General features: G+C 40.8%; 43 protein-coding genes and 1 pseudogene (2 of these 44 only partly in view). 20 read left to right on the top strand and 24 right to left on the bottom strand.

All coding sequences use genetic code 11. The annotated features are described in order from the left end of the window. From QMA12_RS02610 to ttcA, 3 genes are all read left to right on the top strand, one after another. Positions 1-391: the 3' portion of an FNR family transcription factor gene (locus QMA12_RS02610; RefSeq protein WP_087534517.1), read on the top strand. The gene continues 344 nt to the left of window position 1, outside the view; only the last 391 of its 735 coding nucleotides appear in the window; its start codon lies off the left edge, out of view; its stop codon occupies positions 389-391. Between the two features lie 91 nt (positions 392-482). Next, on the top strand, positions 483-1,406 hold the full coding sequence (gene uspE, locus QMA12_RS02605; RefSeq protein ID WP_290208598.1) for a universal stress protein UspE: 924 nt from the start codon (positions 483-485) through the stop codon (positions 1,404-1,406). Between the two features lie 87 nt (positions 1,407-1,493). After that, positions 1,494-2,402: a tRNA 2-thiocytidine(32) synthetase TtcA gene (gene ttcA / locus QMA12_RS02600; protein ID WP_290208599.1), complete on the top strand. Its 909-nt coding sequence runs from the start codon at positions 1,494-1,496 to the stop codon at positions 2,400-2,402. A gap of 70 nt (positions 2,403-2,472) precedes the next feature. Here the strand turns inward: ttcA and secF are convergent, their stop codons facing one another. The 3 genes from secF to QMA12_RS02585 all read right to left on the bottom strand — a co-directional run bounded on the left by secF (position 2,473) and on the right by QMA12_RS02585 (position 5,764). Beyond that, positions 2,473-3,390 (bottom strand): protein translocase subunit SecF, encoded by a 918-nt coding sequence (secF, locus tag QMA12_RS02595; RefSeq protein WP_290208600.1) that lies wholly within the window; start codon positions 3,388-3,390, stop codon positions 2,473-2,475. Continuing rightward, entirely contained in the window at positions 3,387-5,228 is a 1,842-nt protein-coding gene (gene secD, locus QMA12_RS02590; RefSeq protein WP_290208601.1) for a protein translocase subunit SecD, read from the bottom strand. The genes secF and secD overlap by 4 nt, the downstream gene beginning before the upstream one ends. 92 nt (positions 5,229-5,320) lie before the next feature. Next, positions 5,321-5,764: a hypothetical protein gene (locus QMA12_RS02585; protein ID WP_290208602.1), complete on the bottom strand. Its 444-nt coding sequence runs from the start codon at positions 5,762-5,764 to the stop codon at positions 5,321-5,323. Positions 5,765-6,071: 307 nt separating this feature from the next. On the opposite strand from QMA12_RS02585, the gene QMA12_RS02580 reads away from it, so the two are divergent. From QMA12_RS02580 to QMA12_RS02565, 4 genes are all read left to right on the top strand, one after another. Further along, positions 6,072-7,820: an ABC transporter ATP-binding protein/permease gene (locus QMA12_RS02580; RefSeq protein WP_290208834.1), complete on the top strand. Its 1,749-nt coding sequence runs from the start codon at positions 6,072-6,074 to the stop codon at positions 7,818-7,820. A 109-nt stretch (positions 7,821-7,929) separates the two neighbouring features. After that, complete coding sequence (locus QMA12_RS02575; protein ID WP_290208603.1) at positions 7,930-10,005, top strand: M13 family metallopeptidase; 2,076 nt, start codon at positions 7,930-7,932, stop codon at positions 10,003-10,005. A 201-nt stretch (positions 10,006-10,206) separates the two neighbouring features. After that, positions 10,207-10,920 carry a YebC/PmpR family DNA-binding transcriptional regulator gene (locus tag QMA12_RS02570; protein WP_087534503.1) on the top strand — a complete coding sequence of 238 codons (714 nt, stop codon included), beginning with the start codon at positions 10,207-10,209 and terminating at the stop codon, positions 10,918-10,920. Between the two features lie 80 nt (positions 10,921-11,000). Further along, positions 11,001-12,275, top strand: a complete 1,275-nt coding sequence (locus QMA12_RS02565; protein ID WP_087534502.1) for a leucine-rich repeat-containing protein kinase family protein — start codon at positions 11,001-11,003, stop codon at positions 12,273-12,275. A gap of 83 nt (positions 12,276-12,358) precedes the next feature. Here QMA12_RS02565 and gap read toward each other — a convergent pair whose 3' ends face one another. The 5 genes from gap to glk form a co-directional block, all read right to left on the bottom strand. Beyond that, positions 12,359-13,363 carry a type I glyceraldehyde-3-phosphate dehydrogenase gene (gap, locus tag QMA12_RS02560; protein ID WP_087534501.1) on the bottom strand — a complete coding sequence of 335 codons (1,005 nt, stop codon included), beginning with the start codon at positions 13,361-13,363 and terminating at the stop codon, positions 12,359-12,361. An 18-nt stretch (positions 13,364-13,381) separates the two neighbouring features. Beyond that, complete coding sequence (gene eda / locus QMA12_RS02555; protein ID WP_087534500.1) at positions 13,382-14,002, bottom strand: bifunctional 4-hydroxy-2-oxoglutarate aldolase/2-dehydro-3-deoxy-phosphogluconate aldolase; 621 nt, start codon at positions 14,000-14,002, stop codon at positions 13,382-13,384. A gap of 34 nt (positions 14,003-14,036) precedes the next feature. After that, the gene (edd, locus tag QMA12_RS02550) at positions 14,037-15,887 is read right to left on the bottom strand and encodes a phosphogluconate dehydratase (RefSeq protein WP_087534506.1); all 1,851 of its coding nucleotides are present in this window, start codon (positions 15,885-15,887) and stop codon (positions 14,037-14,039) included. 430 nt (positions 15,888-16,317) lie between these two features. After that, positions 16,318-17,331: a LacI family DNA-binding transcriptional regulator gene (locus tag QMA12_RS02545; RefSeq protein ID WP_290208604.1), complete on the bottom strand. Its 1,014-nt coding sequence runs from the start codon at positions 17,329-17,331 to the stop codon at positions 16,318-16,320. Between the two features lie 36 nt (positions 17,332-17,367). Next, entirely contained in the window at positions 17,368-18,369 is a 1,002-nt protein-coding gene (gene glk, locus QMA12_RS02540) for a glucokinase (protein WP_087534498.1), read from the bottom strand. Between the two features lie 324 nt (positions 18,370-18,693). Here glk and QMA12_RS02535 point away from each other — a divergent pair, with 324 nt between their 5' ends. Next, on the top strand, positions 18,694-19,713 hold the full coding sequence (locus tag QMA12_RS02535; RefSeq protein ID WP_087534497.1) for a LacI family DNA-binding transcriptional regulator: 1,020 nt from the start codon (positions 18,694-18,696) through the stop codon (positions 19,711-19,713). Here QMA12_RS02535 and QMA12_RS02530 read toward each other — a convergent pair. Next, positions 19,710-20,474, bottom strand: a complete 765-nt coding sequence (locus QMA12_RS02530) for a hypothetical protein (protein ID WP_290208605.1) — start codon at positions 20,472-20,474, stop codon at positions 19,710-19,712. The genes QMA12_RS02535 and QMA12_RS02530 overlap by 4 nt on opposite strands. Positions 20,475-20,729: 255 nt before the next feature. On the opposite strand from QMA12_RS02530, the gene QMA12_RS02525 reads away from it, so the two are divergent. The 4 genes from QMA12_RS02525 (at position 20,730) to QMA12_RS02510 (ending at position 28,320) form a co-directional block, all read left to right on the top strand. Then, entirely contained in the window at positions 20,730-21,911 is a 1,182-nt protein-coding gene (locus QMA12_RS02525; protein ID WP_290208606.1) for a GGDEF domain-containing protein, read from the top strand. Positions 21,912-22,225: 314 nt separating this feature from the next. Further along, positions 22,226-25,198, top strand: a complete 2,973-nt coding sequence (locus tag QMA12_RS02520; protein WP_290208607.1) for a TonB-dependent receptor — start codon at positions 22,226-22,228, stop codon at positions 25,196-25,198. A gap of 93 nt (positions 25,199-25,291) precedes the next feature. Continuing rightward, positions 25,292-26,833, top strand: a complete 1,542-nt coding sequence (locus QMA12_RS02515) for a tryptophan halogenase family protein (RefSeq protein WP_290208608.1) — start codon at positions 25,292-25,294, stop codon at positions 26,831-26,833. Continuing rightward, positions 26,830-28,320, top strand: coding sequence for a tryptophan halogenase family protein (locus tag QMA12_RS02510; RefSeq protein WP_290208609.1), 1,491 nt, complete (start codon positions 26,830-26,832; stop codon positions 28,318-28,320). The genes QMA12_RS02515 and QMA12_RS02510 overlap by 4 nt, the downstream gene beginning before the upstream one ends. Before the next feature lie 95 nt (positions 28,321-28,415). On the opposite strand, the gene QMA12_RS02505 is transcribed toward QMA12_RS02510, so the two are convergent. Next, a complete protein-coding gene (locus tag QMA12_RS02505; RefSeq protein WP_290208610.1) occupies positions 28,416-30,995 on the bottom strand; it encodes an exo 1,3/1,4-beta-D-glucan glucohydrolase in 2,580 nt (859 codons plus the stop codon). A 295-nt stretch (positions 30,996-31,290) separates the two neighbouring features. Between QMA12_RS02505 and QMA12_RS02500 the strand changes: the two genes are divergently transcribed. The 3 genes from QMA12_RS02500 to QMA12_RS02490 all read left to right on the top strand — a co-directional run bounded on the left by QMA12_RS02500 (position 31,291) and on the right by QMA12_RS02490 (position 35,290). Further along, positions 31,291-32,619 carry a GH1 family beta-glucosidase gene (locus QMA12_RS02500; RefSeq protein ID WP_290208611.1) on the top strand — a complete coding sequence of 443 codons (1,329 nt, stop codon included), beginning with the start codon at positions 31,291-31,293 and terminating at the stop codon, positions 32,617-32,619. Between the two features lie 73 nt (positions 32,620-32,692). Further along, a complete protein-coding gene (locus tag QMA12_RS02495) occupies positions 32,693-34,219 on the top strand; it encodes an MFS transporter (protein WP_290208612.1) in 1,527 nt (508 codons plus the stop codon). Between the two features lie 69 nt (positions 34,220-34,288). Further along, the gene (locus QMA12_RS02490; RefSeq protein ID WP_087534652.1) at positions 34,289-35,290 is read left to right on the top strand and encodes a LacI family DNA-binding transcriptional regulator; all 1,002 of its coding nucleotides are present in this window, start codon (positions 34,289-34,291) and stop codon (positions 35,288-35,290) included. A gap of 7 nt (positions 35,291-35,297) precedes the next feature. Here the strand turns inward: QMA12_RS02490 and QMA12_RS02485 are convergent, their stop codons facing one another. Beyond that, positions 35,298-36,242 carry a LysR family transcriptional regulator gene (locus tag QMA12_RS02485; RefSeq protein ID WP_087534653.1) on the bottom strand — a complete coding sequence of 315 codons (945 nt, stop codon included), beginning with the start codon at positions 36,240-36,242 and terminating at the stop codon, positions 35,298-35,300. 130 nt (positions 36,243-36,372) lie between these two features. Here QMA12_RS02485 and QMA12_RS02480 point away from each other — a divergent pair, with 130 nt between their 5' ends. Continuing rightward, complete coding sequence (locus tag QMA12_RS02480) at positions 36,373-37,320, top strand: sodium-dependent bicarbonate transport family permease (protein ID WP_290208614.1); 948 nt, start codon at positions 36,373-36,375, stop codon at positions 37,318-37,320. 84 nt (positions 37,321-37,404) lie between these two features. Here QMA12_RS02480 and QMA12_RS02475 read toward each other — a convergent pair whose 3' ends face one another. The 7 genes and pseudogenes from QMA12_RS02475 to QMA12_RS02445 all read right to left on the bottom strand — a co-directional run bounded on the left by QMA12_RS02475 (position 37,405) and on the right by QMA12_RS02445 (position 43,834). After that, on the bottom strand, positions 37,405-37,812 hold the full coding sequence (locus QMA12_RS02475; protein WP_290208615.1) for a hypothetical protein: 408 nt from the start codon (positions 37,810-37,812) through the stop codon (positions 37,405-37,407). A 259-nt stretch (positions 37,813-38,071) separates the two neighbouring features. Next, positions 38,072-38,422: a cupin domain-containing protein gene (locus tag QMA12_RS02470; protein ID WP_169021592.1), complete on the bottom strand. Its 351-nt coding sequence runs from the start codon at positions 38,420-38,422 to the stop codon at positions 38,072-38,074. Then, positions 38,419-39,735, bottom strand: coding sequence for an FAD-binding oxidoreductase (locus tag QMA12_RS02465; protein WP_290208616.1), 1,317 nt, complete (start codon positions 39,733-39,735; stop codon positions 38,419-38,421). Before QMA12_RS02465 ends, QMA12_RS02470 begins: the two co-directional genes overlap by 4 nt. A 3-nt stretch (positions 39,736-39,738) precedes the next feature. Continuing rightward, positions 39,739-40,977, bottom strand: coding sequence for an FAD-dependent oxidoreductase (locus QMA12_RS02460; RefSeq protein WP_290208835.1), 1,239 nt, complete (start codon positions 40,975-40,977; stop codon positions 39,739-39,741). Beyond that, positions 40,966-41,130: pseudogene (locus QMA12_RS02455) on the bottom strand (rubredoxin); the annotation flags it as partial. The pseudogene QMA12_RS02455 and the gene QMA12_RS02460, both read right to left, overlap by 12 nt. Before the next feature lie 97 nt (positions 41,131-41,227). Continuing rightward, the gene (locus QMA12_RS02450; protein ID WP_290208617.1) at positions 41,228-42,646 is read right to left on the bottom strand and encodes an aldehyde dehydrogenase family protein; all 1,419 of its coding nucleotides are present in this window, start codon (positions 42,644-42,646) and stop codon (positions 41,228-41,230) included. Next, on the bottom strand, positions 42,647-43,834 hold the full coding sequence (locus QMA12_RS02445; protein WP_290208618.1) for an aromatic ring-hydroxylating dioxygenase subunit alpha: 1,188 nt from the start codon (positions 43,832-43,834) through the stop codon (positions 42,647-42,649). A 359-nt stretch (positions 43,835-44,193) separates the two neighbouring features. Between QMA12_RS02445 and QMA12_RS02440 the strand changes: the two genes are divergently transcribed. Further along, a complete protein-coding gene (locus QMA12_RS02440) occupies positions 44,194-45,879 on the top strand; it encodes a BCCT family transporter (RefSeq protein ID WP_290208619.1) in 1,686 nt (561 codons plus the stop codon). Positions 45,880-45,943: 64 nt separating this feature from the next. Here QMA12_RS02440 and QMA12_RS02435 read toward each other — a convergent pair whose 3' ends face one another. The 4 genes from QMA12_RS02435 to QMA12_RS02420 form a co-directional block, all read right to left on the bottom strand. Further along, positions 45,944-46,870, bottom strand: coding sequence for a LysR substrate-binding domain-containing protein (locus QMA12_RS02435; RefSeq protein ID WP_290208620.1), 927 nt, complete (start codon positions 46,868-46,870; stop codon positions 45,944-45,946). A gap of 196 nt (positions 46,871-47,066) precedes the next feature. Then, complete coding sequence (locus QMA12_RS02430) at positions 47,067-48,338, bottom strand: porin (RefSeq protein WP_290208621.1); 1,272 nt, start codon at positions 48,336-48,338, stop codon at positions 47,067-47,069. 315 nt (positions 48,339-48,653) lie between these two features. Further along, complete coding sequence (locus QMA12_RS02425) at positions 48,654-49,061, bottom strand: hypothetical protein (protein ID WP_087534527.1); 408 nt, start codon at positions 49,059-49,061, stop codon at positions 48,654-48,656. A gap of 252 nt (positions 49,062-49,313) precedes the next feature. After that, positions 49,314-50,774 (bottom strand): PLP-dependent aminotransferase family protein, encoded by a 1,461-nt coding sequence (locus QMA12_RS02420; RefSeq protein WP_290208623.1) that lies wholly within the window; start codon positions 50,772-50,774, stop codon positions 49,314-49,316. 107 nt (positions 50,775-50,881) lie between these two features. Here QMA12_RS02420 and QMA12_RS02415 point away from each other — a divergent pair, with 107 nt between their 5' ends. Both QMA12_RS02415 and QMA12_RS02410 read left to right on the top strand, forming a co-directional pair. Further along, a complete protein-coding gene (locus QMA12_RS02415) occupies positions 50,882-51,658 on the top strand; it encodes an aldolase (RefSeq protein WP_290208624.1) in 777 nt (258 codons plus the stop codon). A 10-nt stretch (positions 51,659-51,668) separates the two neighbouring features. After that, positions 51,669-52,553, top strand: a complete 885-nt coding sequence (locus QMA12_RS02410) for a dihydrodipicolinate synthase family protein (RefSeq protein WP_290208625.1) — start codon at positions 51,669-51,671, stop codon at positions 52,551-52,553. Positions 52,554-52,645: 92 nt separating this feature from the next. Here QMA12_RS02410 and QMA12_RS02405 read toward each other — a convergent pair whose 3' ends face one another. Continuing rightward, positions 52,646-55,144 carry a collagenase gene (locus QMA12_RS02405; protein ID WP_290208626.1) on the bottom strand — a complete coding sequence of 833 codons (2,499 nt, stop codon included), beginning with the start codon at positions 55,142-55,144 and terminating at the stop codon, positions 52,646-52,648. 553 nt (positions 55,145-55,697) lie between these two features. After that, entirely contained in the window at positions 55,698-56,105 is a 408-nt protein-coding gene (locus tag QMA12_RS02400; protein ID WP_290208627.1) for a hypothetical protein, read from the bottom strand. Positions 56,106-56,542: 437 nt separating this feature from the next. Between QMA12_RS02400 and sbcB the strand changes: the two genes are divergently transcribed. Next, positions 56,543-57,671, top strand: the 5' portion of a protein-coding gene (gene sbcB, locus QMA12_RS02395) for an exodeoxyribonuclease I (RefSeq protein WP_290208628.1). The gene runs 317 nt beyond the window's last position; 1,129 of the gene's 1,446 nt are visible here — the first part of the coding sequence; the start codon lies at positions 56,543-56,545; its stop codon lies off the right edge, out of view.

Genomic DNA, 57,671 nt, shown 5'->3' with positions numbered 1-57,671 from the left:
AATGGTCTGTGAGATTCCGTTTGATACGCTCGATGAGCTCTCTGGTAAATTACCTAAGCTGCGCCAACAAATAATGCGTTTAATGAGCAACGAAATAAATTACGATCAAGAAATGCTACTACTGCTCAATAAAAAATCAGCAGAAGAGCGCCTTGCTAGCTTTATACATAATTTATCCAACCGGTTTGGTGAACGGGGATTTTCTCGTAAAGAATTCAGATTTACTATGACCCGGGGTGAGATCGGTAATTACTTAGGCCTTACCGTTGAAACAATCAGCCGTTTACTTAGCCGTTTTCAAAAAGCTGGCTTAATAAAAGTTGAAGGTAAATTCATTACTATTTTGAATAGCGACGGTTTACGCGAAGCTGCTGCAATACATACAAAATAAACTTTGATCTAAAACAACTCTTCTTTAGCTACACCTTTAACTACGCAAATAATACGTTACACTGTATGTAAAGTAGTTAAAGGAGCAGCTCATGAATACCATTAAACAAATTCTTGCCGTAATTGACCCCACAGCTGATTCACAGCATGGTCTATCTCGCTCAATTGATTTAGCTAAAAAATCAGGCGGTAGTATCACTGCCTTTATGAGTATTTACGATTTCTCATATGAAATGACCACGATGCTTTCAAGTGACGAACGCGAAGCTATGCGAAACGCTGTCGTAAAAGATCGCCAAGCCTGGCTTGATGAAATACTCGCGCAATACTCTGATTTAGAAATTAACAGCCAGGTGGTGTGGCACAATCGCACTTACGAAGCCATAATCGATACCGTCATTAATCAAGGTTTTGATTTAGTTGTCAAAGGTACCCACCAACACGACACTCTTAAATCAGTCATTTTTACACCAACAGATTGGCACTTAATTCGTAAATGCCCTGCCCCAGTATTATTAGTCAAAGAACATGCATGGCCAGCGCAGGGAAATATTTTAGCTGCTGTGAACGCAGTCAGCGAAAACGAGCAACATCTAGCATTAAATAATCGTATTATAAAAGACGCACAATTTTTATGTGAGCTTGCCAATGCTAAATTAAACCTTGTAAATGCCTACCCAGCAACACCAGTTAATATTGCTATAGAAATTCCTGAGTTTAATCCAAGTGTTTATAACGAGTCAGTGAAAAAACATCACCTAGAATCCACCTATGAATTAGCCGATAAACACCAAATCGCTCATCAGAATTGTGCGATTGAAGAAGGTTTACCTGAAGATGTCATCCCTGATGTAGCTGCACGTTTAAATAGTGAGCTAGTGGTTATTGGTACTGTTGGCCGTACCGGCTTAAGTGCTGCATTAGTTGGTAATACCGCAGAACATGTGATCGATAGTTTAGACTGCGATGTTTTGGCATTAAAGCCTGATGGTTATGTTTCTCCATTGGCAAAATAAATTAGCCAATAAATAAGTTTTGAGCATTGCCATTTTCAGCATATAATACGCCCCTTATTTTTACGTATAGTATCTCAAGGGGCCGTAATGTCGCATTCTGTTCAAGCCAAAGCTCAATTTAACTTCAATAAGTTACAAAAGCGCTTACGCCGCCAAACTGGTCAAGCAGTAATGGACTTCAATATGATTGAAGAAGGCGACCGCATCATGGTGTGTTTATCAGGAGGAAAAGACAGCTATACCCTTTTAGAGATGCTGAAGCACTTGCAGCGTGTTGCACCGATTAAGTTTGATCTTTTTGTTGTCAACCTTGATCAAAAACAGCCCGGATTCCCAGAGCATGTGTTGCCTGAGTATTTAGACACTCAAAACGTAGAATATAAAATTGTCGAAGAAGATACCTACAGTATTGTTACCGATATAATCCCTGAAGGTAAAACAACCTGTTCATTATGCTCTCGCCTGCGCCGCGGCATTTTATACCGCACCGCAAAAGAGCTAGGCGCCACTAAAATAGCACTTGGTCATCACCGTGACGACATGATAGAAACCTTATTCTTAAATATGTTTTACGGCGGTAAGTTAAAAAGCATGCCAGCAAAATTAATGAGTGATAACGGCGAACACATGGTTATTCGTCCTCTTGCCTACTGCAAAGAAGCTGATATTGAACAGTATGCTATACACCAAGCATACCCGATCATTCCGTGCAATTTATGTGGCTCACAAGAAAACCTACAACGTAAGCACACAAAAGCCATGCTTGCTAAGTGGAATACCGAGCACCCAGGGCGCATTGAAAGCATATTTACTGCAATGCAAAACGTGGTGCCATCTCACCTAGCGGACAATGAATTGTTTGATTTTGCCCACTTGCAAACCGGTGATGTAATAGATGGTGGTGATATTGCCTTAGACAAGCCTGATATTCCTAAACAGCCTAGCGCAGAGCATGAGCAAGAAACTGCTGATGTGGTCACTATCAACTTAAGTTAATTACCCCCGTTTTATTTTAAATAATGGTATTAAAAATGCCGCGTTATTCGCGGCATTTGTTGTACTTTATTTAAGGCATATCCATTAGTGCTTGGCTTTTCTCATCTAGCTTTACTTTATAATTTTCAGCACTTAAGCCTAAAAATTGAGGTAGCGTCGCAGCGATACAAATTGATGATAGCGTGCCTACAACTATCCCCGTAAATAATGCAATTGAGAACCCTTGAAGTGGTGCCCCAGCTAATAACCAAACGCTGGCGACAGTAGCAAGTGTCGTCCCTGAGGTAATTAACGTTCGCGTTAATGTGCTGCTAATTGCATTATTGATTACTTTATCTACCGCAAGGTTCTGCGCAGTATCAATGCGTAATAGCTCCCTAACCCTATCTCCTACAATAATAGAATCATTAAGGGAATAACCGATTATGGCGAGTAAGCTTGCAAGCACGGTTAAATTAAATTCAAGCTGTAACCAAGCAAATAGCCCAACCACAATAATAATATCGTGTAACAATGCAACCACAGCCCCCAGTGCTAAACGCCACTCAAACCGCATAGCTAAATACAACATCACCGCAACCATGGCCGCAAACAAAGCTAAGCAACCTTGCTCAAACAATTCATCGCCTACTTGCGAGCCTAAATAAGAAGAGGACAAAACATTCACTGAAAAATCCTCGTTCTGCTCAAGTGTATCTAACCAAGGGTTATGCTGCTCACTTTCTCTTAGTTGAAAATGCTGAGCCGACTGCGCAGTTACAGTGTAATTCTCTAACCCTGAGGCATCAATTTTACTGCTCAACTGACTTAGTGTCAGTGGCGTACTTGTCGTAAATTCAGTTAAATAACCCCCAGTAAAATCGAGGCCAAAATTAAGCCCTTTACTGGCAATACCAAATGTTGAAATAAATATTAACACGAGTGAGATTACCAAGCCTGCAAAACGCATTTTCGAGCCACTTTTTAACCAATTATAATTGATTTTCATGCGCTTGCTCCTTGTTTATCAGCCAGTTTTAAGTACAATGATTGACTTAATGCTTTTGAAACATAGACGCCTGTAAACACACTAGTAATAAGCCCTAGCGCTAACGTAATAGCGAACCCTTTAATAGGTCCATACCCTATGCTGTATAAAATAATCGCAGTGATCATGGTAGTTATGTTGGCATCGAAAATCGTGCTAAATGCTTGGTTATACCCTTGTTCGATAGCTTGATAAGGCGCTCGCCCTTTACGACGCTCCTCCTTAATACGCTCAAAAATAATCACATTAGTATCGACCGCCATACCAATTGTAAGCACTAAGCCTGCGATTCCTGGCAGTGTTAATACAACACCTGGTAGCAACGACATTAAACCGACAAGTGCGGTTAAGTTTAGCAATAACGCTATATTTGCAATCAAGCCTAAACGGCGATACCACAGCGCCATAAAAACGAGTGTAATTCCCATTCCAAGCATTAAGGCTGCTAAGCCGTTGGTTATGTTATCAGCCCCTAAGCTTGGCCCAATGGTTTGTTCTTGAACTATGGTAACTGGCGCGGTTAATGACCCTGCACGTAACAAAAGAGCTAAGTCTTGTGCTGCTTGTGCACTTTGCATATTGGTAATACTAAACCGACTACTCAAGTGCTGAATAATATTGGCTACATTGATGACTTCGCTATTTTTTACAATCTCACCCTGCTCATTTTGGTAATACTCAGAGTAGACTGTAGCCATAGGTTTGCCGATATTGCGTTTTGAGAACGCAGACATAGCCTCACCACCTTGGCTATCTAAACTTAATTGAACTAATGGCTTTCCCCACTCATCTCGTCCGGATTGAGCATTATTAATATGCTGCCCTGAAAAAATAGCCACCGGATCTAAGTTAATTGTTCCGCCGTCTTTATGCTTAAATGATTTACCACCCACTTCTTTTAATTGATAAAAATCTAAAGAAGCTGTTGCACCAATTATACGCTTTGCTTCTGCTGGGTCTTGCACTCCTGGTAATTCAATACGAATACGTTGCTTGCCTTGACGCTGAGTGACCGCTTCTGTAATGCCTAGCTCTTCAATACGGCCTCTGAGCGTTGTGAGTGTTTGGCTCATCACTTCTTTTGTAAATGAGCTGACCCCGCTCTCACTAAAGCTAAATGCCATTGATGTCATATTCCCTTGATTATGACTCGTTGCTTGCAAACGCTCGAAACGTGCTAAAACTTCATCCTTAACGCTTTCTAAGTCAGTGAGGGATTTATCTAAAGCATGAAGTTCAAACCCAGCGTCATTTTTTTGCACTCTGACTCCTCGAGCTTTTTGTTCCCGAATAATGGTTTTGGTTTGCTCAAATGCACTATCAAGCTGCTCTTGCTGTGCTTTATCTAGATCAACGTCTAAAACAAAGAGCACACCGCCATTTAAATCTAACCCTAGTTTGATAGGCGCAAGTCCAAGTCCTTGTAGCCACTCCGGGCTCGTTTGATGAGTCACAATTTTGGTTTCAAGTGAAGTAAATTCGGCTTTTAATGCCTGTTGTGCTGCCGCACTTTTACTAGGCGTGTTAAGTAATATATTTAACGAGCCGCCATTCAATTGTGGCTCATCAATAGATTGCGCAACTAGAAAACCATGCTGATTAAGAAACGCGATAACATCTTTTTGGGTGTCGACTTGCACCGCTGTTTGACTCTCCTGCATTTGGATATGCAGCCAAGATTTAGCGGGGTATAAATTAGGTAACGCACTGATAGCTAATAGCATCAGTGCCATAAACATTGCCACATAGCTAATTTTAAACCGTTGCCACAACGGTTTTTTCGAACTTTTTTTAAACATAACTTTCCTTTAAACCAACGCATAGCATTGGTTCATGCCTATTAGGCACATTAATTTTTTAATTGGTTTAGGTTTATAAATTAATGTAGAAATTAACTATGGTAAGTGTTTCTTGCTCGATAAATCAGATTAGCGTCTTTCCAACCACTTAAACGTGATTTTCTCCCCTCATAAGCCGTATACCATGGTTGTCTAATTGGCGGCTCTAAAGGTTGTAAAAACAGTTCTTTAGCAAGAGTTGGAGTAAAAAACTCAAAGATAGGGGCATATTTGGGTTCAACTTGAACCTGATGTAAAAATAAAGATGAATTACTAACAACTAAACGAAAGTAAGTTGGCTCAAAACCAGAGGAATTTTGCTCATGAGAAACATGTTTAACTGATTCAGCCTTATCAAATAATTGTATTTTTATGCTGTGCTCACTATTCAAATCTATAAGGAACTCATGAGCAGTAATAGATTGAACCCAATTTGCTTTATCTGCTCCCGCAGCATTGCTTTGCGCACTAAAAAATGCAACAACAAATAACAACACAGAAAAAATTAGCCGAAAGCGAATCATTTTATAATCTATTAATATCAGTAAACAGCTATATGGGGGCAATTTGAAATAATTCAATGATTAATTAAACCGCAATATAAAATTTCAATGGCAACATCTTCATCCTGTATTTAACTCATGTTTAGAATTTATTATACCCAAGGCTATGGCTGAAATATTTGAGTATAGCTGTCATTAAAGTTTATACTCGACTTTACTATCAGACTTAATAACGTATTAATTCATCAGGAAAAATATGCGCGGTGCCGGCGAACAAGAAGTAACAAAACATCAAGACGCGATGCATCTCAGCCAAAGTATTAAAACACTTTGGCCCTATTTAATGGCATTTAAAGGTCGTGTCGTTTTAGCTTTACTGGCACTTGTAGGCGCAAAAGGCGCTACACTTTTAATGCCTTGGGCGTTAAAAGAAATCATTGATGCAGTAGACGGTAACTTACATGCCGTATTGTTAGTGCCTATAGCCTTATTAGTGCTGTATGGTGGGCTTCGCTTTGCTGGCGTGTTTTTAGGTGAAGTACGGGATGCCCTATTCGGACGAGTCACTGAACATGCCATGCGTCACATTGGTTTAAAAGTGTTTAAGCACCTACATGCTCTTGAACTGGGTTTTCATTTAAATAGACAAACCGGTGGCATTAGCCGTGATATTGAGCGTGGTACTAAAGGCCTCAGTTTTTTAATGCGTTTCTTAATGTTTAACATCGTGCCTACATTACTGGAAATTGTCATTGTTGCAGTGATATTTGCGACTTTATTTTCGCCTTGGTTTGCACTGGTGACTTTGCTCGCAGTAATTGTTTATATTGCCTTTACTGTTAATGTCACTCAATGGCGCAATCGTTTCATTCGCGAAGCCAACCAAGCCGATAACAACAGTAATAGCCGCGCAGTAGATAGCCTACTTAATTATGAAACCGTGAAATACTTTAACAATGAACAATTTGAAGCAAGTAATTACGACTCTTTTTTAGCTACCTGGGAGCATGCCAGGCTTAAAAACAGACTGTCTCTATTAGCCCTCAATTCAGGCCAAGCACTCATCATAGCTGGGGCCATTACCGCATTGATGTGGCTTGGCGCAGCAGATGTTGTATCTGGGCAACTGACTATTGGTGAACTTGTGATGATTAACGCCTACATGATTCAGTTATTTTTACCGCTTAACTTTTTAGGCTTTGTGTATAGGGAAATTCGCCGCGCTCTTACCGACTTAGAGAACATGCTCGGACTTCTTACTCGAAAACCAACCATAATAGATAAAGTAGGTGCTAAACCGCTATTGCTAGCTAAAGGAGAAATAAGCTTAAACGCTGTAAAATTCTACTATCATAATAATCGCCCTATCATTAATGATTTAAGTTTTAAAATAGCTGCTAACAGTAAAGTTGCTATTGTTGGCGCAAGTGGGGCAGGTAAAAGTACATTAGCACGCTTATTTTATCGTTTTTACGATACAATCGCAGGCACTATAACCATTGACGGACAGGCAATTAACGAAGTAACACTGCATAGTTTACGCCAAGCTATCGCCATCGTCCCGCAAGACACCGTCTTGTTTAATACTACCATACGCGAAAACATTGCCTACGGGCGACCTGCGGCCACTGATGAAGAGATCGATACAGCCATTACCATGGCACATTTAACTGATTTTATTAACAGCTTAGAAAAAGGCGATCAAACCTTAGTCGGTGAGCGCGGATTAAAAGTGTCTGGCGGCGAAAAACAGCGCATAGCGATTGCCCGAGCTATCTTAAAAAAATCCCCTATTTTAATTTTTGACGAAGCAACTTCAGCACTTGACTCTCATTCTGAACAAGCTATTTTGAGCGCTATGCGTGAAGTTGCTAGCAATCATACAAGTATTGTCATTGCCCACAGATTATCAACCATTACTGATGCTGATAATATAATTGTGCTTAAACACGGTCGATTAGTTGAGCAGGGTACTCATCAAGTATTGCTTGAAAAACAAGGAGAGTATGCACATATGTGGCAGTTACAACAAACCAAACTCACAAACTAGCTCAACTTATCGAGCTGTTAAGGGATTCAACTCAAATAATTTGTTTTGTACACCATTCTCAATAACAATTGATCATTAAAACTAAATAAAAAATAATAAAGGCAATTTAATGAAAAAAACACTTGTTGCAGCAGCAATCGCTGCCCTATTCTTAGCAGGTTGCTCAAAGCCTGAAACAACCGAAGTTGAAACACAACCAGCCGAAGCAACGACCACAACCGAACAAAAAGCAGAGCTTGGTAGCTTTGGTGTTGATCTTTCAGCGCGGAATGAAGCGGTGAAGCCTGGCGACGACTTTTTTATGTACGCCAGCGGCACATGGTATGACAACTACGAAATGCCAGCAGATAAAACTCGCTATGGCGCGTTTTCAGGATTAGCAGAGCGTAGTGAAGAGCGTGTTAAAGCCATTATTGAAGAAATTGCCGCGCGTGATGATTTAAATCCAGAAGAGCAATTAATTGCTGATTTTTACAATGCCTATATGGATACACAAACGCTTAACAAATTAGGCTTAGCCCCTATTAAACCGCTGCTTGATAACATTAATGCCGTTTCATCGATTGATGATTTAACTACGTTATTTGGCCAAGCCTGGTTATCTGGTGTAAATTCGCCGATTGGCGGTGGCATGTGGTTTAACCGTCTAGACCCTAATAAGTATGAAATGTCATTAGGCGCCGGTGGCTTAGGTTTACCAGATCGTTCTTATTACCTTGAAGATTCTGAGCGTTTTGTAAAAACACGCGCAGCCTATGTTGCACATATCAGTGAAATGCTAACATTGGCAGGCGTTGATAACAGTGAAGAACGTGCAAAATCAGTCTTAGCGCTTGAGACAAAAATTGCACAAGGTCATTGGCCGCGTGAAAAACGCCGTAATCGCGATCTTACATTAAATCAAATAAAACGTGACGAACTCAGCACAACCTACCCCGATTTTAATTGGGATCTTTATTTTGCGCAAACGGGCTATAAAGTACCGCAGCTTAATGTTTCTCAACCAGAACCTGTTAAAGCCATGATTGAGCTAATCAATCAAGAAGATTTAGCTGTATGGAAAGACTACTTAACGTATCACGCACTGAGCGGTAACGCGTCACTATTATCAGAAGAAGTCTTTAATACCAACTTTGATTTTTATGGTAAAGAGTTAAACGGTCAACAGCAGCCTCGTCCTCGCTGGAAACGTGCTATTAACCAAATGTCAGGAACCACATCGTTAGGTTTTGCGATTGGTAAAGTGTATGTTGACCGATACTTCCCTGAATCTTCAAAACAACAAATGTCTGAACTGGTAGAGAACTTACGTACAGCTCTTGGCGAGCGTATTGATAATCTCGATTGGATGGGTGAAGAAACCAAAGTAAATGCGCACGCTAAACTTGCCGCATTTGTACCAAAAATTGGCTACCCAGACGTATGGCAATCATTTGATGGTTTGACTATCAGCAAAGATGATTTAATGGCTAATATTAAAAATACTCGTGAATTTTTTAGAGCTGACAGTGTTGCCAAAGAGCTGGAAAAAACAGATCGTAACCGCTGGGGTATGACGCCACAACGTGTGAACGCTTATTACAACAGCTCATTTAACGAAATTGTATTTCCTGCTGCTATTTTACAACCCCCATTTTTCGATCCAAACGCTGATCCTGCGGTTAACTACGGCGGCATTGGTGCTGTAATTGGTCATGAAATGGGCCATGGCTTTGATGATCAAGGCTCGAAATCAGATGCCAATGGTGTTCAACGTAACTGGTGGACTGACGCCGACCGTGCAGCATTTGATGCTAAAGCCGATCAGCTTGCAGACCAGTACAGCCAGTACGAGCCAATCCCTGGTAATTTCGTAAATGGTCGTAACAGTTTAGGTGAAAACATTGGTGACGTTGGCGGCTTAGCAATGGCTTACCATGCATATAAATTAAGCTTAAATGGTAAGGAAGCCCCTGTGATCGATGGCTTAACGGGCGATCAACGTTTCTTTCTAGCTTGGGCGCAAGTATGGAAAGAAAAACGCACAGAGCAAAGTATGCTAAATCAACTGCGTGGTGGCACGCACGCACCAGGTCGCTTCAGAGCACAAGCCCCGCGTAACCATGACGCTTGGTACAAAGCATTTGATGTAAAACCTGGTGATGCACTTTACTTACCTGAGGAAGAGCGTGTACGTATTTGGTAACTTGTACCCGTGAATAAAAAATCATAAACCGTAAAATAACCCGCATTCGCGGGTTATTTTATTCTTACAGCCCTAAAGCGAGCTCATTATCACTGCTCGCACTTTAATCTTCGAATACTTACTAGCCCTACCCGAAATTTACCTTTAGAATACGGCATTACAAAATTTATACTTTTAAAAATCATTTAAGGCGAAACGCAGATGGGAAGAGCTTACCAAAACAAAAAAGATTCAATGGCTAAAACTGCGGGTGCTAAAACAAAAGTTTACTCAAAGTACGGAAAAGAAATTTATATTTGCGCTAAAAATGGTGGCGTTGATCCAGATGGCAACTTAGCACTTCGTCGTTTAATAGAACGCGCAAAGAAAGACCAAGTGCCTGCACATGTTATTGAGCGAGCTATCGACAAAGCCAAGGGTGGCGGCGGTGAAGATTACGCTGCAACCCGCTATGAAGGTTATGGCCCAGGCAACTGTATGATCATTGTTGATTGTTTAACTGACAACAACAAGCGTACTTTTGCCGATGTACGTGTATGCTTCACTAAAGCCAACGCTAAAATTGGCGCACAAAATTCGGTATCTCACTTATTTGATCACTTAGCAATTTTTGTGTTTGATGGCGATGATGACGAAACAGTACTTGAAGCACTAATGATGGCAGATGTTGATGTTACTGACGTAGAAGTTGAAGCTGGTAAAGTTACTGTATTTTCCCCTCACACTGAATACAACAATACCCGCACAGCGCTTGAAGAAATGGGCATCACTGAGTTTGACGAAGATTTAATTGCGTTTGTACCACAAGTTGAAGCCCCTATCGAGGGTGAAGACGTAGAAGTGATGGAGCGCTTTTTAGCTATGCTTGAAGATTGTGACGATGTACAAAACGTGTACCACAACGCACAGTTTTAATAACATTCATTAAGACTTAAAAATAGGCCAACTTAGTTTGGCCTTTTTGATTTTTAAAACATAAAAAATGGAATTGTATTTTGAATACCCTTGAACAGCTTCGCCGTGGTCAATTAGTTGGCGCAAAACGCTTACAATTAGTTGAGCAGCTAGACACATTCCCAGAAGAGATTTTTACCCTACGTGACACCCTTGAAGTTCTCGATTTATCAAATAATAATCTCAAAGATTTACCCGATGAATTTGCCTGTTTAACAAAGCTAAAACGAGTGTTTTTATCGTTTAATCAGTTTAAGCATATCCCAGAAGTATTAGCAAAATGCCCAGCCCTTATAATGATTGCGTTTAAAGGGAATCAGATTAGTGAATTTGCCGAGCATAGCTTACCTGTTACTACCCAATGGCTAATTTTAACCGATAATCACATTGAGCAATTACCAGCGTCATTTGGTGAGCTAACACAACTACGCAAATTAGCTCTTGCAGGCAATAAATTAACGACCTTGCCACAGAGTATGAAAAACTGCCAAGCACTAGAGCTTGTGCGTTTATCAGCAAATAAACTGACTCAAATAGATGATTGGTTGTTTGAACTTCCCAAGCTAACTTGGCTTGCCTTTGCGGGAAACGAGTTTAATAAATCGCAATCTTTACACAATGCTGACTTAATACAAGCCGAACTCAACGAGTTTAAACTTATAGATCAAATTGGTGAAGGTGCATCGGGCATAATTCATTTAGCTGATTGGCAACAACAAAGCGTGGCATTAAAGTTATTTAAAGGGGCAATCACCAGTGATGGCTACCCTCTCGATGAAGTAAACTGCTGTTTACAAGCCGGCGTTCACGCTAATCTTATCAAGGTGCTTGCGTATATTGATAACCCACAGCAATTAGGCCTTGTTATGGAGCTTATAAGCCAAGATTATCAAAACCTTGGTTTACCACCCACACTTGAAACCTGTACTCGCGATACCTTTGCCGAGCATACCCAATTTAGCGCCCAAGCAATTGAGCACATTGTAAAACAAATGGTCAGTACCCTTGCCCACTTACATACTAATAAAGTAAGCCATGGCGATGTTTACGCCCATAACATGATGATAAACGATGAATACACCGTATTGTTTGGTGACTTTGGTGCAGCAACATATCTAGATTCACTTACTGACTATCAACGTCTGCAAATGCAGATGATAGAAGTAAGAGCGATTGGCTGCTTAATTGATGATTTACTCAATGTCTGTGATGAGGCTAACGCAACGGTAGTTAAACTGCAGCACGTTGCGGCACAATGTATGAATAGAGAAATCACCCTACGCCCGAATTTATCCACACTTAGCGCTCTTCTTTAACACTGTAAAGTCAGGGATTTAAACATAAAAAAGCCGCGATAAACGCGGCTTTGTTGGATAAAGCTAAACTTTTATAGGGTCAATTATAAGTACTGACCTAACGCTTTAACTTGGTCTAACATGCGGTTTGAGAAACCCCACTCGTTATCATACCAAGCCATCACTTTAACTAATTTGCCTTCGGCTTTTGTTTGCGTTGAATCAAAGATTGAAGACGCTGGGTTATGATTAAAATCAATAGAAACAAGCGGCAGCTCGTTGTACTCTAGGATTTCTTTCATTGAACCTTCAGCAGCGGCTTTCATCACTTCATTGATCTCAGCTGCAGTTGTTTCACGTTTAGTGATAAAGGTAAAATCAACTAATGATACGTTAATTGTTGGAACACGTACTGACATACCATCCAGTTTACCCGCAAGCTCAGGTAATACTAAGCCAACTGCTTTTGCTGCACCTGTTTTAGTTGGGATCATAGATTGTGTTGCACTACGTGCACGGTATAAATCAGGGTGATAAACATCTGATAGGTTTTGGTCATTCGTGTAAGCATGGATTGTTGTCATGCTACCTTGTTCGATACCTACTGTGTCGTTAATAGCTTTTGCAATTGGCGCTAAACAGTTAGTCGTACAAGATGCATTCGAAATAATGTTGCTGTCGGCGTTAATTACGTCGCTGTTAACACCATGAACAACTGTTGCGTCTAAATCAGTACCTGGGGCTGAAACAATCACTTTTTTCGCACCAGCAGCAATATGCTTTGCAGCATCATCACGCTTAGTGAAAAAGCCTGTACACTCTAAAACGATATCAACGTTTAGCTCTTTCCACGGTAAGTTCGCTGGATCACGCTCTTGTGTCAGGGTAATTACGTCATCGCCAATAAGCATTGTATTATCAGCAAGGGTTACTTTTTGAGAAAATTGACCATGCACTGAATCAAATTGAGTAAGGTGTGCATTTACGTTAGCCGGTGCTAAGTCATTAATTGCAACGATTTTAATATCGTTATTTTGCACTGACTCATAAAGTGCACGTAATACATTGCGACCAATACGGCCATAGCCATTAATTGCTACATTAATCATTTCAAAATTCCCCTTAAATTATTTAACTTCACTTGCTTGGCGAGCAAGCGCTTCAATGGCTTGCCAGTCTTTGTTTTCAATAAGTTGTTTATCTAGCATCCAGGTTCCACCTACACAAATCACATTGCTTAATGCTAAGTAATTGGGTGCAGTAGCTAAACTAATGCCACCTGTTGGGCAAAAGGTAACTTGTGGTAATGGGGCACCAATTGACTTAAGCATGGCAGTGCCACCGGCAGCTTCAGCTGGGAAGAACTTTAAAAACTTAAAGCCATGGCTCGCTAGCTTCATCACTTCGCTCGGTGTCGCTGCACCTGGCAAAAATGGAATGTCGCTGTCTTTCGCTAGCGCTAAAAGCTCGTCGTTTACACCTGGGCTCACCATGAAGTCAGCACCTGCAGCAACAGATGCATCAAAACTTGCTTTATCAACCACAGTGCCTGTGCCGACATAGGCTTCTGGTACTTCTGCTTTCATCAATTTAACTGCTTGTGCCGCAATTGGCGTACGCAATGTAATTTCCAACGCTTTTAGGCCACCGTTATAAAGTGCTCTGGCGAGCGGTGCGGCATCTTCAAGTTTGTCTATCACCACTACTGGCACAACCGGTGCCGATGATAAGATTTTTTCTATGCTCATTGTATGTCCTCATTACCCTGTAAATGGCTGATTATTATTCTATTCCAAACGCACTAGCGCCTAAATCTGCGCTACTTACAATGTTTCTGAACCCTTCAAATAACTCACGTCCTGTACCAAATGTTAACGCTGCAGGACTAAGTTGTAGTTCACGTTGTGCAATTTCATCGTCACTTACATGCAGTTTTAAAATACCTGCAGGTGCATCTAGTGTGACTAAATCGCCCTCGTGAATTTTTGCAATAATGCCCCCTTCAACCGCTTCAGGTGCTAGGTGAATGGCTGCGGGCACTTTACCTGATGCCCCTGACATACGGCCATCTGTAACAATTGCCACTTTAAAGCCCTGATCCTGTAATGTTGCCATAACAGGTGTGAGCTTATGTAATTCTGGCATGCCTTTCGCTTTAGGACCTTGCTCTTTTAATACCGCAATGAAATCTTGGTTTAGTTCACCGCGGGAATAAGCTTCTTGTAATGCCCCTTGCGAACTAAATACCTTAGCCGGTGCCGTTACTACTTGATGCTCTATTGCTACAGCCGATACTTTGATAACTGCTTTACCTAAATTACCCGTTAATAGCTGTAAACCACCTTGTTTGCTAAATGGGTTATCAACTGGACGAAGTACTTCTTCATCAAGTGACTTTTCAGGACATGGAACCCACTTCACTTTGCTCGGGCCTGAGCTGTCGGTCATGATTAAGTTATTGTTAGTGTCTAAACGAGGCTCTTGGGTATAGGCTTCTAAGCCTTCGCCTACAATCGTCTTCACATCATTATGTAAGAATCCAGCGCCAACTAGCTGCTTCATTAAGAAGCCCATACCGCCAGCAGCTTGGAAATGATTTACATCAGCTGACCCATTCGGGTAAATACGGGTTAATAGTGGTACCACTTCAGATAAGTCTGACATGTCTTTCCATGTCAGCTGAACGCCCGCCGCTTTGGCAATAGCAACTAAGTGAATAGCATGGTTAGTAGAGCCACCCGTTGACAACAAACCAACTAAGCCGTTAATAATGGTTTTTTCAGTTACGACATCAGCAAGCGTATTCGCATCTTTACTTTGGATTAACTGTTTAAGCATGGTCTCAACTGCATTGCCAGTTAAGCCGTCACGTAACTCTGTGTAAGGGTTAATGAATGAGCTACCTGGAAGGTGTAAACCCATTATTTCCATTAACATTTGGTTTGAGTTAGCAGTCCCGTAAAAAGTACAGGTACCCGCACTGTGGTAAGACGCGCTTTCAGCTTCTAACAGTTCATCACGGCTCACTAAGCCTTGTGCAAACTTTTGACGAACACGGGCTTTTTCTTTATTTGGAATACCTGATTGCATAGGCCCTGCTGGTAAGAAATACACAGGTAAATGACCAAACGATAATGCGCCAATTAAAAGGCCCGGGACAATTTTGTCACACACACCTAAACAAAATACACCGTCAAATACATCGTGCGACAAAGATACCGCAGTAGACATTGCAATCACGTCACGAGAAAAAAGCGATAACTCCATGCCATCACGACCTTGTGTAACACCATCACACATAGCGGGTACACCCCCGGCTACTTGTGCTGTGGCATCATATTTAGTCGCAATGTCTTTAATTAAATCTGGAAAATCTTTATACGGTACATGCGCAGAAAGCATGTCGTTATATGAGTTGATAATAGCCAAATTTGGCTGCTCGTCTGCTTTTAAGCGAGCTTTGTCATCGCTGCTACATGCAGCCATAACATGGGCAATATTCCCGCAACCTAGACCTGAACGAACTCTTGTTTGTTTTTTTGCGTGATTAATACGATCTAAATAGGCTTGGCGGGTTGTTTTACTGCGTTCGATAACGCGTTCGGTGACTTCTTGAATACGAGGATGCAACATAAAATTCGACTCATCTCTATGGTTAGAGGATAAAGGCTCAGTGGCAACCACATACTCCACGAATGTAATTGCACTGAGCATCTTTGATTTACCCGTTCAAAGGTATACGTTGTCAGGTTGTCTCTCACAATCAACCTGACACCGGTGTCACTGTATTAACGCATGACTGTGACACCGGTGTCAACCTTATCACTTAAATTTAGTATAATTATTTAAAATGACCAAATAATGACCAGCTAAAATTTAAAATAAAGCAGATTTCTCGACATCAAAGCCGCTAAATGAATCTTATTATCATTTATTTGAAGCGGGTTCATTTATAAAAATGGTATAAGCAAAAAGCTATGCTCTGTAGAAGCACCCAAGTGCAGAGTATTCAACACTCGGGTAAGCTATTAATTGATTTAACAAGGTTGGCAGGCGCTAAAAGTTATTTGATTTGTGCAGTTGACTCGCGGGTGATTAAACGCGCTTCAAGCGTCACTTGGTAAGGCGCCTCTTGTGGCTCAGCAATATGCTCGATCAGTTTGGTAACCGCTTGCTTAGTCATATCTTCAACGGGCTGAGCAATGGTTGTTAACCCAGGCCAAATATGCCGTGCAATCGGGGCATTATCAAAGCCGGCAATTGAAATATCATCAGGCACCTTTAATTGGCGCTGAGTTGCTAATTTAAGTACTGCCGCAGCCATGTAATCATTCGATGCAAATACAGCCGTCGGACGTGGACTCAAATCTAATATGCTGCGAGCACTATCAACACCGGAGTGATAACTAAAGTTACCTTCTTCAACTAAACGTTCGTTGAATTCAATACCATGAGTATTAAGTGCTCTTAAGTACCCATTAAAACGTTGTTCTGTCGCACTGTGATCAGGGTGGCCTTTAATAAATGCGATTGACTTATGACCCAAACGAATTAAATGTTCTGTAATTTCAAATGCCCCCTGCTCATCATTACTGCGCACTGAAATAGACTCATCATCGAGTACTGCAGATGCAACCCGAGCATAAGGTATTTTTTTAGCTTTGAGGAAATCGACCAGCACTTTAAAGTCTGAAAATGGCGGCGTAAGTACTAAACCATCGAGGCGTGAAGTTTGAATTAAATGCTCAATATTGCTGATCAAGGCATCGCCTCGCAAATCACACGGATGAATCAGCAAGTTATAATTATTTTCTTGGCAGGCAGCCAAAGCACCGGTTTGTACACGCGTGATATAACTTTTACTGGGGTTATCGTAGATACAACCAATGATAAAACTTCGGTTCTGCGCTAACCCTCGGGCAATTGGATTGGGCGTGTAATCAAGTTCTTTAAAAACTTTTAGAACTTTTTCACGGGTCGCATCGCTGACGTTAGGCTCATTATTTAAGACCCGTGATACCGTCTTTTTAGACACACCAGCATAACTTGCAACACTATTTATAGTAACTTTTTTCATCCAACCTTCCCAATGACACCCTTATAAAGCGATGTTTTATGCCTGCTCATTGACATGCAAGCAAGCTGCGGCACCAATAAGCGGAATATTATCCTGAGTAACCAAGGTTACCGGTATTTGGCCAACATACTGAGACATAATCCCTTTAGCCGTAAAACGCTCTACAAAACGACTCGCTAATAAACGAGCTTGCATGCGAGGTAAAATACCGCCCCCAATAAATACACCACCTAACGCACCAAAAGTAAGTGCCAAATCCCCTGCTACACTACCAATCCAATCACAAAATTGATTCAGTGTGGCATCGCACACACTACATTCACCGCTATTTGCTAGTTCACTGATTTGTGCCGCTGTTAAGTTTTTTGCTTCAACACCCTTAACGGCTGCCATAGCTTGATACAAGTGGCTAATACCTGGGCCTGAAAATACTGTTTCTACTGACACATGGGCTAGCTGTTTACGTAATTCATTAATCAGCTGAGAATCGAGTTCATTAACTGCGGCAAGGCTAATATGACCTGCTTCACAGCTGAGAACGGCGCTGCCTTGACTGCTTCTAACTAAGCTTGCCGCGCCAAAACCGGTACCAGGCCCCATAACGGCTATAGTGGCATCGGTATCAGCTTGTCCGGCTTTAACGGTAATATTCTGTTTTAAATCCAAGTAAGGTGCCGCATAAGCAAATGCTGCAAAGTCATTAATAACTTCAAGCTGTGCAAATTTAAATTCGGCCTTAACTTGATCAACACTAAAATGCCAGCCTAAGTTTGTCAGGTGTACTTGCCCTGCTTTTATAGGGCCAGCAACAGCAAGGCATGCGCGTGTCGGTTTAATATGGCTTACTTGCGATAAATAATGCGCAAGTGCGGCCTCTAAAGAAGCAAAGTCGGCGCTTGGAAATGTGATATTATGCTCAATTACAAATTGGTTCAGCTCAGGTTTGAACGCAGTAATCAAAGCAAAGCGAGCATTAGTACCGCCAATATCGGCGACTAAAATGGGGGCGAATTCTGTATTTAGGTTGTAACTGTTCATGTTTTCTCTTTTGTCTAAGCGGTTTATTAAATAGCTATAACCAAGCTTATTATTATAGTTTCAACGGCTTTGCCATCGCTATGAGATAAACTTTGAGCTATCACCTCAAAGTAGCTATCCTAGTAAAAAATGCTGCCCATAAATGGGCAGCCAATACGTTTTGACAACAAAATGATAAAACACCGACATTATGACACCGGTGTCAGGTTGGGATCAATATAAATATTCAAATCCTGATAAATTGCTTGAAAAAATTAACAAATAAACGAAAATGGCACGAAGTGTTAGCAGTTTGCTTACGTCGTCTCTTATTAGGTTGTGTATATGAAAGGTAAAGCTACATCATTTGATATTGCCCACTACGCAGGGGTTTCACAATCTACTGTATCGCGTGCATTACGTAATAGCCCATTAGTGAATGAAGAAACGCGTAAACGCGTTTTTGACGTAGCCAAACAGCTAAATTACAAAGTAGATAAAAATGCCAGTAATTTGCGTACACAACAAAGCAGTACACTCGCTTTGTTACTGTTTGAAGACCCGACTGCTGACGACTCGCAAATAAACCCATTCTTTCTCGCAATGCTTGGCAGTATCACCCGCGCGTGTGCTAGCGAAGGTTATGATTTACTAGTCTCATTTCAATCCACCAGCGCAGACTGGCAAGCCGATTACGAAGATAGCCATCGCGCTGATGGCATCATATTATTAGGTTATGGTGATTATGTAGATTACCAAGCAAAATTCAGAAGCCTAATAGAGCAAAATACAAAGTTTGTTTGCTGGGGAGCCAGTGTTGATAATCGCCCAGACTTAACGGTTAGCTGTGATAATTACGGAGGCGGAAGACTTGCGGCTGAGCATCTATTAAAAAGCAATCGCAAAGATTGCGCATTTATTGGTGATGCATCAGAACACAGCCCTGAGTTTTTTGCCCGCTATCAAGGTTTCAAAGACGAGTTTAACCGCCATGGTGTAAGCTTAAGCGAACGTAAGATGGCTAATGCTATTTCTACTGAAGAGTCTGGCTACCACGCCACGCGTTCGTTAATTGCTAATAATATTGCGTTTAACTCTTTGTTTGCAGCCAGTGATTTAATTGCGATAGGTGCCATTAGAGCACTGAAAGAAGCCGGTATAAAAGTACCCAGTGATGTACATGTAGTTGGGTTTGATAACATTGCAGTAGCCAGTTTTACAAACCCCCCACTGACTACGGTACAACAAGACACAACCCTTGCAGGTCAAATGCTGGTAAATAATTTACTCAAGCTGATACGTGGTGATGAGGTTGAAAACACTTTACTACCACCACGATTAATAATTCGCGGTTCAAGTGTTTAATCATCAGGTGTAATTGTCTCTACTAAGGTGTTAAATTTGCTTTGTAATGCCACAGTATTTACGTTTTTTTCAAGTTGAATATTGTACGATGCCTGTGGTGTTAACCATGAAAGCTGTGTAGACGCGTTACCCGTCTTATCTTGCAATACATAAAGTATAGCGGGACTGCCTTTTACTTGGTAATTTATCGCATCAGCGTCCATTACCGCCTCTGAGCTTTCATCAAATGCCTGAACTTCAATAACCACAATCTCGTAGTCAGGATGAGTAACTATATAGGTGAGGTGATCCCACCCTTTACCTGCTATAAAATTCCCCCCCAAGTTTTTACTTTTCACTGTAAACTCTTTGCCTATTACAGATTCCAGATTATCTGTATCAGCAGCAAAATTATTGACTAAATGGCTTTGATCATAATCTGATTGCTCAGCCAATATTAAAGGTTTTAATTTTTTTGAAAAAGTCTCGGTGTACTGCGTAAAACCTTCTATCCAAGTAGTTAAATCAATAACCTGGTTAGGCTCTACTAAAGCAAATCCATTAACTTGAGTTTGTTTTGCCAGTTCAACATAGCTAGATCCGTTAAAAATATCAGGAACTCTTTCTGGCTGCTTTGAAAAAGAAAACACCTGTGGTCCTTGTACGTGTTTATTTTCCTCTAGAAATGGATTTGAACTAAAATCCACCTCTGCGCTAAATGTATTAAGTGGTAATAAAACAATGAGTGTTAAGCCTGATATTAAAAAATTAAGGGTTTTCATATCGCGTCTTCACCGTATAAATAACAGACCACAACGTACCCTTATTAATACATAAACACAAGCTTAATCGCACTGATTTTTAATACTCTGGCTTTTAAATTCAAAAAATACAGTATCGACTCTACCGACTATTCAGCATTGATAAAGCACAACTATATTATTATTTTCAACTGGTTAATTAGGATTAGCTTGCTATGGATTAACTAATACATAATACTTAACCGATTAATACCGTTAAACACAGAGCAACCTCAAATGCTGCATTTACCTACAGTGATAGGCATCTCATTACTTTTAAATATTTTAATAAGTTGTTTCTTTTTATCTGTTTATTTTTATAAGAAGCAACGCTGCTATTTATATTTTTCACTTGCTTGTGGCACCTTCGCTGTTGCAGAAGTGCTAGCCTGCCTACGATTAGTTATCGATCAGCCTTTTATAACGCATTACCTCGCTGATTTATTTATAATTGCTAGTCCCCTTTTAGCAATTATTGGTTTGCAAAAAGTGTCACATAAAGCCAAACCAGCCCTGCCATATTTTATTATATTAGCTACAAGTGCGCTGGTGCTACTGCCTTTATACGATCTTAGTGGCGGACAGCTATTAACAACTATCATCATCGCCACTCTATTTTTGTATGCCGCAACTATCGTTTATAAAATAAACACTAATGCCCACTTACAACAGAAGATTCTACTTGCTTGCTTTTCTATTCACAGTCTAATTATGTTTATTCAAGCCGCGCTTCTAGCAGCACCACTAACAAGTCTCACCGTCTCTGATTTTACCCAGCCGTTACAAGTCATCCTAATTAATCACTTAATATTGGCAACCGCTACCGCTGTCGTCATGCCATTTGTGCTATTTGCAGATTTAGAAGCTAAATTACAACGTTTAGTTAATCGCGATTCACTCACCAATTTGCTAAACCGCAGGGGCTTCTTTATCAACGGTGATAAAATAAGCAAAGAATTAAAATCCCATAAACACGCATTTTCAGTTGTAATGATAGACATAGATCACTTTAAAAAAGTGAATGATCAATATGGTCATAGTACCGGTGATATGGCAATAAAGTGGATTGCTCAGCATATTTTAAACCAACTTAATGACAATGATATCGCTGCGCGCATCGGTGGTGAAGAGTTTGCTATTTTGTTACCTGAGCAAACCCTCAATCAAGCAAAACGCACTACACAAAATATTTGTGTAGCAATAAGAGAGAACACCTTAAAATATAAAGGCAATACACTTAACCTTTCAGTTAGTGCCGGAGTAAGTTGTTGTGACACCCACACATGCTCAATTAAGCGTCTATTAGAGTTTGCGGATAAACGTTTGTACATTGCGAAATCTCAAGGGCGTGACCAAGTCGTAAGCACTGACCAAAATCAATTCCTACCAAATGAAAATATAACAGCACAAATAAGATGACTGTGCTGAGTTTCAAATCATTTCACGACACTGTTTTTCATAGAATATTTAATTAAAGAAAAATATTGTCATTTATTAAATACTGCCAACCCGCTTATTTTGCATAGCTTTTTTTATATTGTTAATTATTAAATACATTTTAAAAACATTTTATTAATCACAACAGTTGACGATACGGGGAAAATCCACTAGCCTTTCTGGAAGCGCTTCCAACAAATGAATCTGCAACCTTATGGAAGCGCTTCCACACACAGTGATATCGCTTAATTTTATTTTGCGGTTAATAATAATGATAAAAGTACGAGGGAAACCTAATGTCGAATCATATTTTGAAGAAAACAAAGTTGGCTACTAGCCTATCTTTGGTTTTAAGTGCATCAACTGCATTGCCGATCTTAGCCGCTGAAGTTGAGCCACTAGATGACGTAGAAGTCATTCAAGTAACGGGGTTTAAAGGAAGTATTAAAGAGTCAACACAACTCAAGCGTTATTCATCGGGTGTGGTTGATGCTATTTCTTCTGAGGACATTGGTAAGTTCCCTGATACTAATTTAGCCGAATCACTGCAACGCATTACAGGTGTTTCAATAGACCGTAGTAATGGTGAAGGCTCAAAAGTAACCGTACGCGGTTTTGGCCCAGACTATAATATGGTGACTTTGAATGGCCGAACAATGCCAGCAGCTTCTTTACCAGCCGGCGGTGGTACACCAAATTCACGTGCATATGACTTTGCTAACCTTGCATCTGAAAGTGTTAAATCTGTTGAAGTTTATAAAACAGGTAAAGCACAGATTGCGTCTGGTGGCATTGGTGCCACTATCAATATAAATACCGCCCGCCCGCTTGATAACCCAGGCCTTGTTGCTAATATTGGTGTAAAAGCACAACACGATACAACAAACCGCGTAGGCGATGATATCACCCCTGAAATTTCAGGTATTTTTAGCTGGACTGATGAAGACGCTAGATTCGGCGCGTCTCTTACCGCCAGTATGCAGCAACGTGATAGCTCAGGCACCGGCGCATTTGTAAACGAATGGCGTACCACTGAGTATGACGGCACTATCCCTCAAGCTGCTGATGACATAATTGTAGAAAACGCACCTGCAATGGGCCAGTACTACTCGATGCCATCCGATTTACGCTACACAATTGCCGATCGCGAACGTACACGTACGAATGCACAGCTAACATTACAATACAGCCCGATTGACTCATTTACAGCCACCCTTGATTATACCTACTCGCAACAAGAGTTGTTTGAAGCCCGCGCTGAGCAATCAATTTGGATGGATAACTATAAAACTCATTTAACTTTTGATGACAATGACGTAAAAACACCGATTTATTACCGCGAAGAACGTCGTGACTTGTCAACCCGTGACCTAGGTTTAGCACTACAAGAACAAAACCAGGTAAACGAAAATAATTCGATCGGTTTAAACCTTGAATATTTTGTTAATGATCAGCTTAGCTTTATGTTTGATGTCCACAGTTCAAAAGCCACCAGCAAGCCTGATGCCGAGTACGGAAGCTGGGTAAATGCAGGGTTAGGAGCCAACGTAGTCGCGGCTCAAGAAGTTGATTTTAGCCGTGATTTACCATCAATGGTTATTGATTTTGATGATTGTAGCCGCACCAATTTAAACTGCACAAATACACTGGAACAATCTGATGTAGGAACCTCTATTTTAGATTCAAACTTTGCTAGTCAAGAGTCTACTGTTGATGAATTTCGTTTACACGGTAGCTATGAAATGGATAACGGCAGTATCGATTTCGGTGTAGAAGCTCGCTCAATGGAGAGCCACTCACTGCAATCACTTACTCGAAATACTATGGGTAACTGGGGCATTGAAAATCCAGGAGAGCTGCCTGAAGGTTATTTAGATCCAACCAATTTCCTAGCTGAGTTTGATGACTACAATACGGATGGCTCATTTAATCAAGGTTTTACAGGTAGTGCATCTGAAGTCGGTTATTGGGCGGCTGAACAATACGGTTTTAATTTTGCAGCCGATGGCGCGTTTGCAACCAATCGCACCATCGAAGAAGACATTAAAGCCGCGTTTGTACAATATAACTACACAAATGAAATTGGCGATATGCCATTTAATCTAGTTATTGGTGCACGCTATGAGACAACCGATATAACCTCAACAGCGAACATAGATTTACCTGATGCCGTAGCATGGGAAGGAAATAACGACTTTAATGTACGCTATGGAACTAACAAAGAAGATTACTCACTAAGCTCAAGTTACAATCACTTTTTACCTAGTTTAGATTTTGATATCAATGTACTTGATGATGTCACATTACGTGCATCTTATAGCACCACAATCGCCCGCCCTACCTATGATAATTTAAGTTCAGCGGCTACCGTTGGCGTACCAACCGGACCCACAATTATTCCTGGAACAACCAATGCACCTGCTGCAACGGGTAATCCTGGGCTTGTACCACTTGAATCTGATAACTTTGATGTATCAGCTGAATGGTATTTTACTGATGTTAGTTATATCTCATTAGGTTACTTTAACAAAAAAGTAGATAACTTTATTGGTTTATCACCAATGACACAAAACTATTATGGTCTTCGCGATGTATCGGCGGGCCCTCGTGCCGAAGCAGCGAGAGCTGAACTAGAAGCACAAGGTTTAGCGTTAACAGATTCAAATTTATTCCAAATGGTCGCTGCGATGGAAAATGGCGTTGCTTTTGACTCGATGAGCTACGAAGAATTTGAAGCCGCTTATGATGTATTGCCAAACAGTGACGACCCACTGATGGACTTTACTGCGCAAGTACCCACCAATAATAAAGACGCTAAAATTGATGGATATGAATTTGCTGTTCAACACTTCTTTGGTGATACTGGCTTTGGTTTACAAGCAAACTACACAATCGTAAACGGTGATATCGACTTTGACGTTGCCGCCGATCCGACCACCACTCAGTTTGCATTAGTAGGTTTAAGTGATACAGCTAACTTTATCGCCATGTATGAAAATGATAAGTTTCAAGCGCGTATTGCCTATAACTGGCGTGATAAATTCTTAAACAGTGCTGCAAGATACGTTAATGAGCCAAGTTTTACTGAAGAGTATTATCAAATTGATTTTAATGTTGCCTATAATTACAGTGAACAGATGTCGTTCTTTATTGAAGGTATTAATATAACTGAGCAAAATATGCGTCAACATGGCCGCTATGAAGCTCAATTATGGAACCTTGAACAAAACGGCGCGCGCTATAATATCGGTATGCGCTACAACTTTTAATTAATAGTGATAAACGCTATATATTAATAAAGCATTATTAAGCCGCTACTGTGTTAGCGGCTTTTTACATTTAAGAATAAAAGCGCTCAATCTATGAATAAAACAATACAACATATTGTGGTGTTAGGCGGCGGCTCAGCAGGCTGGCTAAGTGCAGGGCTACTTGCCGCTGAGCACCTAGATAAAAAAATCACATTAATTGAATCCGCTAACATCGCTATTTCAGGTGTTGGTGAAGGTACTTGGCCATCAATGCGCAATACCTTAAAGCGGATTGGTATTAAGGAAGTCGACTTTTTACGTCACTGTGATGCATCGTTTAAGCAAGGCTCTAAATTTATTAACTGGCGTAATTTAACGGCGGGTGAAAACTACTACCACCCCTTTATGACGCCCTCAGGCTATTTAGACACTGACTTACACGCCTATTGGCAGCAACATGCTGCAAGCCAAAAGTATGCAGATGCTGTTAATATGCAAAGCTTTGTTTGCCAAGCCGCTTTAGCTCCAAAACAGCTCAATACCCCCGAGTACGCTGCGGTTACTAATTATGGCTATCATCTTGATGCAGGAAAGTTTGCCACATTTTTAAACCAGCATTGTGTCAATAATCTTGGGGTTGAGCACATTATTGATGATGTAACTTCTGTGCACAATGACCTTGATGGCTATATTGAATACTTACAAACATCTCATCATGGCAACCTATGTGCTGACTTATTTATTGATTGCTCAGGGAGTCATGCTCGTTTGATTGGCGAGCACTACAACACACCATTAATGACTCAAGATCATATATTATTTAATAACAGCGCTATTGCAGCGCACCTTCCTTATACAAAGCAACAACAAGATATCGCTTCAGCGACCTTATCAACAGCGCAGCAATTTGGTTGGATATGGGATATAGGCTTACCCAGTCGCCGAGGCATTGGTTATACCTATAGCAGTCAGTATTGTGATGAACAAACCGCAATCGACACTTTAAAGCAATATGCTGCCAAATCTATAGGTCATGATGCAGCAGCTCAATTGCAAACCCGCACTTTACACTTTACCCCAGGCTATCGAGCACAGTTTTGGGTTAAAAACTGCCTTGCGATTGGTATGTCACAAGGGTTTATAGAACCCCTTGAAGCATCAGCACTTGCTATGGTGGAGCTGTCACTGAATATGCTAAGCGAACAAATGCCACAGAGCCGAGAACATATGGCATTATTAGCTACACGCTTTAATAGCCGCTTTAACTATCGATGGCAACGTGTAATCGACTTTTTAAAATTACACTATGTATTAAGCGAACGAAATGACAGCCCATATTGGCAAGATATTAAAGCACCTAGTAGTGCACCTACGCGTTTAAAAGAGCTGCTGAACCTGTGGCAATATCAAACGCCGAGTCGGTTTGATTTAATTGAAAACGAGGAGGTTTTCCCTTCTGCCAGTTACCAGTACGTGCTTTATGGTATGGGGTTTAAAACACAAATAGCTAACAGCAACAACGCATTTAACAATCCTGAAGTTGGGCAGTATTTCTATCAGCACAACCGTAAAAAAATAGCCAAGTATTTGCATGGCCTGCCCTCAAACCGCGCTCTATTAAATCAATTATTAAGTAACAAGGCTGACACATGACGCACAATAAACAAATAAAAAATGTGGTGATCGCAGGCGGCGGAACCGCCGGTTGGATGGCAGGCGCAGCATTGTGCAAACTGTTGGGTAAAAATATCACAGTAACGCTAATTGAATCAGATGAGATTGCCACTGTGGGTGTTGGCGAAGCTACAATACCGCCTATACGCACATTTCATAAGTTATTAGGGATCAATGAGCAGGCCTTCATGAAAGCCACCCAAGCGAGTTTTAAACTGGGGATCAGTTTTGAAAACTGGGGCCAAAAAGAAACCGATTATATCCACTCATTTGGTATGACAGGTAAAGAATGTTGGGCCGGCGAATTCCATCATTTTTGGCTCCATAGTTTATCACTTGGCTTAGAATCTGAGTTTGGCCAATACTGCTATGAACTCCAAGCGGCTAAACAAGGTAAGTTTGCCTTCAACCCGCAAAACCCAATTAATTATGCCTTTCACATGGATGCCAGCCGCTATGCATCATTTTTGCGTGAATTCTCTGAAAATTTAGGTATAAAGCGCCGAGAAGGTAAAATAACTCAGGTTAATAAATCTGCTGATACAGGTTATATAAACAGTTTAACCCTTGAAGATGGCAGCACTGTTGCCGGAGATTTCTTTATTGATTGTACCGGCTTTAGAGGGCTATTGATCGAGCAAGCGCTACATACCGGTTACGAAGACTGGTCTCATTTACTACCTTGCGACAGTGCAATTGCCGTGCAAACTAAAGCCATCAGTAACGATATTCTCCCTTACACGCGGGCTATTGCCCATGATGCTGGCTGGCAATGGCAAATCCCTTTGCAACAACGGGTCGGCAATGGTCTAGTGTATTGCAGCCGCTACCTCGCCGATGCTGATGCCAAGCAATTATTGCTAAATAATATCCAAGGTGAAACCTTAACTGAGCCCAAGGTTATAAAATTCAAAACCGGCCGTCGACGTAAAGGTTGGAATAAAAACTGCCTCGCGCTTGGTTTAGCGAGTGGCTTTGTTGAACCTCTTGAATCCACCAGTATTCATTTAATTATGTCTGGCATTATTCGCTTTATGCGGTTATTTCCATTTAATGGCATTACAGAGCAAGCCATAAATGAATACAACAAGCAGCTTAAAAGTGAGATCGAAAATATTCGCGATTTCATCGTGCTGCATTATAAAGTCACTGATCGAACTGACAGTGAGTTTTGGCAACACTGTCAGAGTATGGAAGTGCCAGACACGCTTGCCCATAAAATTAGCTTATTTAAACAAACAGGTCGGGTATTTTTAGATGATGGTGATATTTTCAGAGTCGATTCGTGGGTGCAAGTGATGTTGGGACAAGGGGTAATGCCAAAACAACATCATTTGATTGCAAGTTTAATGAGTGACGATGAATTAACCCGCTTTTTAAATAGCATTAAACAACAAATTAGCCAACGAGTATCACAACTTCCCTCACACCAAGCCTTTTTACAACAATATTGCCCTGCTGAATAACCACTAAAAAAGCCCTTTAATTGCTTAAAGGGCTTTGGACAACACAACAAAATATCAACCAACTAACATATTAACTGAGTTGGTATACTTAGCATTTAATTCCCTGGGCAGGTCATCATGGCATCTGTAGCGCTGTGGGGCACATAATTAACATTCGCGATGGAAATAGCCGCATCAGCGTCTGTTTGTAAAGAGAAAGGGCTCGTTACTCTGGCAAAATCAAGCCCTTTTTCGGCAAAACAATTTAGATCAATAGTAAGAGTTTGCCAGCTGTTTAACTCTGCGCTCTGCAGTTGATTACTAATATCAACACGCGCGCCGCAGCCATGCTCACAGGTCATGGCAATATAAAACGCAGAACTTGGTAACTGGCTGATTTTGTATTCAAAACTTAGCGCTGAGTTGGCCTCAACATAAGCGACCTTATCTTCCGTAAAGTTACTGTTGATTTCAGCTGTCGCTAAACCTGAACCTGTAAATACAAATGACATCGCATCTTCTTGAATATCTTTATCTTCTGTTCGGTATTCAACCCCATCAAACTTCACACTATTACTTGTCACTTGCTGTTGTTGGTCTGCTGATTTTATAAATAATCGCCATGGATTAATCAATGCACCATTAAAAATGGCTAGGGGCGCTAAATTATCAATACTCACACCTGAATCTTCATTTAAGTCATCAGCCAACGTATTGCCATCACCATAACTTAAGCCAAAGCCATACGGCAGTAATGGTGAATAGTCATCATCGCCTCTATTGACTGTCGTTTGCAGCGGTGTATTTGGCCATGAAAACGATAACTTACCTTTAAAATCATGCTGTATACCACCTTCAGCGTTTGTAAGCAGCACATCAGCAATACCTTCTCCTTGCGTACCAGGCAACCAAGCCGCAACAAAGGCATCTGATGCATTTAATTCAGCATTAACCCACATTGGGCGGCCAGATATAAATACTGACACAACAGGGATACCCTGTGATTTAAGTTGCTTTAATAACGCCAATGACTTTTTATTATTGCGTTCAAATTCTAGGTTGTCTCTATCGCCATGCCCTTCTGCATAAGGCTCTTCGCCAAAGACAACAATTGCCACGTCTGGTTTTTTATCGTATTCACCTTGCGCACTTAGTGTTGCCGTACCACCAGCAGCGGTTATTTGCGCCTCTAAGCCAGCGTAAATTGATGTCGCACCGGGAAAATCCGCATTTTCATTATTGGTGCCTTGCCACGTAATACTCCAACCACCTGACTGTTTACCAATGTTGTCTGCACCATCACCCGCCACTAAAACATGTGAATTGGCAGAAAGCGGTAAAATATTGTTTTTATTTTTCAGTAATACCAATGATTCTCGTACTGCTTGGCGAGCAATATCACGGTGCGCTTGCGCACCAATCAACTGCGTTTTACCCGAAAATTGACGTTTCGCGGGACTTGGCTTTTCAAATAAACCCGCTCTGAGTTTCACTCTTAAAATACGAGAAACGGCATCATCAATACGATTCATGGCTATCTCACCCGATTTAACCTGTGCAATTGTATTTTCGTACAAAGGTTTCCAAGCATCTGTTGGCACCATAAAGATATCAAGCCCAGCATTCACCGCTTGCGGGCAGCTTTCATTGCTACAACCTGCCACTTGTCCATGACCGTTCCAGTCACCTACAACAAAGCCATCAAAGCCCATTTTTGTTTTCAGTACATCCGTGAGCAGGTATTTATTACCGTGATTTTTCTTGCCGTGCCAGCTATTAAACGATGCCATCACCGATTGACTACCAGCGCTCAAACCACCTACATAGCCTTGCGCATGGATATCAAATAACACCTTTTCAGAGTCAATATTATTACCCTGATCATCGCCAGTCACAGTGCCGCCATCACCTAAAAAGTGTTTTACTGTACTCACAACGCGACTATCACTTAAAAAGTCGCCATCAGCATGGCCTTGTAAACCATTTACGATAGCTGCAGCATACTCACGAACAATTTCAGGATCTTCAGAATACCCTTCATAGGTGCGGCCCCACCTGTCATCACGTACCACGGCTACGGTTGGCGCAAACACCCAATCAATGCCTGTTACCATTACTTCAATAGCGGTTGCTGCAGCAATTTTTTCAATTAGATCAGGATTATTTGCAGCGCCTAATCCTATATTGTGAGGGAACAACGTGGCACCAATAACATTATTATGCCCGTGTACGGCATCAGTGCCCCACATCGTAGGGATCGCGCTGCCATCTAACGAATCATCCACCGATGCTTGATACATTGCCTCAGCAAGGGCTATCCAATCTTGTGGTGTTGCGTGTTTATTCGCATTAGGAAACGATCCCCCGCCATTCAAATATGAACCAAAGCCATATTTACGCATATCTTCCACGCTAATATCACGGATTTCAGGTTGAATCATTTGTGCTACTTTTTGTTCAAGTGTCATCGATTCAAGGTAATCTTTGATTTTCGCTTCAAGTTTAGGATCTTGCTTGACTGAATACTCAAGCTTGGGCCATATATCTAGATTATTCGTGGGCGCTTCAACCTGCTGTGAAGATTGAGTCGTCTCGGTTTGTTTATCAATATCATCTTTTGCGCAGCCTGTAAGAATCGCCAAGCTTGTTAATAAGCTAAGCGCAGGCAACTTAGTTGTGTGTAAGTGTTTTATCATTTTTGTCTCTACCCTATGTCACTTGTTGTTTATAAAACGAGGGCTGACCCATTTATTCACCCCAGTGTGGTTTTACTCTTAGCATTTCAGCAAGTATTTATTGTTATCTAAATTTAACTATTGACCTGCCAAGAAATAGTCACTAACCTGAATATGGAAGCGCTTCCCTAAATCACATTAAATACCATAGCAGAGCATTAATCAAATTAATTATGGAAGCGCTTTCACAGAATGACAAATTTGAATTAAAGAAATACGTTTATCGACCGTATCAGCAAGCAGAGGTTTTCTATTAATGAAACAACTATCATTACCCGCTAACTCACCGCTTCTTAGCAAAGAGTTTACTTTTGGTGTTGCCACAGCATCATTTCAAATTGAGGGCGGTGCAGACGACCGACTTCCATGCATTTGGGATACCTTTTGCGCAACACCAGGTAAAATTGCCGATAATTCCGACGGGCTTGTTGCTTGCGATCACTATAATAATTGGCCTAATGACATCGCACTAATCGACTCATTAGGCGTAGATGCCTATCGTTTATCAATATCTTGGCCTAGGGTAATGACAGCGGATGGTCATTTAAATCCGGTAGGCGTTAAATTTTATACCGATATTTTAGATGAGCTTAAACGTAGAAACATTAAAGCATTTGTTACGCTCTACCATTGGGATTTACCACAATACCTAGAAGATGATGGAGGGTGGTTAAATCGCAACACAGCTTATGAATATGCAAAATACGCCGATTTAATCAGTACGGCCTTTGGCGAGCGTGTTCACTCATACGCAACATTAAACGAACCGTTTTGTAGCTCATACCTAGGTTACGAAATTGGAGTACATGCGCCAGGTATTGTGGGTCGTGAATATGGTCGCAAAGCGGCGCATCACTTATTATTAGGCCATGGTTTAGCGATGCAAGTACTGGCCAAAAATTGTCCTAACGCTTTAAATGGCATCGTGCTTAATTTTACTCCTTGCTACCCAGTGAGTCAGTCTGATGCGGATTTACAAGCCACAGCCTTTGCTGATGATTACATAAACCAATGGTATATACGCCCTGTGATGGAAGGTAAATACCCTGACATAATCAATCAACTCCCTCCTGAGCAGCGCCCTGACATTCAGCCAGGAGATATGGAAATTATCGCTCAGCCTTTAGATTATTTAGGGGTTAATTTTTATACCCGTTTGCATTACCAAGCAAGTGACACTGATTTTTATCATGAGCTACCCCATCAAGGCCCATTAACTGATATCGGTTGGGAAATTTACCCGCAAGCATTAACGGACTTACTAGTCTCATTAAATGAAAAATATACCTTGCCGCCTATTTATATTACCGAGAATGGTGCAGCTATGGCTGATACGATACAAAACGGTGAGGTGAACGATGCAGATCGGATAAATTACTATCAAGGCCATCTCAATGCGCTGCATAATGCAACCGAGCAAGGTGTGGTTGTCGACGGTTATTTTGCTTGGAGCCTAATGGACAATTTTGAATGGGCTGAAGGCTACTTAAAACGTTTTGGTATTGTTTACGTTGATTATCAAACTCAACAACGTACAGTAAAAGCCAGTGGTCTTGCGTATAGTAAATTAATTACTAGCAGATAACCCCTTTTATCAAGCGGCCTGAATTTTTCACAAACTAGGCCGCCAATTTAAACAACAATAAGAAACACACACAGTGAATAAAATCCCTTTATATGAAAAAATAGGCTATGCCATGGGCGATGCCGGCGCTAACTTAGTCTGGCGTGGTGCACTTGCCTATCTTGCCGTATTTTATACCGACACCTTTGGTATCTCAGCCGCCGCAGCTGCTATGTTATTTTTGGTAGTAAGACTCTCTGATGGTGTTACCGATATAATTATGGGTATGATTGCAGATCGCACCCACACCCGCTTTGGTAAGTTTAGACCATGGATTTTATGGTCAGCCCCATTTTTAGGCTTGTTTATGGTGCTGTGCTTTACCACACCTGACTTTAGTGAAACAAATAAGCTTATTTATGCCTACGTCACTTATATTGGTCTAACACTAGCATATACTGTAAGCAATGTGCCCTACTCAGCCTTAATGGGGGTCATGACTCCTGATGATACTGAGCGCACTAAGCTCTCGAGCTTCCGCTTTGCTGGCGCTTTTGCCGGTGGCTTGTTAGTAATGGGCTTCTTGCCTGAGTTAGTTGCTTATTTTGGTGCTGGCGATAATGCCAAAGGCTACCAATTCACCATGTATTTATTCGCCGCACTACTCATTGCACTCATGGTAATCACCTTTGTCTCAACCAAAGAGCGAGTGATCCCCCACTCATCAAACGAAGGCAGTTTGAAAACAGAGTTAAAAGATCTGACTAAAAACCTCCCCTTTATTATTTTACCCCTGCTTGCAACCACCCTATTTTTTTATTATCGCGATATATACAGTGGCCTATTTTTCGTTATTGTTATGGCAGCAATGACTTATGTGATCAAAAAATTACTTAACAAAACGCAATCAAGCTTAACTGGCACACAGCAAGACATGGTTGACTTACTCACCAATAAACCTTGGTTAATATTACTCGGTATCGGCTTTTTAACCATGATGTTCAACGGCATCAAATACGGTGTGATTGCCTATTACTTTAAGTACCAAGTGGCGGATGAACTTATGGCGGGGCAATATTTTGTCGCCTTATTAGTGGTGTCTATTTTTGGTGCACTTGCTACAGGTAAGCTTGCTGAACTGCTTGGTAAGCGTAATTTGTTTATTATTTCGCTGGTATTAAGTGGGTTGTTAACAACCGCATTTTATTGGGTGCCCAGTGATAATATTGTTGCAATATTTACCTTTGGTTGTGCCGCGGAGTTTTTTGCAGCCATGATGCCCACACTGTTTTTCAGTATGCTAGGTGACTCAGCCGATTACTCTGAATGGAAAAACCATCGCCGCGCTACTGGGCTAATTTATTCAGCAGGCACATTTGTACAAAAAACCGGTGGTGGTTTTGCCGGCGCATTAGTGCTTGTTGTGTTAGCAGGTTATGGCTATAACGGAATGGATGAATCAACTATTAGCCAATCATTACCAGGTATGCAATTATTAATGAGTTGGATCCCCGCTGCATTTGCTTTTTTAGGTGCCGCCTTGATGTTAATTTATCCGCTTACCTCAGTAATGACACAAAAAATTACAGAAGACTTGGCAATTCGGCGCGGTAATGTGTAAATTACGGGACACACACAATACTGCTTTATAAAGCATTATATAAAACAACGCATTAGAGTTAGGAAAACAATGGCGACAATTTATCAGGTATCAGAGCTTGCAGGCGTATCCCTGTCCACTGTGTCCAGAGTTATGAACAATAATGACTATGTTAGTAAAAAGACCAAAAAAAAAGTAATGGAAGCAATGCAAGAGCTTGGTTATCAACCAAGCTCGATTGCCCGTTCACTCGCCTCAAGTAGAACCAGCAGCGTTGGCATTTTAGTCTCAGAGCTTGACGGTCCCTTTTTCGGCCAGATGATGTCAGCGATTGAAGAACAACTTCGCGCTGCAGGTAAGCACGTCATTATTACGCCCGGACACAGTGACGAAAGCAAAGAAAAAAGTGGTTTTGAGTTTTTAATCAGTCGTAATTGTGACGCCATTATTGCCCATGTTGAAGCGGTATCAAACGAGTATTTAATTGGGCTTAGTAAAGGTAAAACCCCAATCTACTTAATGAGTCGTTACGTCGAAGAAATCAAAGATAACTGCATCAGTTTAGACAATGAAATGGGTGGTTACCTTGCGACTAAAACAATGATCACTAAAGGTCATACTAACATTGCCTATATCGCTGGACCACAATTCAAACCCGATGCATCAGACCGTTTTAAAGGCCATAAGCGAGCACTCGCTGAGTTTGATTTAACTTTTAACGAAAACTTATTTTACATCGGTGATTTTAAAGAAACCGGTGGTAATGATGGTTTGAAGCACTTTATTGATAATAAAGCCACATTTACTGCTTTAGTCTGCGCTAATGATGAAATGGCTTCTGGTGCAATGAAGTATGCTCGCGAACACGGGTTTAATCTCCCTAGAGACTTAGCCATTATGGGTTACGATAACGTGATATTCACCAATTACTTATACCCAACATTAACCACTATCAACAACCCAGTGCCAGAGATGGGGAAAATGGCTGCTAATTTAGTATTGAAAGATATATACAAGCACACAGGTATAACAATAAATCACGTGTTCCAACCTAATTTAATACTTAGAGATTCAACACCAAGCATTAAATAGTAATAAATTAATTGAGTTTAAGTTCGTTTAACTCATTGCACACCCAACGAGCATCAAGGTATTGCTCTAAGTGATTTTGCGCAAATTGTAAAAAACTACGTGCTGCATGAGATATATGACGGTCAGTACGCACAACAAAGTACCAATGGCTCGCAAGCTGTGTATCTTTTACTTTTAGAACTTTAAAGCCATGCTCCCCTTGCGGCAATACGTGACGAGAAAGCACCCCAACTCCCATCCCTGACGAAACCGCAACACGTATTGCTTCATTACTGGCCATTTGAACACTGTTGCTGAGCACGAACCCTCTCGTTTGCAACTCACTTTCAAATAACATGCGGGTCGCTGATCCTGGTTCACGTAATAAGAAACGGTACCTCGTAAGTTGATCTAAACTAATATCTGTAGCATTTACTAAGGGGTGATCAAAGGGCACAATAAACTCAAGCGGGTTTTGTAAAAACCGCGCCGCTTGAGCATGTTCAAGTGATGGTGGGTGGCTGAATACATAAATATCATCTTCCCCTCGTTCAAATCGAGCAAGCACTTCAGCTCTATTACCAATCTCTAGTGGCAATTCAACGTGAGGATGCAAGTTACTATAAGGGCCCAGTAGTTTAGGCAAAATATATTGTGCCGTATTCACCATGGCGATTTTACAGCGCCCTCGTTCACCGCCTCGAAGTTCAGTTAAAAAATCTTTATAATCATCAAACTGACCAAAAACTTGCTGACACGTTTTAAACAGTTCAAGGCCGGCCTCGGTTACGACTAACTTTTGTTGCTGCATAAGAACTAATGGTTCACCAACAGCTTCTTGCAACCGTTTCATTTGTAGTGACACCGTAGGCTGAGTTAAATGCAGACTGCGAGCGGTTTCACTAATAGAGCCCGTTTTTACTACACTCATAAATACTTCTAGCAGCCGAAAAGAAATATGTCTTAAATCCATCGTTATCTAAACACCTCTAGTATTAATTGGCACATAGATAATAATCTATAACTAATTATCAATCATTTTATTATATACAATGCATGATTTTATCTACAATAGCGAGACTTTAAATTAAAAGGGGAAAGGTGTGCCTGATATTGTTGTAATGTTTTTTGTTTTGGGTTTAGTTGCGGGGGTTTTACGTTCTGATCTTGTTATTCCAAAAGCAACTTACGACACCTTAAGTTTGCTATTAATGCTGACCATCGGCTTAAAAGGCGGCATGGTATTACACGGTAATTTAAGCTGGCAGTTGCTACCAGAAATGGGCTCAGTAATGTTGTTGGGAGCACTTATTCCGCTGATGCTCTACCCCGTTTTAAAATACCTTATTAGACTTTCTGTCGCTAATAGCGCAAGTATTGCAGCCCATTACGGCTCGGTCAGCGCGGGGACATTTGCGGTAGCACTGGCCTATGCAGAATCATCACAGTTAGTGGTTGGTGCCGAAGTAACGCTTTATTTAGTAATGCTGGAGTTGCCTGCCATTATTGTCGGCCTATTGCTATACCGACGACTTGATAAAGAAAACAGCGGAGCACACACGCTGCCATTAAATGCACTTTGGCATGAAACTCTTACCAATAAAAGCATTATCCTTTTAGTGGGAGGCGTGATCATCGGCATGCTGTACGGCACGCAGCTAGGTAGCCAAGTCACCAGCCTATTAACCAGCAGCTTTAAGGTTGTGTTGGCTTTATTTTTATTAGAAATGGGCTTAACAGCGGCCAAAACACTGCGCCCTATTCCATGGCACCACTGGCGTGTTGCTTTATTCGCGTTAATTTCACCACTGTTTTTAGGTGTCATTGGTGTGACAGTTGGAACAATGTTAAATCTTGAGCTAGGCTCTGTGGTTGTATTAGCAAGTTTAGTGGCGAGTGCCTCCTATATTGCTGCCCCTGCGGCTATCAAAGCCGCAATCCCTAAAGCAGACATCGGCCTTGCTATGCTTAGCTCTTTAGGAATAACCTTTGCCTTTAACGTCACCATCGGAATTGGCCTGTATCACCAACTAGCCGTTGCAATGCAATAAAATACATTCTAAACGCAAAAAACCACGTAGTAGTAACTAACGTGGTTTTTAAGAATGCTTTAGAGTGTATTAATCAATAAATACTTATAAAGATAAGTCTTCTTTAGCACGTGTGAGGTTATGAGACACTAAGATGTTATTTGAAATCTGTGTTGCTTCATATAAATCAGCCAAACCCGCTGTATTATTTTTTGATTTGATACGTGATATACCACGGTTGCTTAAAGCGAATGATGTCAGCTCGCGTACTTTGAGTTTACGCCCTTTTGTCACTTTTAATAACTCAATTGCTTTTGTGCAAATGGCTTCAGCTTCTGCATAGTTTTTTGACTTAACATTTAATGCACAACCATTGAATGACTCTTCTAGTTGCTGTGGCGCTGTTGCCTGCTCAATAACCATTAACTTATAGTCACTACCGCCAGCCATAGCCGCTGCTGAGCAAGTTAGTAATGAGCCAAGTGCGATGGTTTTGATTAGTGTAAGTTTCATGATTATATTCCTATTAAGTTACGTCGTCTTTGTTGCCGACAACTGAACTTTAAGCGCTTCTAACAATTTCAACAAACGATAAAAACAAACCCAATAGATGAAGAAATTTAATCTATAGACTTTAGTCTTAAAAACGTTAATTTTCGTGCTGTAAGTACAAACACAGATATATTTGGCGAGTAGAAAATCAATTAACTAAAAAAGCCCTTAACGGCGGGTTGAATTAAGGGCTTGGGAACTAAGTTTAACGTTATTGGCTTTAGACGATACCGTGAAGCTCCTTCCAATTTCCTGGGTGCACTACATAACCAAATAGTGCATAGCCACCGTAAACCAATTCTGTCCCTTCGGGTATCCAAAGCATTTGACCCGGATATACATGATGGGTTTCGCCATCTGCAGTGAGCTCAAAACAACCTTCAATAACAAAGATAACCTCATCGTAGAGCACAGTCCATGCGACCTCTGCGCCCTCCCATTTAGCAAAGCCGACACCGATATTAGGTGATATTTCAGTGCTCAGCGCGCGCGCGACATAAGCCATACCTGGGTTATCACCACGTACATTGAAATTAAGTAGTTTGCTGTCAACTAATTTTACCTGTTTCATATTTCACTCCTGCTTTGCCATTTCGCCAGCGTGATCCGGCTTTTTACCCCTAAACCTAAAAATGGTTCTGGTGGGTTTAAGCTCGGCATGCCGGTTACTTTTTGTATATCACTCAACGCATTTGACGTTGCGCCGACGACGTAATCAGCCAGTAAACTACCTGATACTGTTCCCCAAGCGACACCCACACCGTTATCACAAGCACTGGCGTAGACCCCATCATCGAGTTCGCCAAAAAAATTGGTGAAATTTCGTGAAATAGCATAGCTCCCTCCCCACGTATGTGTGAAAGGTACATGAGCTAATTGGGGATACCTAGCTAGAAAGGCTCTGCGATGTTCGCTCTGAATGTCTGCACGCACCTTGTCGTTAATACTCTTGCCATATTTCGTAACGTGTTTATAGGTATTACGAATTAAAATGCGTCGATCAGCGGTCATTCTCAAAGTTGTGCCAGCATGGTCAGCAGGTGTGAGCCCCCAATCAAGCGTCCCGCTGAAGTGGTGCATTTCATAATCGGTTAATGGTCGGGTCCAGCTCGCAAAGGTCATCACGGGTAATAGCCGGTTCTTTAAAAAACCAAACTCGCGGGTGAAAATACTGGTGCCTAATAACAGCTTTGCTGTTTTAATACTGCCATTTTTTCCGTGTAACTGCCAAGCTCCCTGTTCTTTTGTTAAACGTTGAATAGGCGAATTTTCAAGTACTTCAACATTGCTTGGTAGACTCGCTGCAAGCCCACAAGCCAACGCAGCAGGTTGAACTAAATAACCACCGGGGGTATAAATAGCACGGCTGTAGTAATCTGTGCCCAGTACTTTAGCTAGTTGATTACTATCAACATGTTCAAATGGCTCACCTAGATCTGTCATTAAATGCTCAAAATGATCTAAATAAGCTTCACCCCGCGGCCCTACTGCGCCTTGATATTTTCCGGCGGCGGACCATTGACAATCAATATTGTGTTTATCAATTAAAGATGACAGCTGCTTAATTGCAGCACGATTTAACGACAATAGCCTTTGTTTATGGGCAGGATCTGGATGCTCTAATGAAAATTTATGCGGCAAATCGATTACAAATCCAGAATTGCGCCCTGATGCGCCTTGGCCAACTTGTTGCGCATCAATTAGCACAATACGAGCATTGGGTTCAAGTTCAGCCAAACGTCTTGCCATTGCAAGACCTGCGAACCCAGCCCCTAAAACAACATAATCGGCACTTTGAGCGCCCTTTAAGCTCGGCTTTTCAACTTGAGGTGTTAGCGCGTGATACCAGCCGCAAGTATTATCATCATGTGGTAGATTAATCATTTGCTACTCCGTTACAACATGTGTTGGTAAATCAATCTGTCCAAGCCAATAATTGCGTGTCGATTGCACCTGTTTACCCAATAAAGCAAAACCTAATACTTTACCCTCTGCACAGTTAAACACGGCAGTAAACTCTTCTTCTTGCTGCGTAATATGCCATTGTCCTTGTGTTTGCGCTGCAACGGGGTAAATTGATAAAGGCATGATAGGTGTTTTCACTAACACAGGTGACGCGACAAACTCAGCTTTTTCAAATTTACCTAATAAGCTATTAACCAACGCTGGAAGCATTTGATTAATTGGTGCTATATAAGGTTGCCAACCTTGTGATGTTTGAGCACAATCTCCTAAAGAAAAAATAGCTTCATCGCTGGTTTGGCCATAATCATTCACAATTATGCCTCGCTCAACATCAAGCCCTGCTTGCTCTGCTAAGTATGTGTTGGGCTTTAAACCGACCGCAGACAGTACAATATCAACCTCAAGTTCTTCGCCACTGCTTAGCTTAACGATTGAACCCGAATCATTATTTGGCTCTATATGGCTAATACTATTTTGAAGAAACCATTGAACACCTAACTCTGACAGCTTTTGTTGTAAAGCTTCACCTAAAACACGTGGGATCAAGCGTGACATAGGCCATTGACCTAATCCAATAACAGAAACTTGGTAGCCACTAGCAATTAAATCATTAGCAAACTCACAACCAATTAAACCATCCCCTAAAATTGCAACGCGTTTTTTTTGACCAAGGTGGCGTGTAAATCGATCATGATCCATCAAGTCATTGACGCTAAATACGTGACTGCAATCACCTGAAATAGGTACTTCGATGGCTGTTGCCCCAGTAGCGATCACTAAACGCCCATACTGGTATGTGCCAATACTTGTCAAGAGGGTTTTCGTTTCACGGTTTATGTGTTCAACACGCGTAAAAGGATAAACACGAATATTGAGTCTACTTTCCCAATCAAGGGCCATTTCGATTTGTAAGTCTGCTGTTTTCTTAGCTTGTGCAAATGAGTTAGACAACGCAGGCTTACTGTATAAAGCAGCATCATCAGCTGTAAATACTGTAATATCGACTGTTTTTGATTGTCTACGTAATGCAGCTGCGACTTGATAACCACTGTGACCACTGCCAACAATAACGATAGGTGCGCTCAGTGGTGCTATATCGTCAGGTTCAGCCGCAATAGCTTGGGCTGATACAAGCGTATTTTCATCGTCGCTTAACTCCATCATTTCAAAATCAGCTTTACCAACAAGGCAATCAGGGCATACCCAATCCTCAGGTACATCTTCCCAGCGAGTGCCTGGTAAAATTCCATCTGCAGGCCAGCCTTCAGCTTCATCGTAGATCAGACCACAAATAATACAAAGCCACTTTTTCATTTTTCTAATCCTACTGATTGAGCTCAAAATGACCTACTCACTGTATATAAATGTAAGCATACACAGGTCATTTTAAGCTAATATAATTACCCTAAAACTATAAACGAACGGCTATATTGCGTGTTTGTACATAGCTATAAATTGCTTCTTGGCCTTTTTCTCGGCCAAAACCAGACAAGCCAACGCCACCAAATGGTGTTTCAATCCCTCCAGCAAACCATTCATTAATAAAGACCTGTCCACCACGTAGCTGTTGCGCAATTTGCAGAGTCGGATTCAACCTTTCACCAAATACACCGGCAACTAAACCAAATTCAGTGCCATTTGCAATGGCAACAGCGTGTTGTTCATCTTCAAAAGGCATCACAACTAACACAGGGCCAAACACCTCTTGTTGAGCAATCGACATATCAGCTGTCGCTTCAATCACTGTTGGGGCGACGAAATAGCCGGGTAAATCAGGTGCAAAACCACCTGTGAGTATATTTGCACCTTCTTCCTTTGCTTGTTCGATCATCGCTAATACACTGGTTTGTTGTTCTTTAGAAACCACGGGCGTTAAATCAACTTGGTGTTCACCTGAGCCAATCACTAAGCTTTGTGCCATTGCAACCACAGCATCTTTTATTTCTTGATATCGTGATTGATGGATTAAAAGACGTGACATAGCTGAGCAAACTTGCCCTGCGTTAAAGAAAATTCCAGCGCGCACACTGTTAATAACCTTATGAATGTCTGCATCATCGAGAGCTATAGCTGCGGACTTCCCGCCTAACTCCATGACTGAAGGAGTAGCTCGTGCAGCGGCATCTTTTAATATTCGCTGACCGGTAGGAACTGAGCCTGTAAAAACAATCTGATTTACATCTTTATGCGAAACTAAGTGGCTGCCGACAGTGGAACCTTTACCACACAGTAAGTTAATAGCCCCTTTAGGAAAGCCTGCTGTTTGCAGCGCTTTTATTAAGTACACCATACCAATGGGAGATATTTCGGGTGACTTAATCACCACGGCATTTCCTGCTGCCAATGCCGGAGCTAAAGAACGTGCACAAATTGATACGGGGAAATTCCATGGAACAATTTGTACCGACACGCCCATTGGCACGTATTGTGTAAAATCAATATAGTTTTTACCTAAAGGGATAGATGTGCCTTCAAGTTTATCGGCCATCCCGCCGTAATACTCAAAATAACGAGCAGCCTCTAAAAATTCATCTTTAGCATCAATAATTGATTTGCCATTTTCACGGCAAAGAACTAAAGCTCCTTCATCCGCTATATCTCTAATTGCTTTTGCAGCATTGAGCATCCATGTAGTGCGAATAGCCGGGCGTACCTGAGAAAGTTCACCACCTAGTACACATAGGCTTGCTGCTTGCATTGCGTTATCGGCATCTTTTACTGTGGCACTTGCTATCGTGGCATATGCCATGGTCGAAGCAGGATTCATAACCGTGAGATACTGCTCAGCATCAACCCACTGGCCATTGATATAGTTTAAATAGTGCTTCATTTAAGCCTCCGATACTGATTTAACTTGCTGCGCTAACCAAGTTTGGAAAAAATGGGTTGGCGTATCCATTTCAGGTGAAAATGCACCACCACCAAATCCCGGTGAATAACGACCTTGCTGCATTCCCTCAACAGCGCCGATATCTTCACCAAACACCACACGCCAAGATTCAAGTGTTGCAGTACGACACGCAGCATATTCATCTTTAATTGCTTCATCGGTGATATAAAATACACGTAGCCGCTCAATCGTTTTGTCAGTGCTAATTGGGTCAATCATCATGGCAAATGCATGATCGGCTTGAATGCCAATTAATACATTTGGAAACAACGCAATGTATTCGGCATGGCGTAGTTTATCTTCTGGCCAGCTAGGAAATTTAGGAAGGTGTGTCCCTGCAGTATCGGATAAATTATATTTGTAGCTTCCTTGGCCAGAAAAACGTTCATCAAACATAATATTGTAATGATCTTCAAGCTTCGAATAAGTGTTCAATGCAGGGTGAACCCAAGGTAAGTGATAGGCTTCACAAAAGTTCTCTATGGTTAGCTTCCAGTTACTTTTAACTTCAATTTCGAGATGACCGCCCATATTCGCTCTGCGTAATAAACTAAGCCCATCATCGCCTAAAAATTCATGCCAACGCTTTTGAAGAGGCGCAATGTGTTGCTCAAAACTTGGCGCATCAGCAGATAGATTGACGAATACCATATCCATCCATATAGCTGAACGCAGTGGTTTTAACCCATGTTGCTCACATTTAAAACGATCGTCCTTATGTTTGCCTATACCTCCCACATGAGGTGTGCCTTTTAGACTGCCATTTAAATCATAAGTCCAAGAGTGATAAGGGCAGCGGATCATGCCTTGAACTTCACCCGCTTCGTGCACTAACTTCATTCCTCGGTGGCTACATACATTATGAAATACTTGCACATCACCTTGGCGGTTTTTCATCATCAATAAGGGCAAGTCCATAAAATCAATAGGTACAACATACCCATTTTTTATTAAATCAGATGCAAAACCGATACACACCCAAGTGTTACTAAAGACGTGGTCACGCTCAAATTTAAAATATTCTGGGTTTGTATAAGCTTCATTAGGCATACCCGTTGCTTCATGGATAGGGTTTAGTACTTGGTCAATTTGTTGAATAGGAATAATTGTTTGTTTTGCAATGCTCATTGTTGTATCTCCAAGTGTGGAAGTGACGGTACATACAATTGCAGAAACACCATGGCTTTCTTTAAACGTTAGATACAACCCAACTTCAAATAAGCCTCTTCAGCGCAACTACATTTTGTTATCAATTGAGTTGATTTTGATTAACAAAAACGCACTAAACAAACGATTAATTAGCCTCCTACCTATGAGTTTTTATCATGCATTACTATTTCAAATATTTTCCGAAGCAAACATTGCCATACACTCACATAACCAAAACTCATGAATCAATGAGAATTAATCATTTGTAAAATACTGGTTAATTTTTTAGTTTCTTAAAACTTATTCAACAACAAGAAAAACAACATCGGGGCACACACATGAAAAAATCCGTCATTAGAGCTAAGTCGGGGGTACTCAAAGGACTAAACCCCACGGTGACGATAGCGTCAAAAGTTATACTCATTGCGTTTATATTATTTATTGTGATACTTGCAAATAAAGCGGGGCAATATTTCGAAACTTTATCTACCTTTCTACTTTACAATATGAAGTGGTTTTCTATCGGCTTGGTCACTTTAGTCGTTGGGTTTTTAGCTTACCTTATGGTCAGTCGTTATGGTCATATTAGGTTAAGTGAAAATGATGACGATAAGCCCGAGTTCAGTTTTTGGGCATGGATTGCCATGTTATTTTCAGGGGGAATGGGTATAGGGTTAGTTTTTTGGTCAGTCGCTGAGCCAATGTGGCACTATGCCTCTAATCCATTTACTAAGGGACTAACTGATGAGGCGGCTTCAATGTCTATGCAGCTCACCTTTTACCATTGGGGACTCCACCCATGGTCGTTATTTGTCATTGTTGCACTGGCACTTTCTTACTTTTCGTACCGTAAAGGCTTACCCTTTACATTTAGATCGATTTTATATCCTATTGTTGGCGAACGTATTTACGGACCTATTGGCCATATTGCAGATATTATTACCGTTGCAGTCACTGCATTTGGTATTGCCCAAACATTAAGTTTAGGTGTTATTCAGATTAACTCAGGATTAGGGCAAACTTTTGGTATTGAAGTGAGCTTAATGACCCAATCAATATTAATTATTACTTTGTGTACAATTGCTGTTGGCTCGGTGTTGTCAGGGGTTGGCCGTGGCATTCGGCTGTTATCTCAATGGAATATGTTACTGTCACTTTTATTAGTGTTAATTGTTCTAGCAATAGGCCCTACTCGGTATGTTCTTAATATTTTTATGGAAAGTACTGGTAACTACATGCAAAATCTGGTCAGTATGGGCCTATGGACCGACACTCAAAGTGATTCAGGTTGGCAAAGCTCTTGGACTGCTTTTTATTGGCCTTGGTGGATGACGTGGGCACCTTTTGTAGGGATGTTTATAGCGCGTATTTCCCGCGGGCGCACGATCAGAGAGCTCATTGGAGGTGCACTTGTTGCTCCAACAGTCATTGCCTTTATCTGGCTATCTGTTTTTGGTGGAAGTGCACTTAAAATGGAACAAAATGAGCGAGTTGCTCACCAACAGCAAACCGTAATAGCAGACTCAGAAGCTCAAATAGACACTGGCGAATTTACTGGCGGTCAAATATTAAATGCAACGAAGAAAGACAGTACGCGTGCATTATTCACTTTATTTGATAACTTAGATGGTGCGATCCTTGGTAAGTTATTAAGTGTACTTGCTTGCATTTTACTTGCAACTTACTTTATTACATCGGCTGATTCAGGAACTTTAATTTTATGTATCCTAGATGCAGCTGGCGATACTGAACCACCAAAATCAATTCGTATTTTATGGGGTATTGTTATCGCGTTAATTGCATGGGTTTTAATATACGCGGGTGGCCTACAGGCGATTAAATATGCGTCTATCATCATTGGCTTCCCTATTTCCATTTTTATATTAATGATGGGGGTTACGCTGTTTTACAGTATACGTCGTGAGCCAAAACCTTGGGCTATGCTGCCACAGCATGTTCATCCCTGTGAAGAGCAGCTAGATGGGCCTGTTGAGCATCTAAACCCCGCTCATAAAACAGAGTAACTTTAATTTTAATTCGTTATAAAAAAGCTCCCGCAGTATACGGGAGCTTACTCATATCATAAAATCAAATTAAGCCTGTATCACCAACCTCTATGGGTAATTGTGTTAGCAACCATTCCCTGAACAATTTAACACTTGCTGGGACACGCCCACCATTATTAGGCTCAAGCATTGAAAACTTAGAGTTTGTTGCCAGCACGTGTTCAATTGGACGTACCAGTACACCACTTTGTAAATATTCATCAACAAGTGATCCCCATGCCAAAGCAATGCCTTGACCATTAATGCACGCCTGCAACAGCATAGGGTAGTTATTTATATTGACTCGATTTTTTGGTTCAATAAAATCAAGATTTACGCCTGTAAACCATTCCTCCCAATTCACCCAACCCATTTGCATTTCATCTAAGTTTAAAATAGTTTTTGAAAATATCTCGCTTGCTGCTGTTGGGTTGCCAATTTTACTTAAATAGCCAGGACTACAGACTGGAAATACTTCCTCACTAAATAAGGGGGTAACATTTACATCTAGAGGAGGCGTGCGACAGTAAAAAAGACCTATATCAGATTCTAACTTTGTTAAATCAACGATATTGTCAGAAGCAAGAATTCGTAAATCTATATCATCATGTAAATTTTGAAACTCCGCAACTTTGGGCAATAACCATAATGAGGCCATAGCATTAGTGGTTGCAACCGTTATTTTTTTATCTCCTTGCCACTTTTTAACCTGACCGGTTATGTCTGCTATGTCTAACAAAGAACGGTTTACTGTTTGATAGTATTGTAAGCCTGCCGGGGTTAGGTGAATGCTTCGGCTTGCTCTTGTGAACAAAGTCTTACCTAAATAATCTTCTAATTGACGAATCTGTCGACTAATCGCCCCCTGCGTAACATTTAGCTCTTGTGCTGCTAAAGTAAAACTAAGGTGGCGAGCTGACGCTTCAAATGCAACCAAACTATTTAACGGCGGTAACGGGTTTATTTTCATTGTGTTTCCTACTTACAACTATTTAAGGAACATGGAAGGTGCGGGTGGGTAATTACTTGAATAGATGCACAGGTGTGCAATACCTCAATTTAAATTATCAATTAGTCATACAGAGTGCAAATGTATTAACGATATATTTACACTCTTACTCCCAAACCACCCACCTTTTGAGATGGCTTGGGTAGAGTTACTTTCCTTAGAAATAGTAGCCAATATTAATGTTGAAGCGTTGTTCTACATCGTCACTATCACCGGCAATAGAGCCTCCAACAAAAGGCTGATTCTTCGCGTTTACAAAATCAAAGTAAGTAAAAAGTCCACCAGCAGCGACTGAAAACCCCGTCACATTCATCCAAGTATCTTCACTATTATCTGACTTGTCATAAATAATTCCATAGTCATTATAAAATTGTAGCCCCGTAACTGGCCCCCAGTCTACGACTAAACTATATGCTATATTCGCATTGGTTGTTGTCGCTTGCGCTGCAATACTATCGTAAAAAGAGTAAGCACCAACGGCCATGCGATTTGCATTTTCAATATCATAATCGTATTCACCGTGCTGAAGCTGAAAATTCCAAGGACCAATATGACTATTTAAGTGTAACGCCCAAGATTGATAGTCACCAGCTCGATCATTACCATCATGAAGGCCTCCACTTAAAGCTGAAAAACCAATTTCTGTTTTACCATTTTCATGTTCAACGTGATAACCATAACGTATTGACAAAGTATTATACTCTGCTATTTCGTCGATTGGCTCAGCATACACACCTTCATCAAGGGTTCTAAAACCAACCACATCATAGGAGTAGCGATCGCTGCGATTATCAACATAGCCATCTATTCCTCCTTGTTCATCATTTTTAAAAAAGCCAATATCAAGTTGCCAGTTATCCACTGCTTTACGCTTTAGAACGACTCCTAAATCATGATCATCCTCTAAACCGATATAATAATTGGTACTAAAAAAATAACTATGTGAATTATAGGGCCAATTGCCAAATGGTACTTTGGTAATGCCCGCTTGCATTTGCCATTTAGAACTAAAGTCATATGCAGCATAGGCATATTTAATTGCAGTCATATAGTCAAAAAAGCGAATTTCAGCATTGAGCTCTACATCACCTACCTCTCCTGAAAAGTTAAGTCTAAAAATATCAAAGTCAAAATCTCCCCCCCTGTCTTTTGCGTCATCATCATAGGAGACGTAACTATAATTAGTCCTTACAGCTCCGCCTATTTTTATACCTTCTGGCTTTGGCGCTTCAGTGCTATTTTGCCTTTCAACATTTTCTAGATGTTTACTTTGCATTGTTACTTTTGATAGTTTTTTTTGTAATAACTCAATTTGCTCATTTAAGTCAGCTAGTTGCTGGTCTACTGTATCTAGAGCTGTGGTAGCTTGCGCTTGATGCGTAAAGAAAAACACAGCACTCGCTAATACCGACGGTTTTATAAAAGTCATGAATACCCTTGTTGTTAATGTTGATATCGTGCATGGCCGGGTGTACATAGCACAAATAATTGAAGCTAAAAAGCAACAACAACCCTATTTATCGGCCATTAGCACCAACAGATACTGCTTAACAAATTAGTAACAAACAAACGACTTTTTCGAAGGGTGACGATGAGGAAAAGTAATAGATGTGAATAGCTGAAAACACAAATAGAGAAGAAAGGTGGTGACGTTACAACAGGTAGTCAAATCAAAAACTAAAAAGCCACGTTAGAGTTAACTAACGTGGCTTTTTAAAGCGTATTTATAAGCTAGGGTAAAACCTTATAAAGAAAGGTCTTCTTTAGCACGCGTTAGGTTATGAGACACTAACGTGTTATCAGAGATTTGTGTCGCTTCGTATAAATCAGCTAGACCTGCTGTATCGTTTTTAGCCATGATACGAGATACACCACGGTTGCTTAATGCAAACGATGTTAATTGGCGTACTTTAAATTTTGACCCTTCGCTTTCTTTTAAAAGTGCGATAGCTTTTGTACAAATTGATTCAGCTCGTTCGTAATTTTTAGATTGAACATTTGATACACAGCTATTAAATGACTCTTCAAGTTGCTGCGGTGCAGTTGCTTGCTGGATAACCATTAACTTATACTCACTTCCATCAGCCATAGCAGCTGCTGAGCAAGTTAATAATGAGCCAAGTGCGATGGTTTTGATTAGTGTAAGTTTCATGATTATATTCCTATTAAGTTACGCCGTCATTGTTGCCGACAGATGAACTTTAGAGCTTTTGCTCAAAAGGAACAAACGATAAAAACAAACCCGATAGATGAAGAAATTTAACCTATAGACTTTAGTCTAATACTAAGTGGTGAGTTCTTGATATGACTTGCTAAATAGGTGATCTTCTATTGTTAAATAATCGGCAAAACAACCCATTTAGCCGATAATAAATACAAATAAAACCCGACTAACAATAAATTGTTAGGTAATTAACTCATCAGCTAATTTTTGAATCGATCGTGTAACTTCATCCATACTAATCGCGCCAAAGCCAAACCTAATATGGGTAGGTGTTTTTTGCTCTGCAGCAAAAAAAGTATTTAATGTTGAATCACTATTGTTGAAATCAGCTACATTTTTACCTTGCACTAACTTTGATATATCCACCCATATTGCCAGCCCCCCTGTTGGTAATGCAAATGTCGCTTTTCCTTGAAACAACCTAGTAAACTCTTTTGCTGCATGGTCTCTTCGTGCTTTATACTCTCGCCTAACCTTTCTGATATGTCGTTTGACTTCACCTGAATCCATTAAATCAGCAATAACATGTTCAGTAATAGTATTACCCTGCCTATCAATTAAAACGATTTCCTGAGCAGCTCTTTCTATAAACCGAGTATCTGCAACAATATATCCCAACCGCAACCCTGGTGCGAACACCTTTGACATTGAGCCAATATGCACTACATTTTCAGAATTAGGTAAACTCGCAAGTGGCGGGATAGGGTTAGCTTCATAATGAAATTCATGATCATAATCATCTTCGATCACAGAGAATTGGTATCTCTTGGATAACTCCAATAAGGCGAGCCGTCGTTGCATTGGCAAACAGACTGTTGTTGGGTATTGATGATGAGGGGTTACATACACACCTGATACTTCATTATTGGTAAGTATTTCCCGTAAGTGATCAATATCAAGGCCTTGCTCATCTAGCCGACATTTTATAATTTTAAACCCATTAGCCTCGAATGCAGCATGCGCAGGCAGGTAACTCAACTCTTCCATAATTATGGCGCCCTTATTAGCATCTAATATTCTTGATGCTAGATAAATCCCCATTTGGCTGCCTCTTACGATGCATATATCTTGATTGGAGCAATTTATAAAACGTTCGCTAAAAAGCATTTTTTGTATTGAGTTACGAAGTTCAATAGCACCACGAGGATCGCCATAACCAAGCTTAGCTTGGCGACTCAAGTTAACACAAACACGCCTATACGTTCGCGCGAGTAACTCATAGGGGATCAAACGCGCATCAGGTGTACCATCATTCGTTATCGATACACAATCAGCTAACGCCACGGCATCCAAATACAAGCTTTCAACTAACTTAGATGAGGGCTTAGTTTTAATTGTATTATTGATCAACCTCGAGTCTGAAGCAGATAAATCTTGCTCCGGCATGATTTCAGATACAAACGTACCGCTTCGCTGCTTACTTTTCAACCATCCTTGAGCCTCAAGCTCTTCATAGACTTGCTGGACAGTTTTTCGATTTATCCCTAATTGCTTCGCGAGTGAGCGAGTCCCAGGCAACATTACGCCAGCTGCCAGTCTCCCGCTTTTGATGTCCACTGTAATGCAATTCAATAATTTAGCATGCAGTGTCTTTGCTGGGCTATCTTCAAACGAGAATTGAATATCCCAAGGCCTTAACATAATCGCCTCACCACTGGACCCCTTAACTTTATGTTTCTGGCTCTTATTTTTACCCCAGACTATCGCTATCTTGTTGTCATTGTCAAAACATAAATGAGAGAGTTCAGATGAAGACACTAAACACAACAAAAGAAACCTTGATGCAAGATGCACAAAATCAAATGCAAGGGCTTATTGACCAAGAACAGTTATCTCAGCGTGAAAAACTGGCGCTAACTTGCAGAATTTTATTCGATAAAGGGCATGATTCAGGACTTGCAGGACAAATAACAAGCCGCACTGATGCTAAAAACACTTTTTTAACACAACAGTTTGGACTAGGGTTTGACGAAGTTTCAGCTAATAATTTGATTGAAGTCGATCAAGATTTAGAGCCGTTAAACGGTGAAGGCATGGCTAATCCAGCAAACCGTTTTCACACCTGGATTTATAACGAGCACCCGCAAGTAAATTGTATTATTCACACACACCCGACGCATATTGCCGCACTGTCGATGCTAGAAGTTCCTTTAATCATATCTCAAATGGATACCTGTGGTTTATACAATGACTGCTCATTTGTAGCCAATTGGCCTGGAGTGCCGGTAGGAAATGAAGAAGGCATGCTTATTTCTCAAGCACTGGGAAATAACAGAGCTGTATTTCTAGCTCACCATGGGCAGCTTGTTATAGGCAAAACGATTGAAGAAGCATGCAACCTTGCAATTTTAATTGAACGAGCAGCGAAGTTGCAATTATTAGCAATGGCTGCAGGCGAAATAAAGCCGCTCCCCCATGACTTGGCACAAGAAGCACATGACTGGGTATCAACCGATAAACGAAACAAAATTAACTTTGCCTACTATGCAAGACAGGCATTAAAAAACCACAAAGACTGTATTTAGGAGTATTAAAATGAAATTAGCAGGCATCATAGGTTACCCAATCACACCATTTAACGCTAACGGTGAAGGCGTTGATTTATCCAAGCTAGAAATGGTCATTGATACATTAATAGCATCAGAGGTAAATGCGATTGCAGCTCTGGGAAGCGCAGGGGAAGCCGCCTATTTAAGTGAAAAAGAATGGCAAGACGTTGCAAGTCATACTGTAAAGCATGTGCAAGGTAGAGTGCCTGTCGTGATTGGTATTGCTGAGTTAACGACAGAGCAAGCCGTTAAACGTGCTAAGTATGCACACCAAATTGGAGCTGATGTAATTATGCTCTCGCCTTTTTCATATTATAAATTGGTTGAAGCAGAAATTTATTCACATTATCAAAGCGTATCAGATGCAACCCCTCTACCTATCATGGTCTACAATAATCCTGCAACATGTGGTGTTGATATGTCGCCCCAATTTATGCTCAAGATGATTGCTAATATAAAAAATGCCAGCATGATCAAAGAAAGTACGGGTGATATTCAACGTATGCATAAAATTTATAAACTTTCAGGGGCAATGGTGCCATTTTTCAATGGCTGTAATCATATGGCACTAGAAGCACTAAATGCAGGTGCAAGTGGTTGGTGTACTGCTGCGCCATGCTTAATTGCAGATAAGCCAAAGCAACTTTTTGATGCTGTTCAAAAGGGTGATCAAAATAAAGCTCGCGAGCTGTTTTATCAGCAATATAATTTTTTAGAATTTATAGTTAAAGCAGGTTTAGCAGCTGCGATTAAATCTGGCTTCGACTTACAAGGCAATAAAGTGGGCCCTCCTAGAAAACCATTACTACCTTTAGCAATGCTAGAACAAGAGCAGTTAAAAGATATGCTGGCAACATTAGGCCATATTTAAAGAAGTGAAATAAAAAAGGCGCTCATTATAACGAGCGCCTTTATTTAATTACCTATCGGTTAACCGATGAAATAACCCTACATACCGATTGTTTAGTTACCTAAAACGAATACGTTGTCAGTATCATTCAAATCAAGTACACCGATACAGCTATTATTTTCATCTGCCACCATCATTCGATCACCCGCTCCCCAATAAGTTTGAGTATAAATTTCACCTTCAGCCAATGTAGCATAAACATAATCAAGGGCTGGTTCTCCTGTAGTATTGTTTATCCAGTACAGTTTTACAGGATCACTCATGGTATTTATAACTTGAAGATTTGGTGCGTTATCCGATGTTCTCTCATAGGGCACTGCGAGATCACAGCTTTGCATCACTGCTGTTGCTTCTGGAATTTCAGCGGGTGGGGCTTCATCTAATGCATCAACAACCATTTCTTCAGTGACATTAAATGCGTTATTTTCATCATTCAATAACGCAACACCTAAACAGTTATCAGCACCATCGGTTAACATGATACGGTGACCAATATTCCAATCATCTGAGGCATAACTCTCATCTTGGCCTAACGTTACATAAGGATTCCCGCCTTTGTCGCCCGTATTTCGGTTAAGCCAATAAACTTTAACAAGTTTCTCTGTTGGGTTTGTGATACTCAAATCAAGCGCAGGTTTAGTTGAATTATAATATGTTTCAGCCAAGCTACATGTACCAAGCGTCCCTTTTTCAGGCCAATGAGGTAGATAAGGTTCTGTCACCGTCACCAATGCTTGCTGTTCTGGTGTAGCTACTGTACAGTCATCTCCAGCGCAGGCACTAAAGTAAAGATCTACAACATCTGCGCCAACAAAGTCAGAAGCCACTGCAATATAATATTTACCAGACTCAGGCATGCTTATTGTGCAGTTTTCTGTATTGGTACTTTCTGTTATTGAGGTACAAGTGAACTCAGTATCAAGTGCAGGATGAAGAGCAGCCCCTTTTTTCACCCACAAGTCTACGCTAGCAGACCCTCCCTGAGTTGCAAAAGTAATTGAAGGTAACCCTGCAGGAACATCGACAGAAAACAACCACCCACCTCGGCCATTGATTTGCTTGTAGTCACCAAGAGTAAGAACCTCAACACTTTCTTTATATTGATCAACTAAGGTTGTTGATAACCACGTTGTAAACTCAGCTTGATTGTCTGTTGCTATATTGTCCAATAACAGTTCAAAGTCTTCCCATTCACCGGCACGCATATGAACAAGCATTTGATAAACCAATTCAGGGTGATTTTCTACTAGAAAAGAAACAGCTAACTGTCCCCATGTATATGCATCTGCGTTACCAGCAAAAATATCAGCCAATGAAGCAGCTTCGCCATCATGAGCAGTCGATACGCGGGTGTAATATAATTCGTTAAATGTACCAAGGTACTCAGCAAGTCCTTCCGTCCACCAATTTACACTACTTTTATAAGCACCTTCTTTATTATAACGCCCATCTAATGCATGTACATATTCATGAGCTAGAGAACGAATCACTGAACGTCCTTCAGTCCATTCAAGAGCATCAAAGGTCCAAATATCAGAGCTATGCCACCACTGAGTAGGTGAAGTCTCAAAGTAAATGCCGCTGGTGTTATTTGTATTAACAAGATGCTCTGCCCAAGCTGCATGATTAGAAAGGCTAGAGAAAATATGAATATTCGTGATCTCATTTAAATCATTTGGCACCGCTTGTTGAAACTCTGGCGTAAGCCCTGAGTGCAGCGTTTCATCGAATAATCTTTTTGTCTGGGTGATCACTGTACATGCTTCTTCAAGCTCAGCATTTGACATTGATTGCGCACGGATCCTTACAGGCTCTTCACACATCATATTCGCGCTAAATAAACCCGTAGTGGCGAACATAGATGCATCAACTGCATCACCGCCTTCATAAGCATCCATATAAATATGGTATCTACCAGCCTTAGGTTTATCAATAATGCACGTTTCGTTATTGTTGCTGCCTTTATATGATACGCAATCAAAAACGCCCTCAGCTCCTGCACTTGCTTCACTCTCGTATTTAACATACAAGTCTGGATCACCAAGATCTTTGTTTTCTACCCCTGCAAATAAGCTTACAACTAAAGTTTCTGACTCTTGTGCTAAGTCAACATAAAATGACTGCCCTTCACCTCCCACAGTATTGATATTGGTTTTAACCACATCAAGTGCTAAAGCTGGCTCTAGCGCACTGGTGTAATCAACCTCAGGTTCAGTTGGTTCAACTTCAGGGTCGCTTGGCTCAACTTCAGGGTCGCTTGGCTCAACTTCAGGGTCGCTTGGCTCAACTTCAGGGTCACTTGGTTCAACCTCTGGGTCACTTGGTTCAACTTCAGGATCAGTTACTTCAACTTCAGGATCAGTTACTTCAACTTCAGGATCAGTTGCTTCAACTTCAGGATCAGCTGCTTCAGCCTCAGGGTCCGGGTCGGCTGGCGTTATTGTAACTGGTGGGGTTGGCTCAGGTAAGGAGTTTGTAGAATCATCACTGCCACCACAGCCAGAAAGTGCACACAATATCGCACTGGTTAAAGTCAATTTTTTAAAAAACATTTGGGTTTCCTTTTATTATTTTATTTAATATTCAATTTAACTGCTGATGGCGATAATATTTCATGGCTAAAGTAACAACTAAATAATGTATGCATTCCCCTTAAATCAGCTATACAAAAGTTGTTGTACACCATAAATATTCGTGCCGTTCTTAATACCCAATTGTTGAGTTTCGCGCTTACACTAAAACCCAATACACACAGATACCAAGTTCAACAAAGTATTTGTAGCACATTTGTTTGGATAATGTAAATTGTATACAGTATACTTATCTGTAAATAATTTACACTTTTGATAGTCATTAATTTGATTGGGCAGTCGTCATGGAGGGAGTTCTTACACAGTTCATGATGTCAGAACATAAAATAATGTTATTTACTCTATGTTCCACTTTTATCAATAAATACAGAACGCTAAGATTTAAGTAAAGCGAGCGCTTCATTTAATAAGTGGATAAAACTGATAGGATTTTTGTTGAAAAAGCAAAAAACCACGTCGTAGTAACTAACGTGGTTTTTAAAAAATGCTTTAGATTGTATTAATCAATAAATACTTATAAAGATAAGTCTTCTTTAGCAAGCGTTAGGTTATGAGACACTAACGTGTTATTTGAAATCTGTGTTGCTTCATATAAATCTGCCAAACCCGCTGTATCATTTTTTGACTTGATACGTGATATACCACGGTTGCTTAAAGCGAATGATGTCAGCTCGCGTACTTTGAGTTTACGCCCTTTTGTCACTTTTAATAACTCAATTGCTTTTGTGCAAATGGCTTCAGCTTCTGCATAGTTTTTTGACTTAACATTTAATGCACAACCATTGAACGACTCTTCTAGTTGCTGTGGCGCTGTTGCCTGCTCAATAACCATTAACTTATAGTCACTGCCGCCAGCCATAGCCGCTGCTGAGCAAGTTAATAATGAGCCAAGTGCGATGGTTTTGATTAGTGTAAGTTTCATGATTATATTCCTATTAAGTTACGTCGTCTTTGTTGCCGACAACTGAACTTTAAGCGCTTCTAACAATTTCAACAAACGATAAAAACAAACCCAATAGATGAAGAAAATTAACCTATAGACTTAAGTCTAATACCGAGTAATTGCTTATTACTATCAAATGATAATCAAAGGTAACTTTAATGTTGCTTAACCACTGCAACACCCTACTTTCACTAACGGCTCATCGATTAAAGCAAGGCTACAGTTCAGCAAAATAATTATTACACTGCCTATTCATCTATAAAAACATTATTGCCACTGGTAAAACTTAATCAGTTTGAGAGTAGCTATAATTAACCTACAAACTGCCCCGCCCATATGCCATAATCTAAATAATTCATAAATTTAGTAACTTGGCGGTATTTCAACCGTTGCAAGCTAACTTAAAGGGTTTTTTAATGGCTTATCAAGAGCAAAATCAAGCAACTATTTATTGGCACGATTACGAGACGTGGGGGGCCAGCCCGCAAAAGGATAAGCCGAGCCAGTTTGCAGGTATTCGTACCGATCTTGATCTAAATATTATTGGTGAGCCACTGATTGAATATTGCAAACCAGTGGCTGATTACCTACCGCACCCTGAAGCATGTTTAATCACAGGGATTACTCCACAAGTGGCGATGCAAAAAGGCTTAGTTGAAGCTGACTTTATAGCAAAAATTCATGCCGAATTTAGTGTGTCCAATACCTGTGTGGCTGGGTATAACAGCATTCGCTTTGATGATGAAGTAAGCCGTTATAGCTTTTATCGTAACTTTTACGACCCCTATGAGCGTGAATACAAAAACAATAATAGTCGCTGGGATATTATTGATTTAGTCCGTGCGTGTTATGCGCTTCGCCCTGAAGGCATAGAGTGGCCGCTTAAAGAAGATGGCAGCCCAAGCTTTAAATTAGAACATTTAACCGTTGCTAACGGCATTGAACACGCCGCCGCCCATGATGCACTAAGTGATGTAACCGCAACTATTGCCCTAGCAAAACTAATAAAAGAAAAGCAGCCAAAACTGTATAACTTCTTTTTTTGTTTACGTGGTAAAAAAGCGCTCGCTGAACTTGTTGATGTGTTTAACATGACGCCGCTAGTGCATACCTCATCACGTATTCCTGCAACGCAAGGTTGCACCAGTTGGATTGCACCGATGAGTTTTCACCCAACAAATAAAAATGCTGTTGTATGCTTTAATTTAACTGAAGATCCACAAGTATTAATTGATTTATCGGTAGAAGAGCTTCGCACTCGCCTTTACACAAAGCGCAGTGAGCTTGGAGAAGATGAGCTGCCTGTTGGTTTAAAACTGGTACATTTAAATAAATGCCCTATTTTAGCGCCAGCTAAAACATTATTACCTGAAAACGCCGCACGCTTGGGTATTGACCGCGAGCAGTGTTTAAAAAATCTTGCCGTGCTAAAAGCAAACCCGACCCTTCGCGACAAAGTCACTGAGGTATTTAACGACAGCCCTGATTACGGCAAAACCACCAACACTGATTACATGCTCTATGATGGTTTTACCAGCAACGCAG

The sequence above is a fragment of the Pseudoalteromonas sp. APC 3893 genome (assembly GCF_030408095.1).
Taxonomy (GTDB): Bacteria; Pseudomonadota; Gammaproteobacteria; order Enterobacterales; family Alteromonadaceae; genus Pseudoalteromonas.
The sequence above is the reverse complement of the archived record's forward strand: the minus strand, read 5'-3'. Positions and strand labels throughout refer to the sequence as shown.

Coding starts and splice junctions, on each gene's coding strand:
- uspE (WP_290208598.1), top strand. CDS start 483: ATGAATACCATTAAACAAATTCTTGCCGTAATTGACCCCACAGCTGAT.
- ttcA (WP_290208599.1), top strand. CDS start 1,494: ATGTCGCATTCTGTTCAAGCCAAAGCTCAATTTAACTTCAATAAGTTA.
- secF (WP_290208600.1), bottom strand. CDS start 3,390: ATGAAAATCAATTATAATTGGTTAAAAAGTGGCTCGAAAATGCGTTTT.
- secD (WP_290208601.1), bottom strand. CDS start 5,228: ATGTTTAAAAAAAGTTCGAAAAAACCGTTGTGGCAACGGTTTAAAATT.
- QMA12_RS02580 (WP_290208834.1), top strand. CDS start 6,072: ATGCATCTCAGCCAAAGTATTAAAACACTTTGGCCCTATTTAATGGCA.
- QMA12_RS02575 (WP_290208603.1), top strand. CDS start 7,930: ATGAAAAAAACACTTGTTGCAGCAGCAATCGCTGCCCTATTCTTAGCA.
- QMA12_RS02570 (WP_087534503.1), top strand. CDS start 10,207: ATGGGAAGAGCTTACCAAAACAAAAAAGATTCAATGGCTAAAACTGCG.
- gap (WP_087534501.1), bottom strand. CDS start 13,363: ATGATTAATGTAGCAATTAATGGCTATGGCCGTATTGGTCGCAATGTA.
- eda (WP_087534500.1), bottom strand. CDS start 14,002: ATGAGCATAGAAAAAATCTTATCATCGGCACCGGTTGTGCCAGTAGTG.
- edd (WP_087534506.1), bottom strand. CDS start 15,887: ATGTTGCATCCTCGTATTCAAGAAGTCACCGAACGCGTTATCGAACGC.
- QMA12_RS02545 (WP_290208604.1), bottom strand. CDS start 17,331: ATGAAAAAAGTTACTATAAATAGTGTTGCAAGTTATGCTGGTGTGTCT.
- glk (WP_087534498.1), bottom strand. CDS start 18,369: ATGAACAGTTACAACCTAAATACAGAATTCGCCCCCATTTTAGTCGCC.
- QMA12_RS02535 (WP_087534497.1), top strand. CDS start 18,694: ATGAAAGGTAAAGCTACATCATTTGATATTGCCCACTACGCAGGGGTT.
- QMA12_RS02530 (WP_290208605.1), bottom strand. CDS start 20,474: ATGAAAACCCTTAATTTTTTAATATCAGGCTTAACACTCATTGTTTTA.
- QMA12_RS02525 (WP_290208606.1), top strand. CDS start 20,730: ATGCTGCATTTACCTACAGTGATAGGCATCTCATTACTTTTAAATATT.
- QMA12_RS02520 (WP_290208607.1), top strand. CDS start 22,226: ATGTCGAATCATATTTTGAAGAAAACAAAGTTGGCTACTAGCCTATCT.
- QMA12_RS02515 (WP_290208608.1), top strand. CDS start 25,292: ATGAATAAAACAATACAACATATTGTGGTGTTAGGCGGCGGCTCAGCA.
- QMA12_RS02510 (WP_290208609.1), top strand. CDS start 26,830: ATGACGCACAATAAACAAATAAAAAATGTGGTGATCGCAGGCGGCGGA.
- QMA12_RS02505 (WP_290208610.1), bottom strand. CDS start 30,995: ATGATAAAACACTTACACACAACTAAGTTGCCTGCGCTTAGCTTATTA.
- QMA12_RS02500 (WP_290208611.1), top strand. CDS start 31,291: ATGAAACAACTATCATTACCCGCTAACTCACCGCTTCTTAGCAAAGAG.
- QMA12_RS02490 (WP_087534652.1), top strand. CDS start 34,289: ATGGCGACAATTTATCAGGTATCAGAGCTTGCAGGCGTATCCCTGTCC.
- QMA12_RS02485 (WP_087534653.1), bottom strand. CDS start 36,242: ATGGATTTAAGACATATTTCTTTTCGGCTGCTAGAAGTATTTATGAGT.
- QMA12_RS02475 (WP_290208615.1), bottom strand. CDS start 37,812: ATGAAACTTACACTAATCAAAACCATCGCACTTGGCTCATTACTAACT.
- QMA12_RS02470 (WP_169021592.1), bottom strand. CDS start 38,422: ATGAAACAGGTAAAATTAGTTGACAGCAAACTACTTAATTTCAATGTA.
- QMA12_RS02465 (WP_290208616.1), bottom strand. CDS start 39,735: ATGATTAATCTACCACATGATGATAATACTTGCGGCTGGTATCACGCG.
- QMA12_RS02460 (WP_290208835.1), bottom strand. CDS start 40,977: ATGGAGTTAAGCGACGATGAAAATACGCTTGTATCAGCCCAAGCTATT.
- QMA12_RS02450 (WP_290208617.1), bottom strand. CDS start 42,646: ATGAAGCACTATTTAAACTATATCAATGGCCAGTGGGTTGATGCTGAG.
- QMA12_RS02445 (WP_290208618.1), bottom strand. CDS start 43,834: ATGAGCATTGCAAAACAAACAATTATTCCTATTCAACAAATTGACCAA.
- QMA12_RS02440 (WP_290208619.1), top strand. CDS start 44,194: ATGAAAAAATCCGTCATTAGAGCTAAGTCGGGGGTACTCAAAGGACTA.
- QMA12_RS02435 (WP_290208620.1), bottom strand. CDS start 46,870: ATGAAAATAAACCCGTTACCGCCGTTAAATAGTTTGGTTGCATTTGAA.
- QMA12_RS02430 (WP_290208621.1), bottom strand. CDS start 48,338: ATGACTTTTATAAAACCGTCGGTATTAGCGAGTGCTGTGTTTTTCTTT.
- QMA12_RS02425 (WP_087534527.1), bottom strand. CDS start 49,061: ATGAAACTTACACTAATCAAAACCATCGCACTTGGCTCATTATTAACT.
- QMA12_RS02420 (WP_290208623.1), bottom strand. CDS start 50,774: ATGTTAAGGCCTTGGGATATTCAATTCTCGTTTGAAGATAGCCCAGCA.
- QMA12_RS02415 (WP_290208624.1), top strand. CDS start 50,882: ATGAAGACACTAAACACAACAAAAGAAACCTTGATGCAAGATGCACAA.
- QMA12_RS02410 (WP_290208625.1), top strand. CDS start 51,669: ATGAAATTAGCAGGCATCATAGGTTACCCAATCACACCATTTAACGCT.
- QMA12_RS02405 (WP_290208626.1), bottom strand. CDS start 55,144: ATGTTTTTTAAAAAATTGACTTTAACCAGTGCGATATTGTGTGCACTT.
- QMA12_RS02400 (WP_290208627.1), bottom strand. CDS start 56,105: ATGAAACTTACACTAATCAAAACCATCGCACTTGGCTCATTATTAACT.